The organism is Mammaliicoccus stepanovicii, from assembly GCF_002902525.1.
GTDB lineage: Bacteria > Bacillota > Bacilli > Staphylococcales > Staphylococcaceae > Mammaliicoccus > Mammaliicoccus stepanovicii.
This window is the reverse complement of the sequence record NZ_PPQZ01000009.1, coordinates 1-57671: the sequence shown is the minus strand read 5'-3', so window position 1 is coordinate 57671 and position 57671 is coordinate 1. Positions and strand designations below refer to the sequence as shown.

The 57671-nt window shown below is 32.2% G+C and carries 49 protein-coding genes, 1 pseudogene and 1 riboswitch (1 of these 51 running past the window's edge); of the genes and pseudogenes, 45 read left to right on the top strand and 5 right to left on the bottom strand.

What is annotated here, in order from left to right; genetic code table 11:
* The 8 genes from CD111_RS01525 to CD111_RS01490 all read left to right on the top strand — a co-directional run.
* On the top strand, positions 1 to 379 hold the 3' portion of the coding sequence (locus CD111_RS01525; protein WP_095088307.1) for a GNAT family N-acetyltransferase. It extends 143 nt beyond the left edge of the window; the window shows 379 of its 522 coding nt (coding positions 144-522); its start codon lies off the left edge, out of view; the stop codon is at positions 377 to 379.
* 31 nt (positions 380 to 410) lie between these two features.
* A complete protein-coding gene (locus tag CD111_RS01520; protein ID WP_095088306.1) occupies positions 411 to 836 on the top strand; it encodes a VOC family protein in 426 nt (141 codons plus the stop codon).
* A gap of 59 nt (positions 837 to 895) precedes the next feature.
* Positions 896 to 1885: an alpha/beta hydrolase fold domain-containing protein gene (locus tag CD111_RS01515; RefSeq protein WP_095088305.1), complete on the top strand. Its 990-nt coding sequence runs from the start codon at positions 896 to 898 to the stop codon at positions 1883 to 1885.
* A 124-nt stretch (positions 1886 to 2009) separates the two neighbouring features.
* Positions 2010 to 2357, top strand: coding sequence for a 30S ribosome-binding factor RbfA (gene rbfA, locus CD111_RS01510; RefSeq protein WP_095088303.1), 348 nt, complete (start codon positions 2010 to 2012; stop codon positions 2355 to 2357).
* 142 nt (positions 2358 to 2499) lie between these two features.
* Positions 2500 to 3411, top strand: a complete 912-nt coding sequence (gene truB / locus CD111_RS01505; protein ID WP_169712016.1) for a tRNA pseudouridine(55) synthase TruB — start codon at positions 2500 to 2502, stop codon at positions 3409 to 3411.
* Between the two features lie 12 nt (positions 3412 to 3423).
* A complete protein-coding gene (gene ribF, locus CD111_RS01500) occupies positions 3424 to 4383 on the top strand; it encodes a riboflavin biosynthesis protein RibF (RefSeq protein WP_095088299.1) in 960 nt (319 codons plus the stop codon).
* 102 nt (positions 4384 to 4485) lie between these two features.
* Positions 4486 to 4755, top strand: a complete 270-nt coding sequence (gene rpsO, locus CD111_RS01495) for a 30S ribosomal protein S15 (protein WP_095088295.1) — start codon at positions 4486 to 4488, stop codon at positions 4753 to 4755.
* Between the two features lie 210 nt (positions 4756 to 4965).
* On the top strand, positions 4966 to 7605 hold the full coding sequence (locus CD111_RS01490; protein ID WP_095088290.1) for a glycoside hydrolase family 31 protein: 2640 nt from the start codon (positions 4966 to 4968) through the stop codon (positions 7603 to 7605).
* A 139-nt stretch (positions 7606 to 7744) separates the two neighbouring features.
* Here CD111_RS01490 and CD111_RS01485 read toward each other — a convergent pair whose 3' ends face one another.
* Positions 7745 to 8158, bottom strand: coding sequence for a YolD-like family protein (locus CD111_RS01485; protein WP_095088288.1), 414 nt, complete (start codon positions 8156 to 8158; stop codon positions 7745 to 7747).
* A 169-nt stretch (positions 8159 to 8327) separates the two neighbouring features.
* Between CD111_RS01485 and pnp the strand changes: the two genes are divergently transcribed.
* The 14 genes from pnp to rny all read left to right on the top strand — a co-directional run bounded on the left by pnp (position 8328) and on the right by rny (position 26166).
* Entirely contained in the window at positions 8328 to 10442 is a 2115-nt protein-coding gene (pnp, locus tag CD111_RS01480; RefSeq protein WP_095088285.1) for a polyribonucleotide nucleotidyltransferase, read from the top strand.
* Between the two features lie 69 nt (positions 10443 to 10511).
* Positions 10512 to 11729, top strand: coding sequence for a M16 family metallopeptidase (locus CD111_RS01475; protein ID WP_095088283.1), 1218 nt, complete (start codon positions 10512 to 10514; stop codon positions 11727 to 11729).
* A gap of 156 nt (positions 11730 to 11885) precedes the next feature.
* Positions 11886 to 13559, top strand: coding sequence for a ribonuclease J2 (gene rnjB / locus CD111_RS01470; RefSeq protein WP_095088281.1), 1674 nt, complete (start codon positions 11886 to 11888; stop codon positions 13557 to 13559).
* Between the two features lie 86 nt (positions 13560 to 13645).
* Entirely contained in the window at positions 13646 to 15949 is a 2304-nt protein-coding gene (locus CD111_RS01465) for a DNA translocase FtsK (RefSeq protein ID WP_095088279.1), read from the top strand.
* A 9-nt stretch (positions 15950 to 15958) separates the two neighbouring features.
* On the top strand, positions 15959 to 16672 hold the full coding sequence (locus CD111_RS01460; RefSeq protein ID WP_095088277.1) for a GntR family transcriptional regulator: 714 nt from the start codon (positions 15959 to 15961) through the stop codon (positions 16670 to 16672).
* Positions 16673 to 16751: 79 nt separating this feature from the next.
* Positions 16752 to 18026 (top strand): EF-P 5-aminopentanol modification-associated protein YfmF, encoded by a 1275-nt coding sequence (gene yfmF / locus CD111_RS01455; RefSeq protein WP_095088275.1) that lies wholly within the window; start codon positions 16752 to 16754, stop codon positions 18024 to 18026.
* Positions 18019 to 19308 carry an EF-P 5-aminopentanol modification-associated protein YfmH gene (gene yfmH, locus CD111_RS01450; protein WP_095088272.1) on the top strand — a complete coding sequence of 430 codons (1290 nt, stop codon included), beginning with the start codon at positions 18019 to 18021 and terminating at the stop codon, positions 19306 to 19308. The genes yfmF and yfmH overlap by 8 nt, the downstream gene beginning before the upstream one ends.
* The gene (gene ymfI / locus CD111_RS01445) at positions 19301 to 20005 is read left to right on the top strand and encodes an elongation factor P 5-aminopentanone reductase (RefSeq protein ID WP_095088270.1); all 705 of its coding nucleotides are present in this window, start codon (positions 19301 to 19303) and stop codon (positions 20003 to 20005) included. Before yfmH ends, ymfI begins: the two co-directional genes overlap by 8 nt.
* A gap of 16 nt (positions 20006 to 20021) precedes the next feature.
* Positions 20022 to 20837, top strand: coding sequence for a DUF3388 domain-containing protein (locus CD111_RS01440; protein WP_095090126.1), 816 nt, complete (start codon positions 20022 to 20024; stop codon positions 20835 to 20837).
* 21 nt (positions 20838 to 20858) lie between these two features.
* Positions 20859 to 21254, top strand: coding sequence for a helix-turn-helix domain-containing protein (locus tag CD111_RS01435; protein ID WP_095088268.1), 396 nt, complete (start codon positions 20859 to 20861; stop codon positions 21252 to 21254).
* Positions 21255 to 21317: 63 nt separating this feature from the next.
* Positions 21318 to 21899, top strand: coding sequence for a CDP-diacylglycerol--glycerol-3-phosphate 3-phosphatidyltransferase (gene pgsA / locus CD111_RS01430; RefSeq protein ID WP_095088266.1), 582 nt, complete (start codon positions 21318 to 21320; stop codon positions 21897 to 21899).
* 112 nt (positions 21900 to 22011) lie between these two features.
* Positions 22012 to 23166, top strand: a complete 1155-nt coding sequence (locus tag CD111_RS01425) for a CinA family nicotinamide mononucleotide deamidase-related protein (RefSeq protein WP_095088264.1) — start codon at positions 22012 to 22014, stop codon at positions 23164 to 23166.
* A gap of 168 nt (positions 23167 to 23334) precedes the next feature.
* A complete protein-coding gene (recA, locus tag CD111_RS01420; protein WP_095088262.1) occupies positions 23335 to 24390 on the top strand; it encodes a recombinase RecA in 1056 nt (351 codons plus the stop codon).
* A gap of 216 nt (positions 24391 to 24606) precedes the next feature.
* Entirely contained in the window at positions 24607 to 26166 is a 1560-nt protein-coding gene (rny, locus tag CD111_RS01415; RefSeq protein WP_095088260.1) for a ribonuclease Y, read from the top strand.
* A gap of 148 nt (positions 26167 to 26314) precedes the next feature.
* On the opposite strand, the gene CD111_RS01410 is transcribed toward rny, so the two are convergent.
* From CD111_RS01410 to CD111_RS01400, 3 genes are all read right to left on the bottom strand, one after another.
* Complete coding sequence (locus tag CD111_RS01410) at positions 26315 to 27820, bottom strand: glycosyltransferase (protein WP_095088257.1); 1506 nt, start codon at positions 27818 to 27820, stop codon at positions 26315 to 26317.
* Between the two features lie 228 nt (positions 27821 to 28048).
* Positions 28049 to 28264, bottom strand: a complete 216-nt coding sequence (locus tag CD111_RS01405; RefSeq protein ID WP_095088255.1) for a YozE family protein — start codon at positions 28262 to 28264, stop codon at positions 28049 to 28051.
* Between the two features lie 166 nt (positions 28265 to 28430).
* Positions 28431 to 28649: a hypothetical protein gene (locus tag CD111_RS01400; protein WP_095088253.1), complete on the bottom strand. Its 219-nt coding sequence runs from the start codon at positions 28647 to 28649 to the stop codon at positions 28431 to 28433.
* 151 nt (positions 28650 to 28800) lie between these two features.
* On the opposite strand from CD111_RS01400, the gene CD111_RS01395 reads away from it, so the two are divergent.
* The 19 genes from CD111_RS01395 to hfq all read left to right on the top strand — a co-directional run bounded on the left by CD111_RS01395 (position 28801) and on the right by hfq (position 51420).
* On the top strand, positions 28801 to 29592 hold the full coding sequence (locus tag CD111_RS01395; RefSeq protein ID WP_095088251.1) for a TIGR00282 family metallophosphoesterase: 792 nt from the start codon (positions 28801 to 28803) through the stop codon (positions 29590 to 29592).
* A 105-nt stretch (positions 29593 to 29697) separates the two neighbouring features.
* Complete coding sequence (locus CD111_RS01390; RefSeq protein WP_095088249.1) at positions 29698 to 31455, top strand: 2-oxoacid:acceptor oxidoreductase subunit alpha; 1758 nt, start codon at positions 29698 to 29700, stop codon at positions 31453 to 31455.
* Positions 31456 to 32322: a 2-oxoacid:ferredoxin oxidoreductase subunit beta gene (locus CD111_RS01385; protein ID WP_095088247.1), complete on the top strand. Its 867-nt coding sequence runs from the start codon at positions 31456 to 31458 to the stop codon at positions 32320 to 32322.
* 98 nt (positions 32323 to 32420) lie between these two features.
* Complete coding sequence (locus tag CD111_RS01380) at positions 32421 to 32705, top strand: thiamine-binding protein (RefSeq protein ID WP_095088245.1); 285 nt, start codon at positions 32421 to 32423, stop codon at positions 32703 to 32705.
* 61 nt (positions 32706 to 32766) lie between these two features.
* Positions 32767 to 34488, top strand: coding sequence for an ABC transporter ATP-binding protein (locus CD111_RS01375; RefSeq protein WP_095088243.1), 1722 nt, complete (start codon positions 32767 to 32769; stop codon positions 34486 to 34488).
* Positions 34488 to 36332: an ABC transporter ATP-binding protein gene (locus CD111_RS01370; RefSeq protein WP_095088241.1), complete on the top strand. Its 1845-nt coding sequence runs from the start codon at positions 34488 to 34490 to the stop codon at positions 36330 to 36332. The genes CD111_RS01375 and CD111_RS01370 overlap by 1 nt, the downstream gene beginning before the upstream one ends.
* Before the next feature lie 12 nt (positions 36333 to 36344).
* Complete coding sequence (locus tag CD111_RS01365; RefSeq protein ID WP_095088239.1) at positions 36345 to 36854, top strand: GNAT family N-acetyltransferase; 510 nt, start codon at positions 36345 to 36347, stop codon at positions 36852 to 36854.
* A gap of 108 nt (positions 36855 to 36962) precedes the next feature.
* Positions 36963 to 38498 (top strand): tRNA (N6-isopentenyl adenosine(37)-C2)-methylthiotransferase MiaB, encoded by a 1536-nt coding sequence (miaB, locus tag CD111_RS01360; protein WP_095090124.1) that lies wholly within the window; start codon positions 36963 to 36965, stop codon positions 38496 to 38498.
* Positions 38499 to 38930 carry a YlbF/YmcA family competence regulator gene (locus CD111_RS01355; RefSeq protein WP_095088237.1) on the top strand — a complete coding sequence of 144 codons (432 nt, stop codon included), beginning with the start codon at positions 38499 to 38501 and terminating at the stop codon, positions 38928 to 38930.
* A 9-nt stretch (positions 38931 to 38939) separates the two neighbouring features.
* Positions 38940 to 39029: riboswitch (TPP riboswitch) on the top strand.
* Positions 39030 to 39095: 66 nt separating this feature from the next.
* Positions 39096 to 39590 carry an energy coupling factor transporter S component ThiW gene (gene thiW, locus CD111_RS01350; RefSeq protein ID WP_095088235.1) on the top strand — a complete coding sequence of 165 codons (495 nt, stop codon included), beginning with the start codon at positions 39096 to 39098 and terminating at the stop codon, positions 39588 to 39590.
* A 173-nt stretch (positions 39591 to 39763) separates the two neighbouring features.
* On the top strand, positions 39764 to 42289 hold the full coding sequence (gene mutS, locus CD111_RS01345; protein ID WP_095088234.1) for a DNA mismatch repair protein MutS: 2526 nt from the start codon (positions 39764 to 39766) through the stop codon (positions 42287 to 42289).
* A gap of 5 nt (positions 42290 to 42294) precedes the next feature.
* Positions 42295 to 44283, top strand: coding sequence for a DNA mismatch repair endonuclease MutL (mutL, locus tag CD111_RS01340; RefSeq protein WP_371868742.1), 1989 nt, complete (start codon positions 42295 to 42297; stop codon positions 44281 to 44283).
* Between the two features lie 15 nt (positions 44284 to 44298).
* On the top strand, positions 44299 to 44832 hold the full coding sequence (locus tag CD111_RS01335; RefSeq protein WP_095088231.1) for a glycerol-3-phosphate responsive antiterminator: 534 nt from the start codon (positions 44299 to 44301) through the stop codon (positions 44830 to 44832).
* A gap of 163 nt (positions 44833 to 44995) precedes the next feature.
* Positions 44996 to 45814, top strand: a complete 819-nt coding sequence (locus CD111_RS01330; RefSeq protein ID WP_095088229.1) for an MIP/aquaporin family protein — start codon at positions 44996 to 44998, stop codon at positions 45812 to 45814.
* Between the two features lie 26 nt (positions 45815 to 45840).
* Positions 45841 to 47334, top strand: a complete 1494-nt coding sequence (gene glpK, locus CD111_RS01325; protein ID WP_095088228.1) for a glycerol kinase GlpK — start codon at positions 45841 to 45843, stop codon at positions 47332 to 47334.
* A 115-nt stretch (positions 47335 to 47449) separates the two neighbouring features.
* Positions 47450 to 49126, top strand: a complete 1677-nt coding sequence (locus CD111_RS01320) for a glycerol-3-phosphate dehydrogenase/oxidase (protein WP_095088226.1) — start codon at positions 47450 to 47452, stop codon at positions 49124 to 49126.
* Between the two features lie 198 nt (positions 49127 to 49324).
* A complete protein-coding gene (locus tag CD111_RS01315; RefSeq protein WP_169711993.1) occupies positions 49325 to 50254 on the top strand; it encodes an alpha/beta fold hydrolase in 930 nt (309 codons plus the stop codon).
* The gene (gene miaA, locus CD111_RS01310) at positions 50250 to 51185 is read left to right on the top strand and encodes a tRNA (adenosine(37)-N6)-dimethylallyltransferase MiaA (RefSeq protein WP_371868748.1); all 936 of its coding nucleotides are present in this window, start codon (positions 50250 to 50252) and stop codon (positions 51183 to 51185) included. Before CD111_RS01315 ends, miaA begins: the two co-directional genes overlap by 5 nt.
* 13 nt (positions 51186 to 51198) lie before the next feature.
* Positions 51199 to 51420: an RNA chaperone Hfq gene (gene hfq / locus CD111_RS01305; RefSeq protein WP_095088221.1), complete on the top strand. Its 222-nt coding sequence runs from the start codon at positions 51199 to 51201 to the stop codon at positions 51418 to 51420.
* A gap of 58 nt (positions 51421 to 51478) precedes the next feature.
* Here the strand turns inward: hfq and CD111_RS01300 are convergent, their stop codons facing one another.
* Entirely contained in the window at positions 51479 to 51952 is a 474-nt protein-coding gene (locus tag CD111_RS01300) for a glutathione peroxidase (protein ID WP_095088219.1), read from the bottom strand.
* A gap of 110 nt (positions 51953 to 52062) precedes the next feature.
* Between CD111_RS01300 and hflX the strand changes: the two genes are divergently transcribed.
* The 4 genes and pseudogenes from hflX (at position 52063) to glnA (ending at position 56364) form a co-directional block, all read left to right on the top strand.
* Positions 52063 to 53301 carry a GTPase HflX gene (hflX, locus tag CD111_RS01295; RefSeq protein ID WP_095088218.1) on the top strand — a complete coding sequence of 413 codons (1239 nt, stop codon included), beginning with the start codon at positions 52063 to 52065 and terminating at the stop codon, positions 53299 to 53301.
* Between the two features lie 11 nt (positions 53302 to 53312).
* Complete coding sequence (locus CD111_RS01290; RefSeq protein ID WP_095088216.1) at positions 53313 to 54560, top strand: methionine gamma-lyase family protein; 1248 nt, start codon at positions 53313 to 53315, stop codon at positions 54558 to 54560.
* 88 nt (positions 54561 to 54648) lie between these two features.
* Positions 54649 to 54886 (top strand): annotated as a pseudogene (locus CD111_RS01285) (MerR family transcriptional regulator); the annotation flags it as partial.
* A 137-nt stretch (positions 54887 to 55023) separates the two neighbouring features.
* Positions 55024 to 56364, top strand: coding sequence for a type I glutamate--ammonia ligase (gene glnA, locus CD111_RS01280; RefSeq protein WP_095088213.1), 1341 nt, complete (start codon positions 55024 to 55026; stop codon positions 56362 to 56364).
* Positions 56365 to 57671: the final 1307 nt, after the last annotated feature.

Here is a 57671-nt window from a genome sequence, read left to right as displayed (position 1 = left end):
GAAGAGGTTGATTGAATTTAATTTGAATAGTGGAGAGAAATGCCACTTAGCCGTTATGCTTAATGATAAATTAATTGGTGATGTTGTTGCATGGTATACAGATATGAAAGATACAGTTGAAATAGGATATGTATTTAATAAGGCTTTTAGTAATAAAGGTTATGCTACAGAAGCAGTAGAAGCATTTAAACAATTTTTATTTAAGGAATATGATTTGCATAGAATTCAAACGATGTTAGATGCGAACAATTTGAGTTCTGCAAATTTATGTGAGCGAATTGGAATGAGAAAAGAAGGGCATTTCATTAAAGATTATTGGAATAAAGGCAAATGGACTGATACTTTAATGTACGGACTCTTGGCATCAGAATTAAAGTAATAGCTTAATGATTGAGGAGGAGAGGATTAATGTGAAACCGAGAATTACTGTACTTACATTAGGCGTTGAAGATTTAGAAAAGTCAGTTGAATTTTATAAAAATGGACTTGGTTTGAAAACTGAAGGTATTATTGGAACAGAATTTGAGGATGGGGCAGTTGCATTTTTTGATTTGGAAAATGGTATGAAATTAGGCTTATGGCCGAAAGATAGTATATCCAAACAAGCTCAGGTTGATCGCACGCAAACCAGTCATACTGAATTTACAATTGGTCATAATGTTTCTAGTAAATCAGAAGTTGATGAAGTTTTGAAAGAAGCTGAATTAGCAGGAGCAAAAATTACTGATTCCCCTCATGAAACTTTATATGGTGGATATTCAGGACATTTCATGGATTTAGATGGTCATCTTTGGGAAGTTGCTTGGAATCCGGATTGGTCGTTAGATTTAGATTAAATGTGTTGGTCATTGTATAACGGGAATAATAAAGCATAATGATGTTTGGGGTAGATATTATGAAAAAATGGATAAAAAGTGCTGTCGCAATTGGTGGGACAGTTGTAGCCAGTCAATTTGTAATTAAAAAAGTTTCTAATAGAACAATGAAAAGCCAAGTTTTAGAATGGATGATAGAAACTCTGAATCGTAGTCCAAAATTTGATGATTTCGAATCAAAATATGATTACGTAAATGAATTATATGAAGTGAATGCTAAACGCTACGAGCTTCCTAAATTGTTTAAAGAAAAATCAAAGTTAGAGAGATATCAAATTGATGAGATGCCTGTTTTTAAATTTTCTCGAAATCTTGATGATGATATAGGTATATTATACTTGCACGGTGGTGCATATATTCATCAACCATCAATTTTTCATTATCGCTTTATTGATGAATTGGTTCAAACAACAGGTGTAACAGTTGAAATGCCTATTTATCCTAAAGCACCGAATGATATATTTGTTAGATCATATGAACTTATTATTGATTTGTATCATAGAATGGTAGAGGAATATGATTCAGTGATGATTATAGGTGATTCTGCAGGAGGTGGATTAGCTGTAGGATTAATGCAACTCATCAAAGAACAGAATGTTAAACAGCCTATTCACACATTTCTCATTTCTCCGTGGGTAGATATTACGATGGAAAATGAACAAATAACACCTCAATTACAAGATGATGATCCAATGCTAAATATTGAATCTCTTAAATTTTCTGGAGAATTGTGGAGTGGGCATGTTGATAAGAAGCATTATTTATTATCACCAACATATGGAGATTTGCAGCATTTACCGCCGATTTCGATTTTTGTAGGAACACGCGAAATTCTGTTACCTGATATTCGATTATTTAATAAAAAATTACAATTATGTAATGGTAAAGTTGAATATCATGAATTTGTTAATCAAAATCATGCATTTCCGTTGTATCCAATAGAAGAAGCGAAAACAGTTAAAAAAATACTTCATCATACGATTTTAATGTTTGATAAGCGTGAAAATTAAATCATTATCTTTGCTGTTATGAAATGTGAAAAAGCTTAATATGATTATCTTTTTAAGCTTTACTTCCTGTGGTATAATATAATAATGTATAAATAGAGAAATGAATGATTAAGAGGTGAAAGTAATGAGTATTCGTTCTGAACGCGTTGGCGAACAAATGAAAAAAGAATTAATGGATATTATAAATAATAAGCTTAAAGACCCAAGAATTGGATTTTTGACTATTACAGATGTTGAGTTACCAGGCGATTTATCTCATGCTACTGTTTATTTAACAGTGCTAGGATCTAAGCAAGAAAAAGAAGATACTTTTAAAGGTTTAGAAAAAGCTAAAGGATTTATAAAGTTAGAACTTGGAAATCGTATGAAATTACGCATCTTACCTGAGCTACATTTTGAATATGATGAATCAATTGATTATGGTAATAAGATTGAACGAATGATACAAGATTTAAATCGAAACGATAAATAATTCACGTCGTTTGAAACATGTTCTATACTAAACTGTTGACAATGTCTTATGATTTTTGTCGACAGTTTTTTTCGTTAAGTTTCGTAAATATAGACTTTTAAATGTTAAAATATAGTTAATGAAATTAAAAGTGGAGGTCGTAATTTTGGATGGCATATTAGCAATTCATAAAGAAGTAGGTATGACAAGTCACGACGTAGTATTCAAACTTAGAAAAATATTAAAAACTAAAAAGGTTGGTCATACTGGTACTTTAGATCCTGAAGTTAGTGGTGTCTTACCGATTTGTATAGGTAAAGCGACACGTGTAAGTGACTATGTCATGGAAAGTGGTAAGAAATATGTAGCTGAAGTATCTATAGGAAAGAGTACAACAACTGAAGATCAAACAGGTGAAGTCGTTTCTACTAAAGATGTCGAAGATAACAAATGGAATAAAAGAGATATTGAAGCGGCTTTAACACAATTAATTGGTGAAATAGAACAAATTCCTCCAATGTATTCAGCGGTTAAAGTGAACGGAAAAAAATTATATGAATATGCAAGACAAAATATTGAAGTTGAGAGGCCGGTTCGTAAAGTTTTTATAAAAAATATAGACTTGTTAACTGACATTACATATGAAGATAATCAGTGTAAATTTAAAGTTGAAATAGATTGTGGTAAAGGTACGTATATAAGGACACTAGCTACTCAAATTGGCGAATTATTACATTATCCTGCACACATGTCCCATTTAATACGTACAAATAGTGGCGGTTTCTCATTGGAACAAGCAATTAAATTAGATGAACTTAGAGATATTGTTGAGCAAGATAGGTTACAGGAAGTGCTTCTTCCATTAGAATATGGATTGAATGGTTTAGACAAAGAAATAATCTTTGAGCAAGAGATTGTTAAACGAATCCAAAACGGTCAAAAAATTGCAAAACATCATTTCGAAAATGAACACATTCAGGAATTTGTTGTGTGGTATGACGATAAAGCAATTGCTATTATGGATACTTATGATAAAAACAATGAATTATATAAACCTAAAAAAGTCTTTCTTTAAAGGAGTATTTTGATGGAAGTTATAGAAATTACACACCCTATTAAATCATCACAGTTTGTAGAAGAGGATATTGCACTTGCAATTGGATTTTTTGATGGCATACATATTGGTCACCAAGAAGTACTACATAAAATGAAAGATGTTGCTAAAGAAAAACATCTAAAAAAAGCAGTCATGACATTTGATCCACATCCTTCTGTTGTGTTAAATCCAGAAAAAAAGCGCACGACTTATTTGACACCGATATCAGACAAAATTGACGCAATCGAAAAATTAAATATTGATTATTGTTTTGTAGTTAATTTTTCTTCAACATTTGCAGATGTAACGGCAGATGAATTTATAAATCAATATTTTATTCAAAATCATGTTAAAGCAGTAATAGCAGGTTATGATTTCAGTTTTGGTAAATATGGTAAAGGGAACATGACTTCTTTAAAAGAAAACGATTATCCATTTAGTGTTCATGTCGTTTCAAAGCAAACTTTACATCAAGATCATGCTAAAATTTCGACAACTGATATTCGTTCATGTTTGGAATTAGGTGATATTGAATCATGTAATCTAGCTTTAGGTAGACCATATTCTATTAAAGGTATGATTGTCCAAGGTGAGAAACGCGGCAGAACGATTGGATTCCCAACTGCTAACGTTCAGCCAAGTGATGATTATGTCTTACCAAGAAAAGGCGTCTATGCAGTTAAATTACTCATTAAATCTAAAAATAAAATGTACGATGGTGTTTGTAATGTAGGTGTTAAACCAACATTCCATGATCCTGAAGCTTACCAAATCAGTATTGAAGTTAATATATTTGATTTTGAAGAAAGTATTTATGGTGAAAAAGTAGAAGTTTATTGGTATCACTTCATTAGGCCAGAACAAAAATTTGATGGCATAGATTCATTAGTTAAACAAATTTCAAAGGATAAAGAAGAAGCGAAACGATTATTGTCACTTGAAAATGGATAAAAGATTATGTATAATTGTTTAAGTGCCTAATCCTTGGCTAATCGACACTCCGACGATTTGCTCAGGTTTACGGTGAATAATATGAATAGGAGGAAATTGACTATGGCAATTTCACAAGAAAGAAAAAATGAATTAATCGAACAATACCGCGTACACGAAACTGATACTGGTTCTCCAGAAGTACAAATCGCAGTTTTAACAGCAGAAATCACTGCTTTAAACGAGCATTTACGTACTCACAAAAAAGACCACCATTCACGTCGTGGATTATTAAAAATGGTTGGACGTCGTAAGCACTTATTAACTTACTTACGTGACAATGATGTTCAACGTTATCGTGATTTAATTAAATCACTTGGATTACGTCGTTAATTACTATATCAATCGAAAGAAATCGTTCAGATTTCTTTCGATTTTTTTATGGGAAAAATTTGAGAAATGTCATATAAAATATAAAACTATTTATTGTTCTTAAATGTTCATATTTGTTCTTAAATGTTGATTAATTTTATGAGTATGGTATTATTACACTGTATAACTTTAGTTTTATAATACTTATTACATAATAAAGGGGTCTACAATATGAGAAAAATAGGTTTAGAAAATGAACGTCAATTTCAAAAGTTTACGATTAAGAAAGTGAAATTAGGGGTTGGATCTTTCTTGATTGGTACTGCATTAGTCTTTGGGGTTGGTCACGATGCATTTGCTGATGAAAATGCTAATCAAACGAACACTGAACAAACAAGTGAAGAAGCAGGTATTAAATCAATCGATAAGAAGGATAAGTATTATCAAGTTGAATATAATAATGGAACAAAAGCAAGAGTGTATAATTTATCAGATAAATTATTTAGATATTATTTAGATCCATCAAATAAATTTAGTGAACCAGAACAATCAGCAAAAGATTTAAATGCCAAAATTTTAGATAAACCTTTAGATGAATACTCTACAAAAGCGTTTAAAGAATCTAAAGTAACAAGTACGAAAGATGGATGGCGTATTAAGACGAAAGATATACATATTAATTTTAATAAAAAGAACGGCACATTTAATGTAACGAAACCAACTAACAATGGTGAAGAAACAATATTAGAAGAAACAAAACCTATTACCACGACTAAGGGCAAATCTACTCAATATTTAGCAGATGACCAAACAAGCCATTTTTATGGTGGTGGTACGCAAAATGGAAAAGTCACACTTAATAACGAAACTATTAAAATAGAGAATACAAATAAATGGGATGATGGAGATGTGACATCACCTAATCCATTTTATTGGTCAGATAAAGGGTATGGGGTTGTAAGAAATACTTTCAAAAAAGGAACATATGATTTTAATAAACAATCTCCTGGGACTGTAGCGACTTCTCATGATGAAAATCGATTTGATGCATTCTACTTCTTTGACGATAAGCCAAATGAGTTAATTAAGGATTATCATGAATTAACAGGAGAACCAGCATTGACGCCTATGTATGGATTTTATGAAGCACATTTAAATGCATATAATCGCGATTATTGGGTTAAATCATCTAAAGATGAAAAAGGCGCAATCAAGATGTCCGATGGCAAATATTATAAAGAATATTTACCAGAAGACTTACCGAAAGATAGAAAAGGAACACTCGAATCATTAAATGGAGAGAAAGATAATTATATATTCAGTGCTAGAAATGTAATTGATGAATATGAAAAGCACGATATGCCATTAGGATGGTTCTTACCAAACGATGGATATGGTGCAGGATATGGACAAGAAAAAACTTTAGATGGCAATATTAAAAATTTAAAAGAATTCGCAGATTACGCTAATAAAAAAGGCATAAAAACAGGGTTATGGACTCAAGAGAATTTAAAACCTAAAGATCCTAATAACCCTAAAAAGAACGAAAGAGATTTTGCTAAAGAAGTCGATGCGGGTGTTACTGCACTTAAAACTGATGTTGCTTGGGTAGGAGAAGGTTATTCATTCGGTTTAGATGGTATCGATAAGGCAGTGAAGATGCTGCAAGAAGAAAAAGGCGATAGTATCAGACCGTTTATCATAAGTTTAGATGGTTGGGCAGGTACGCAACGAAACGCAGCGATTTGGTCTGGGGATCAAAGTGGTGGTGAATGGGAGTATATAAGATTCCATATTCCAACTTATATTGGCCAAGGTATGTCCGGTAATCCAAATGCAGCATCTGACATGGATGGTATTTTTAAAGGAAGTAATCCGGTGATTAATACACGAGATTATCAATGGAAAGCATTCACTCCAATTCAATTAAATATGGATGGCTGGGGAACGAATCCTAAAAATCCATATGCATTTGATAAGAAAACAACAGACATTAATAGAGCCTATTTGAAACAAAAATCTATGCTAATGCCATACATTTATTCAACTGCTGCCGCTTCAACATTTGATGGTAAGCCAATGATAAGAGCATTATCTATGGAAGAAGCAGATGTTCCGGAATCTTATTCTGAAAATGCTAAGTATGAATATATGTGGGGAGATAATATGTTAGTTGCCCCAATTTATCAAGATACAAAGTCTGATAAAGCAGGTAATGATGTAAGAAACGGTATTTACTTACCAAATAAAGAAGAAATTTGGGTTGATTATTATACTGGTAAAGAATATAAAGGTGGACAAGTACTAAATAATTTTGATGCACCAATCTGGAAATTACCTGTTTTTGTTAAAAAAGGTTCAATATTACCGATAACAAATCCTAATAATAATCCAACAGAAATTGATAATACACACCGTAAATTTGAAATATTCCCTGGCAAAAATAGTGAATTCAAAATTTATGAGGATGATGGATTAAGTGATAAATACAAAAAAGGCGAAAAAGCGTCTTCAAACATTTCAACAAAAGAAAATAAAAACAAACTTTCAGTGAAAATAGATAAAATGAAAGGCGCTTATGATGGTATGGTTAAAAAACGCGATACAGAATTAAACATTAAAACAGAGTCTACACCGAAATCAGTTACTGTAAAATCTAAAGGAAAACCACAGAAACTTAAAGCAGTCGACAGTTTAGAAGAATTTAAAAAAGGAACGAATGTTTATTACGTAGACAACAAATATACTACGAATTCATACCTTTCTAAGATAGGTAAAGATATGGGTCAATCGTTCTTAAGAGTAAAAACTGATCAACACGATATTACAAAAGAAAAAGTTGAAGTTGAAATTAAAGGTTTAAATAAATAGTAATAGATTACATGAATAGAATTTAAGAGCCTGGGACATAATCATTAGTCCTAGGCTCTTAATATGTTGTTAGTAGATGTTACGTATACAGCATTAGATTTCTGTATCGATTACATTTGAAATGAAAGTGAGATTCAATTTACGTAATATTGATTATCGTGTTTAAAGATAATCGAACTACGTCTTGACCTTGTTTAACTTCCAATACATTTTTCAAGATGTCTAATTTATTAATTGTACATGTTATAGATTGATAATATCCATTGTCCCAATAAATAATATATGCGTGTGGGTTATAAAAGAGTTTTTCAGCTAAGACATTGTTGAGTTCACTTAATGCCATATCGTCTAAAGTAGGTTTATCCACTTTGTTTTGTTGCTCAATATGATTTTTAATAATTTCATATTGTTCTGGCATTGTTGCAAATGGCGCCCATTTAATCATGCCACGGCCTTTAGGAATTCTCGGATTCAAATACTCTCGAGGTATATTCCTGAAATCTGGTTCGTTTTTATATTCATCTGGCATATTTGAATTAATCATTTTGGACATTATGTTCAACTCCTTAAATCTATTATACGAACAAGTGTTCGGTTTTGTAAAGTGATAAATGATATAATGACGCTAATAATTTTCAAAATTCGTATAGTGTGTTGTGGTATATGAATGTAGTAATGTGGTATGATATAATGGATTAATTGTAATGAGAGGAGATTCATAAATGTCTCAAGAAAAGAAAGTCTTTAAGACGGAATGGGCAGGAAGTCCATTAATAATAGAAACAGGTCAATTAGCAAAACAAGCAAATGGTGCAGTGTTAGTTAGATATGGGGAAACAGTTGTATTATCAACGGCTACAGCTTCTAAAGAACCAAGAAACGTAGATTTCTTCCCCCTTATGGTAAATTATGAAGAAAAAATGTACGCTGCAGGTAAAATTCCTGGTGGCTTTAATAAACGTGAAGGTAGACCTGGTGAGGATGCTACATTAACAAGTCGTTTAATTGATAGACCAATTAGACCACTTTTCCCTAAAGGGTATAGAAATGATGTACAAGTCATTAATATTGTTATGAGTGTTGATTCAAATTGTTCACCTGAAATGGCTGCAATGATTGGTTCATCAATGGCATTATCTGTATCTGATATTCCGTTTGAACGTCCGATTGCAGGCGTAAACGTTGGATTAGTAGATGGTGAGTACGTTATAAATCCAGATGTTGAAGCGAAAGAAAAATCATTATTAGACTTACAAGTTGCGGGACATAAAGATGCAATTAACATGGTTGAAGCGGGCGCTAAAGAAGTGACTGAAGAAACAATGTTAAATGGTATTTTATTCGGACATAAAGAAATTCAAAGATTAGTTGAATTCCAAGAAGCGATTATTGATGAAATTCAACCAGTTAAAGCTGAATTTATTCCAGTTGAAATTGAACAAACGCTTGAAGAGTCTGTTCGTGGAAAAGCTGAAGCATTAGATTTAAATGCTGCAATAAGAACAGAAGAGAAACAACAAAGAGATATTAACATTACAGCCGTTAAAGAAGAAGTATTGAATGGCTTTGTAAATGAAGAAGATCCTGACAATGAAGAAGTATTAAAAAATGTCAGCAAAGTATTAGATACACTTGTTAAAGATGAAGTGCGTCGTTTAATTACTGAAGACAAGATTAGACCAGATGGACGTAATCCAGAAGAAATCAGACCATTAGATTCAGAAGTAGGATTACTACCAAGAGCACATGGTTCAGGTTTGTTTACACGTGGACAAACACAAGCATTTTCTGTTGCAACATTAGGTGCATTAGGTGAACACCAAATTATCGATGGATTAGGGACAGAAGACCAAAAACGTTATATGCATCATTATAATTTCCCTAATTTCTCAGTTGGTGAAACTGGACCAGTAAGAGCACCAGGTCGTCGTGAAATTGGACACGGTGCATTAGGTGAACGCGCATTGTTACAAGTTATACCTGATGAGAAAGAATTTCCTTATACAATAAGAGTTGTATCAGAAGTACTTGAATCAAATGGTTCATCATCACAAGCATCAATTTGTGGTTCTACATTAGCACTAATGGATGCTGGTGTTCCAATTAAAGCACCGGTAGCAGGTATCGCTATGGGATTAATTACTAAAGATGAAAATTATACAATTTTATCTGATATTCAAGGTATGGAAGATGCACTTGGAGATATGGACTTTAAAGTCGCAGGTACTGAAAAAGGAATAACTGCTATTCAAATGGATATCAAAATTGACGGTTTGAACGAGCAAATCCTTAAAGAAGCGCTTGAACAAGCTAGAATCGGTCGTCTTCATATCTTAAACCATATGTTAGAAACATTAGGAGAACCAAGAGAAGAATTAAGCCAACATGCACCGAAAATTGAAATCATGCATATCAAATCTGAAAAAATTAGAGATGTAATTGGACCAGGTGGTAAGAAAATCAATGAAATTATTGATGAAACTGGCGTGAAACTAGATATCGAGCAAGATGGTACAGTATTTATTGGTTCGAAAGATAAAGAAATGATAGACAGAGCACGTCAAATTATTGAGGATATTACACGTGAAGCAGAAGTAGACGCAATCTATATGGCAACTGTAAAACGCATCGAAAAATTTGGGGCATTCGTTGAAATATTCCCAGGTAAAGATGCATTAGTACACATTTCACAACTTGCTAATGAACGCGTTAACAAAGTTGAAGATGTCATCAAAATGGGCGATCAATTTTTAGTAAAAGTAACAGAAATCGACCGTCAAGGTCGCGTAAATGCATCAAGAAAAGTATTACTAAATGATGATAACGAACAAAAATAATATAATTAAATAGAATATTTATGAAGAAGGGACATTCACGTGTCCCTCTTTTTATTGAGAGGTGTAACCATGGATGAATTGAAAATTTTAAATAATGGAACGACAGTGATTTTTGAAGAAGTTCCCAAAAGTGAAACAGTAAGTATAGGTGTGTATGTCAAAACAGGAACAGCAACAGAAGGAGAATATCCAGAAGGAATTGCACATTTTGTAGAACATATGCTATTTAAAGGCAGTTCGAAATATACGAGACAGCAATTATCAACTGAGTTTGATAAAATTGGCGGATATAATAATGCATACACAACTAAGATGTATACATGCTATTTTTGCAAAACATTAAAGAGATTTGAAAGAAAAGCAACAGATTTATTATTAGATATGGTGAAAAATCCATTGTTCCTAGAAGAAGAAATTGCGCGTGAGAAAAAAGTGATTCTAGAAGAAATAAAAATGATAGAAGATACGCCAGAAGAATGGTTAATGGATAAATTGGAGAATGAAATCTATAAGGATCAACCACTAGGAAGAATGATATTAGGTAGTCCGGAAAGCTTGAACAAAATTAATAAAGAAACGTTAACAGCATTTCATAAGTCACATTATCAAAGTAATCGACTCGTCGTATCTGTTGCGGGTTCATTTAGTGAAGCGCTGAAAGAAGAAATTATGAGTCAATTAAATGATAATCAAAATGAAGCAATCAATGAAATTGATCAGAAAATGACTTTTACAGAAACGAAACAAACTTACTATAAAAATGAATTAGAACAAACGCATTTCATGAGAAGTTATGCGGCACCAAGTTATAATGACACATATTATTATGCAACTAATATATTAAATACCATACTAGGTGAAACGATGAGTTCTAAACTATTTCAAGTGTTACGTGAAGAACATGCACTTTGTTACAATGTTTATTCTGATTTTCAAAGTTTTCAGGAAAATGGGCTTTTAACAATATATGTAGCTACAGATAAAGAAAATGTAGAACCGTCAAGCAAATTAATAACTGAAGTACTGAAAAGTCTACTGGAAAATGGTATTTCACAAGAAGAACTTGATGATGCTAAAAGCCATATTATTACAAGTTTTCTTATGGCGTCAGAGTCTAATCAGAATAAGATGACACGAAATGCTAGATCAATGATGTTTCACGATGAGTTAATAACAAATGAAAAATTTGAAAGTAAAGTCAATAATGTACAATTAGAAGATATAAAGAAAGCGACTCAATTCTTATTACAAGCACCGTATTCTGAATTTATTTTGACTGAAAAATAAAAAATATAATGATTAAAACATCATAATATAATTAGAATACTTGAAAAGCTTTTTAAATATACTTAAGTGTGTTGTATGTGCTTGTATAATCCGACAAATAAATGGTATGATTAAATAAATATATTGTGGACGGGACTACATTTAGGAGGAACAATTTTGAGTTTAATAAAAAAGAAAAATGATAAAATTCGTATCATACCACTTGGTGGAGTTGGAGAAATAGCAAAAAATATGTATATCGTTGAAGTGGATGAAGAAATGTTCATGTTAGACGCAGGCTTAATGTTTCCAGAAGATGAAATGTTAGGTGTGGACGTTGTTATACCAGATATACAATACGTCATTGAAAATAAAGAAAAACTAAAAGGAATCTTCTTATCACATGGACACGAAGATTCAATTGGTGCAGTAAGTTATATACTTGAAAAAGTAGATGCACCAGTTTACGGTTCAAGATTAACGATTGCTTTAGTAAAAGACCAAATGAAGATAAGAAAAGTAAACAAAAAAATTAGATACTACACTGTGAATAAAGATTCAGTCATGAGATTCAAAAATGTAAACGTGACATTCTTTAACACATCTCATTCTATTCCTGATAGTTTAGGAATTTGTATCCATACATCTTATGGAGCAGTTGTTTATACTGGCGAATTTAAATTTGATCAAAGTTTACAAGGTGCATATGCACCAGATATCGCAAAGATGACTGAAATTGGGCAAAATGGTGTGTTCGCTTTAATTAGTGATTCAACCGAAGCTGAAAAGCATGGATATAATGTGCCAGAGAATGTAATTCAAAGTCATATTGTGGATGAATTTGCGAAAGCAAATGGCAGAATAATCGTATCTTGCTATGCTTCAAACTTTATTCGTATTCAACAAGTGTTGAATGCTGCAAGTAAATTAAATCGTAAAGTATCATTCTTAGGACGCTCATTAGAGAGTTCATTTAATGTTGCGCGTAAGTTAGGATATTTTGATATACCTGAAAATTTATTAGTTCCAGTACATGATGTAAGTAAATATCCGAAAAACGAAATGATCATCATCGCAACAGGTATGCAAGGTGAACCAATTGAAGCATTAGGCCAAATGGCACAACAAAGACATCCTATCTTAAACATCCTTGAAGGCGATAATGTTTATATATCAACAACAACTTCTGCGAATATGGAAGTTATCATCGGACAAACAATGAATGAACTTGTTAAAGCTGGTGCTAATATCATGCCTAATAACAAGAAAATTCATGCATCAAGTCATGGTTATATGGAAGAATTAAAATTAATGCTTAATTTAATGAAACCAGAATACTTTATCCCTGTTCAAGGTGAGTTTAAAATGCAAATTGCGCACGCAAAGTTAGCGGCTGAAACAGGAGTAGACCCTGAGAAAATTTTCTTATTAGAAAAAGGCGATGTTGTTAATTTTGATGGCAAAGCAATGGTAGCTAATGAAAAAGTAACTGCAGGTAACGTATTAATTGATGGAATTGGCGTAGGCGATGTAGGTAATATCGTTTTAAGAGATAGACACTTATTAGCGGAAGATGGCATATTTATCGCAGTTGTCACACTTGACCCTAAAAACAGAAAAATTGTCGGTGGACCAGAAATACAATCACGTGGATTTGTTTACGTACGAGAAAGTGAAGAGTTACTGACAGAATCATCCGAAAAAGTACGTGAAATTGTAGAAGAAGGTTTACTTCAAAAGAAAATTGAATGGTCAGAAATGAAACAAAACATGCGAGATAAATTAGGTAAATATTTATATGAACAAACTAAACGTCGTCCAATGATTATACCAATTATTTCTGAAATCTAATGTTATTCGTTTACTAACGATTGTACAGTCAAATAAGCCCAAAATTGGGCTTATTTTTTGCATTATAGATAAGGAGGTTACTTATAATGGCACAAAGAAAAAAGCCAGCTGCAAGAAAAGGAAAAACAACACGTGGAAAGAAAAAACAAAATGATACGACATTAAAGTATGTCTTACAAATGATTGTTTTGTTTTTAATTGTACTTGGGGTATTTCAATTAGGTTTTATAGGATTAATGATCGATAGTTTCTTCCATTTTCTATTCGGATATTCTAAATACTTTACATATATTCTTATCGCAATTGTATCAATGCTGATCACATTAAACGGTAAACTAAAATTTACTAGAAGAATGACTGGTTTAATGATCTTTCAAATTGCATTAATATTTGTAATGCAAATTATTTTTTACTTTAAAGACAAAACTTTTAATGCTTTTGAGACAACATTAAGTGAAACATATTCTGCATTAGAGAAAAACAGTTTTTACTTCAATGGTGGAGGCTACATAGGTTATCAAGCCTTTAATACATTAAGTAAACTCATTTCAGTATTTGGTTATGGATTACTAACGGTACTCGTACTCATATCTAGCATTATATTAATTATGAAGAAAAGACATCGCGATATTACAAAATCATTATTTGAAGTAACACAAAGTAAAACAAAATCAAAAATGACGAATTTAGAAAAGAAAAGAGAAGAAAAAGCAAGAGCGAAACAACTAGAAAAAGAAAAACGTGAGAAAGAAAAACCGAAAGACGTTTCAAATTTAGAAGAAGTTAAACCTATAGAAGACAATAGTCGACAGGCAATAGATAAAGGAGTTACAGAGCAAGAAGAAATTCCGATTTTTGAATCAAAAGAAAAACAAATGAAAAATAGTAAATCAAGTGTAAATCACATTTCGGAAAAACCACAATCTAACGAAGAAGAACAAAAAGAATCAACCGTTACAATTGATGAAACAGAGAATTTAAATTATAAGCTGCCACCACTTAATATATTAGCAGATCCACCTAAATCTCAAACTGTATCTAAAAAAACAGTTCAAGAAAAAGGGAAGCTGTTAGAAGCAACGTTAAGAAACTTTAATGTTGATGCAAAAGTGACACAAATTAGAATTGGACCAGCTGTTACTCAATATGAGGTACAACCTGCACAAGGCGTTAAAGTCAATAAGATAGTAAATTTAAGTAATGATATTGCGTTAAATTTAGCGGCAAAAGATATAAGAATTGAAGCGCCGATTCCAGGTAAATCTGCAGTGGGAATCGAAGTGCCGAATGAACATATATCAATGGTTACGTTGAAAGAAGTGTTGAATGAGGCTAAACCAACGACGAATAAACTTGAAGTAGCTCTAGGAAGAGATATATCTGGTGAACCTATTACTGCAGAACTAAATAAATTACCTCATTTACTAGTTGCAGGTGCAACAGGTAGTGGTAAGTCAGTCTGTATCAATGGCATTATCACGAGTATCTTAATGAATGCGAAGCCTCATGAAGTGAAAATGATGTTAATAGACCCGAAAATGGTTGAATTAAATGTTTATAATGGTGTTCCCCATCTGTTAACACCAGTTGTAACAAATCCACAAAAAGCTAATCAAGCTTTACAAAAAGTAGTATCAGAAATGGAAAAGAGATATGACTTATTTCAACATGTTGGCGCAAGAAACATTGAAGGTTACAATGCATTTATTGAACGTACAAACCAAGAAATGGATGAAAAGCAAGCGCAACTTCCTTATATTGTTGTTATCGTAGATGAATTAGCCGATTTAATGATGGTCGCAGGCAAAGATGTAGAATCATCAATCATGAGAATCGCACAGCTTGCTAGAGCAGCAGGTATTCATTTAATTATTGCGACACAAAGACCATCAGTTGATGTCATTACAGGTAGTATTAAAGCGAACATACCTTCTCGAATTGCTTTTGCTGTAAGTTCTGCTACAGATTCAAGAACGATTCTAGATGGTGGCGGTGCTGAAAAATTACTTGGACGAGGCGACATGTTATTCTTATCAAGAGATTCATCCAAACCAACAAGAATACAAGGTGCATTTCTTTCAGACAATGAAGTTGAACAAGTTGTGCAGCATGTTATTGGTGAACAAACGGCTAACTACATTAAAGAAATGGAACCAGATGAGCCTACTGAATCAAGTGAAATGGAAAGTGAAGATGAATTATACAAAGAAGCATATTTATTTGTAGTAGAAGAACAAAAAGCGAGTGCAAGTTTGTTACAAAGAAGGTTTAGAATAGGTTATAATAGAGCTTCTAGGTTAATGGACGATTTAGAAGGTAATGGAGTCATTGGACCACAATCAGGTAGTAAACCTAGACAAGTTTTAGTAGATCTTTATCAAGATGAATAGGGGGATATTATGTCTACGAGTGCAGCAACAAACTTAGTTAAAAATTGGATTTTAGAACAAATAGAATCAGGTGAACTATCAGAAGGTGAATGTATTCCGTCAGAATTTGATATCAAAAAATTACTTAATATAAATCATGATGAAATTGAAAAAGCTATACATGAGCTTGTCACCGAGCAAGTATTGTCCCAAAAATCTGGAGAAGGTGCGATTGTTAAACCTAAACAACCGTATTATTATCCACTAGATGAACTTGTAAGTATCACTAAAATGATTGAAAAAAATGGACAAGTAGCTGGGACAGAGTTCATCAGTTTAGATGAAGAAGTTGTGACGAATCAAGAAATGACAATATTAAATTTGGATGAAAATGCTTTAATCTCAGTAATTGAAAGAGTGAGAACAGCAGACGGAGAGCCAGTTGTATATTGTTTAGATAAAATCTCAACTGACCTATTTCCATGTAGTGATTATAATTCAGATTTATCATTACTTTCAGCGATTGAAAACAACGTTGAATTTAAAATCACACATGCTGATACATCAATCGAATCAATTAGTTATGAACCATATATAAGTGAAATACTGAATTCTGATCCAGATGATGCCATGATGTTATTAACTCAAACACACTATAATAATGAAGGTGTTCCGATACTGTATTCATTGAACTATTTTAAAAGCAGTCTTGTAAAGTTTCGAATTAAAAGAAATAGGATATAATAAGAACAATGACAGAAACAAAGTAACTTATGTTACTTTGTTTCTGTCTATACATACTAATATAAGTGAGGTACCTAATATGATAACTACTGAACATATTCAATTGGCATCAAATGATATTTATGTGATACCAACTAAAAAATTCAAAACAACAACTATCGTTTTTAAATTTGTCGCACCATTAGACAGTAACACGATTACGTCACGATCAATTTTAAGTAAATTAATGACAAGAGTAACAAACAAATATCGAACGGATAAAGAAATGAATAATGTTCTGGCAGAATTATACGGTGCACATTTGTATAGTTACGTTAATAAACAAGCAAATAATCATATCATGACAATCGGTATTGAAATTGTTAATGAAAAATACTTACAAAGTGAAACACCGATTCTAGAACAAGCAATTCAATTATTACATGAAGTCATTTTTAATCCATACATAATAGAAGATGAATTTAACGAAAAATTTACAAACCAAGAAAAGTCATTATTAAAAAAGAAACTCACAGCAATGGAAGATAATAAATCACAACGAGCATACTTACAGTTTATGAATCATATGTTCGAAGAAGAGCCTTATAAATATTTAGCAGCAGGTCGATTAGAAGATATCGATGACATAAATGCAACGTCGTTAGTTGATACATATCACGACTTAATTCATCAAAATGCGATTTCTACATACATAATAGGTAATGTCGAATTAAATAACATAAAAGAATTATGTGAACAATATTTTAGCTTTAAACATAATAGTAATTTAGAGATAGAGACATCTACATTTAAAGAAATAGAACACGTTAAAGAGATTGTGGATTACACAGAAATTGATCAAGCCAAATTAAATATGGGCTACCGATTCCCAATTACGTTTCATTCTAAAGAATACTATTCATTCCTTGTACTAAACATGTTATTAGGTGGAGATGCTTCGTCTATTTTATTTAGTGAAGTTAGAGAGAAACAAAGTTTAGCTTATTCTATACATTCTCAAATTGATCCTAGAAATGGATTCTTGTATATCGTCGGTGGTATTTCTAAAGACAAAGTACAAGTTGCCAAAGAAACCATTTTAAACATATATCAAGATTTAAAAGAAGGTAACTTTGAAGAAAGTAAATTACAATTAGCTAAAAAAGTACTTGTATCTAATGGTAGAGAAATGTTTGATAAACAAAGACAAATGATAGATTTACTTCATACACATGCTAGATATCATTCATCATACGATCATGAGGAATGGATTAAAGAAGTAGAAGCGATTACAGTTGAAGATATTAAAAACATTGCGCATCTTGGACAATTAGATACTATATATATACTGACTGAAGGTGAAAAACATGAATAGTAATTATTACAAACAAATAGATGAAACAGTATTTGAAGAAACATTAAACAATGGATTGAAAATCGTAGTAATCCCCAAAAAAGGTTTCTACAAAACATTTGTGACTTACACAACTCAATTCGGATCACTTGATAATACATTTAAGCCTCATGGCCAAGATGAATTTGTGACAGTTCCAGATGGCGTTGCACATTTCTTAGAACACAAACTATTTGAAAAAGAAGAGGGCGATATCTTTACAAGCTTTGCAGAGCATGATGCGCAAGTGAATGCATTTACTACATTTGACAGAACAAGTTATTTATTTAGTGCAACAGACAAAGTAAATGATAATATTTTACGTCTATTAAAAATGATAGAAAGTCCTTATTTTACTGAAAAAACAGTCGAGAAAGAAAAAGGGATTATTGCAGAAGAAATTAAAATGTATAAAGAGCAACCTAACTATAAATTAATGTTTCAAACACTAGCTGCTTTATATCATCATCATCCCGTCCAAATTGATATTGCTGGTTCTGTTGAAAGTATTTATAAAATTACTGCAGATGACTTATATTTATCTTATGAAACATTCTATCATCCTGCAAACATGGTCGTTATCGTTGTGGGAGATGTAGACCCTGAAGAAACAATTCAATTAATACGTAATCACGAAGATAAGCGTGAAATGGAAGAAATGCCACCAATCACACGTAAACGTGTAGATGAACCAGAAAGTGTTTGTCAGCACTATGTTGAGACGAAGATGGACATCGTACAAGAAAAAACGATGATTGCGTTCAAATTTAAACCGAATACAATCTCAGATGATGTTAGAGTAAAAAAAGACATCGAAATGATGATTGCACTGGATTTAATATTTGGTGAACAAACAGAATTTTATCAAACGTTGTTAGAAAAAGGCGTTCTAGATGATACTTTTGGTTATCAATTTGCAAATGAAATGACATATAGTTATCTGTTATTTGCTGTAACAACTGATGAGCATCAAACATTTGTAGATGCAATTAAATCAGAACTAAGTAAGTTCATTAAAGAAGGCTTTGATGAAGCGGATTTACATAGAGTGAGAAAGCAAACGTTAGGTGAAATGATATCAAGTTTAAATTCACCTGAATATATAGCAAATCAATATACAAAGTTTTATTTCGAAGGTGTAGAATTGTTCAATATTATTAATATATTAGAGACGATAACGGTTGAAAGTGTACGTGAAACTTTAGAATCTTTAATAAACTTTGACCATGTAGTTGAGAGTAGATTGGTTAGATTAAATGACTAGGACATTAATTATAGGTGGAAGCGGAGATATTGGACTTTCGATTGCTGAAGATTGCTTATCTCATGGATATGAAGTTATCCTACAATATAATCAATCAAATATTGAACAACTAAGAACGCGTTTTGAAGGTAGACCTGTGTCATTTTTACAATTAGATTTAATGAATAGTCATGAACTCGATACATTAACAGAATTAGGTCATATCGATCATCTTATATTTGCAGCAGGTAAATCTCAATTTGGTGCAATACAAGATGTGACAAATGCAGATATTGATGAACAATACCGTATAAACGTATATAGTCTCATTAAAATAGTGCAATTGTTTATTGATGATTTGAGGAAAAGCCACAATGGTAGAATTGTTGTTATTTCATCTATTTGGGGGGAGACTGGCGCAAGTTATGAAACGGTATACTCAACTATGAAATCTGCACAGCTTGGTTTTGTGAAATCTTTAGCTAAAGAACTAGCATTAACGACCGTTACAGTTAATGCTATAACTCCAGGTGTAGTTCATGGTAAAATGACAGATGAACTAGATACTTTAACGCAACAAGAATTGAAAAATGATATACCTCAAGGGCGATTCGTTACAACAAATGAAGTAAGTACGAGTGTTCTGTACTTATTAAATCCTTTATCACAAAGCGTAACTGGACAAGTATTAAGAGTAAATGGTGGATGGTATATTTAATATTGGGGTGGATATTATGGAAGAAGTAATTAAAAAAGAATGGTACTTAGAATACGATATTCAAGTAAATAGAGCAGGATTATTAGGAGATATATCAAGTTTATTAGGTATTTTAGGTATTAATATTATTACGATTAATGGTGTTGATCAAGGACGAAGAGGACTACTCATTAAAACGGATAATATGAATAAAGTAAAGCGCTTCGAAAACATCGTGAGAGAAATTGATGATATAACCATAAAAAAACTACGTACACCAGGTTTAAGAGATAGGCTAGCTGTGAGACATGGTCGGTATATTAAACGAGATGTAGACGACAAAAAAACATTTCGATTTGAAAGAAAAGACTTAGGTATTTTAGTTGATTTTATGGCTGAATTATTTAAAGAAGATAGACATAAGTTAATTGGCGTAAGAGGTATGCCTAGAGTTGGGAAGACAGAATCAGTTGTTGCTGCAAGCGTTTGTGCGCACAAAAAATGGTTGTTTATAAGTTCAACATTAATAAAACAAACTGTAAGAAGTTCTCTTTTGAAAGGAGAATATAGTGACAAGAACGTATATATCATTGATGGTGCAGTTACATCCAAGCAAACTGACGAAAAACATAAACAATTAGTACGTGAAGTCATGAATCTTCCAACAATTAAAGTAGTTGAACATCCTGATTTATTCGTGCAACGATCTGAATATAGTCTTGATGACTTTGATTATATTATTGAATTAAGAGAAAAAGAAGATCAAGAAATTACATACGAACAATTAAATAAGAATGATTTATTTACTAATGATAGTATGACATTTGGTGATGGCTTTGGTTTCTTTGAATAATTTTGTAGAGGTGAATGAAGCTTGAATAATATTGGTGAAATTTTGAAAAATAAACGAGAACAATTAGGTATGACATTAGTAGAATTAGAAGAAAAGACTAAAATACAACGTCAGTTTTTAGTCATGATAGAACGCAATGACTTTGAAGAATTACCTAATCCTGATTACACGAGAGGATTTATTACTAAATATGCATCTTCTATAAATATTAATCCAACGGAATTAATAGAAAAGCACCAAAGTGAATTACCAAAAACTTCACCTTCTGCAAAAGAAGCATTTAGACAATTAACTCAAGAAAAAAGAAGTCATACAGATATATCAGAGAATAAAATGGTTGCAAAACTTATCACACAGATGGTTACATTTTTTGGTTTGTGTTTAGTTATTTGGATATTATTAATTATTATCATTTAAATATAAGAATGGTTGTTTTATAATAGAAGTAATATACGATTGTATGTAAAAAGGAGAAAGATTATGAACATTCCGAATCAATTAACGGTATTACGCGTTATATTAATACCTATTTTTGTATTGTTTTTATTGGTTGATTTTAATATGGGCAAGATGTCCTTTTTGTTTGGCCAAGAAATGAGAATTGAACAGTTTATAGCAGGTATTATCTTTATTCTGGCATCTGTTACGGATTGGTTTGATGGTTATTTAGCTAGAAAATGGGAACTTGTTACGAACATGGGCAAGTTCTTGGATCCTTTAGCAGATAAATTACTAGTTGCAAGTGCACTCATTGCATTAGTAGAATTAGATAAAGTGTCTTCTGTAGTTGCAATCATTATTATTGCAAGAGAGTTCGCTGTTACAGGATTAAGACTATTACAAATTGAACAAGGATTCGTAAGTGCTGCTGGTCAACTTGGTAAAATCAAAACAGCAGTAACAATGGTAGCAATTATATTTATTTTACTTCAGGAACCATTCTCAACACTTTGGCAAATAAATTTAGGGCAATGGCTGATGTACATTGCAACGTTCTTCACGATATTAAGCGGTGTTGAATATTTCTATCACGGTAGAGACGTATTTAAAGGATCAAAATAATAATATAAGAATCTAAGCAATTATGTTTAGTATTCATATGAAGACGGACAAACCTAAAAAATCCAAAAGATTTTATTTAGGTTTGTCTTTCTTATCTATAGGAGGATGTAATATGAGAGTAAGTATATTAAGTGTAGGTACAGAAATACTATTAGGGCAAATTGCGAATACAAATGCACAGTTTATTTCTAAAGAATTAAATGAACTAGGGGCAAGTGTTGTTCGACATGTTGCTGTAGGAGATAATCCGAAAAGGCTAGAAAGTGCGTTCAAAGAAGAGCTTGATGCCCATGATGTTGTTATCCTTACTGGAGGATTAGGTCCAACTAAAGATGATTTAACGAAGCAAACTGTAGCACAAGTACTTGGTAAAGGTTTAGAAATGAATGGCCAGGCTATGGAATTTATAGAAAATTATTTTAAGAATGAAAATAGAGAAATGACACCGAACAATAAACAACAAGCATTAGTCATCGAAGGAAGTGCCATATTAAAAAATGATGTCGGTATGGCTCCTGGAATGTATTTAGAGCATGAGCACAAACAAATTGTTCTATTACCAGGACCTCCTAAAGAATTGCATCCAATGGTGAAACAATATTTATTGCCTTATTTCATGAATGAAGAAAGTGTTATTCAATCTGAGTCTTTAAAATTTGCCGGTATAGGTGAGTCAAGTCTTGAAACACAATTGATGGACTTAATCGATAATCAAACAAATCCAACGATTGCACCGTTAGCAGGACAACATGAAGTATCATTGAGAATTACTGCAAATGCTAAGTCTAAACAAGAAGCATATGAACTGATTAAACCCGTTAAACAAGAAATTCTTAATAGAATTGGAACATTCTATTATGGAAGTGATGATAAGTCGATGGAAGAGGCTGTATTTGATAACCTTAATCAAACATTTGTTGTTTACGATGAAATAACAGATGGTATTTTACTATCGAGATTAAAAAAACATCCGAACTGTAATCATTACTTAAAAGCATATTTAAATAATGATGATTGGATCCATACATTACTGAACATTTCTGAGCAAGATGATGAAGAAGTCATTAGTAAAAAATTAAAAGAAAGATTCAATGTTGATATTGTTGTTGTCATATTGCAAAGAACTGAACATTCGATTGTATATATTACCAATATGCAAAAAGACAAAAAATTTAATTCAACATTAAGCCAATCATACGTTGGAAAACGTGATAGAATCAGTAATCAAGTACTTATAGACTTCTTGAACTTTTTACGAGATGAGTAATAAATTCAAAAATACGGCACTTATGTTCGCGTTTTGTTAAAAATTGCATCATTTAACACGAACAAATATTCGCTTTATGCTTGCATTTTGAAATGAAATAATTTATAGTAATAATAAGCTAATAAAACAAACAAATAAATTCAATTTATTTATATAGGAGGTTATCGCGTGAGCGAACGTCAGAAAGCACTCGATACAGTAATTAAGAATATGGAAAAATCCTTTGGTAAAGGAGCTGTCATGAAGCTTGGAGATAACACAAGCAGAGAAGTATCAGCAGTTTCTAGTGGATCAATTACACTTGATAAAGCATTAGGTGTAGGTGGGTATCCTAAAGGACGTATTATTGAAATATATGGACCAGAAAGTTCTGGTAAGACGACAGTAGCTTTACATGCTATTGCAGAATCTCAACGTCAAGGCGGCGTAGCTGCATTTATTGATGCTGAACATGCTTTGGATCCTGTTTACGCTAAAAATCTTGGAGTAGATATAGATAACCTTTATTTATCACAACCAGATCACGGTGAACAAGGTTTAGAGATTGCAGAAGCCTTTGTTCGTAGTGGCGCAGTAGATATCGTAATCATTGACTCTGTTGCTGCATTAACACCTAAAGCAGAAATTGAAGGTGAAATGGGAGATACACATGTTGGTTTACAAGCGAGACTTATGAGTCAAGCTTTACGTAAATTATCAGCAGCTATTTCTAAATCAAATACAACGGCAATATTTATTAACCAAATTCGTGAAAAAGTAGGCGTTATGTTCGGTAACCCTGAAATCACACCTGGTGGTCGTGCATTGAAATTCTATAGTTCTGTACGTTTAGAAGTTCGTCGTGCTGAGCAATTGAAACAAGGACAAGACATTGTCGGTAACCGTACTAAGATTAAAGTAGTTAAGAATAAAGTAGCACCTCCTTTTAGAGTCGCTGAAGTGGATATTATGTACGGTGAAGGTATATCTCGTGAAGGAGAACTTATTGACTTAGCTGTTGAGTTCGACCTTGTTGATAAATCTGGAGCATGGTACTCATATAATGGTGAAAGAATGGGTCAAGGTAAAGAAAATGTTAAATCTTATTTGAAAGATAATCCGAAGATTATTGAAGAAATTGATAAACTATTAAGAGATCAATTAGGGTTTAATGGTAAGAAAGAAGAAGCCACTAAAGAGAGTAAATCTGATGATAAAGATGAACAAGCTTCACTATTAGATTGATTTAAATTAAATCATATTGTAAGACGTTCTATAATTCACTTTTTGACAAGTTGAATTATAGAACGTTTTTTATATAAACTGTTTCAAAAAAGAAGGTGATGTCCTTGACACTCACACAATTTTAAACGTACAATTGACTTGTATGATTCCAAAGTTCCATTTAATCATATTTTTGTATATATAAGACGTAAAACCTAGATAGAAGGAGGTGTTTATGTGGAATTATTAACCCTCTTACTCATTTTGCTTGGAGTTATTCTAGGTGTTGTTGTAGGATACTTTTTCGCGCACAATAGCTTAATGAAAAAACAAGATCAAGCTAGACAATCAGCGCATTATATTTTAAGTGAGGCCAACAAAGAGGCCGAAAGTCTTAAAAAGGAAAAGTTGATTGAAGCTAAAGAAGAAAATCAACAAATTAGAGATCATCTTGATAGTGAAATTCGAGAGAGAAGAAGTGACCTACAAAAGCAAGAAACAAGATTACTTCAAAAAGAAGAAAACTTAGAACGTAAGTCAGAACTTTTAGACAAAAAAGATGAAATTCTAGAAAACAAAGAAGCTAAAATTGAAGAGCGACAACAACAGGTAGATGCAAAAGAGAGTAATGTTCAAGAAATAATAATGAAACATGAACAAGAATTAGAACGCATCTCCGGACTAACACGTGAAGAAGCTCGAAAAGAGCAATTTTCACAAGTTGAAGAAGAACTGTCACATGATATTACTGTACTTGTAAGAGAAAAACAACGTGAACTAAAATCAAATGTTGATAAAAAAGCAAAAGAATTACTAGCTACGACAGTACAAAGACTAGCTGCAGATCACACTTCTGAATCAACGGTATCAGTTGTTAACTTACCTAATGATGAAATGAAAGGACGTATTATAGGTCGTGAAGGCCGAAATATACGAACTCTAGAAACATTGACAGGTATAGATTTAATTATAGACGATACACCAGAAGCGGTGATTTTATCTGGATTTGATCCAATTCGAAGAGAAATCGCTAAAACAGCATTAACGAATTTAGTGTCGGATGGACGTATTCATCCGGGACGAATTGAAGAAATGGTTGAAAAAGCGAGAAGAGAAGTTGACGAACTGATGAGAGAATCAGGGGAACAAGCAACATTTGAATTGGGTATTCATAATTTGCATCCAGAATTAATTAAGATTTTAGGTAGAATGAAATATCGTACAAGTTATGGTCAAAGTGTACTAAAACACTCAATAGAGGTTGCACAACTTTCAGGAATGTTAGCAGCCGAATTAGGTGAAGACGTTACTTTAGCAAAACGTGCAGGTTTATTACATGATATAGGTAAAGCCATCGATCATGAGGTTGAAGGTAGTCATGTAGAAATTGGAGTAGAGCTAGCTAAGAAATATCATGAACATGATACTGTTTTAAATGCTATACACTCACATCATGGGGATGTAGAACCAACAACAGTTATTTCGATATTAGTAGCTGCTGCGGATGCTTTAAGTGCAGCGAGACCTGGAGCTAGACGTGAAACATTAGAAAACTATGTTAAACGTTTAGAAAGATTGGAAGAAATATCAGAAGGTTATCAAGGTGTAGAAAAGGCATTTGCAATACAAGCGGGTAGAGAGATTCGTGTAATCGTATCTCCTGAAGATATTGATGACTTAAAAGCACATAGAATAGCAAGAGATATTAAAGACCAAATAGAAGGCGAATTACAATATCCAGGGCACATTAAAGTGACAGTTGTCCGAGAGATGAGAGCAACAGAATACGCTAAATAGTTATGCTCAAAACATAAACCCTTTAACCGCAATGGTTAGAGGGTTTTTTGTACGAAATTTTTAGTAACTCAGGGCAATCTAAGGATCTTAACTTTGTTCTTTATTGTATATATAGCAAGATAGCGTATTTCTATTTATCTGCATAGTATTATATTGATTCAAAAAATTGTTGCCATTCTTTAGTAATATTGTGTTTATCGAATTTTGATTTTACATTTTTCAAAGCATGCTTACTCATTTGATTTAATATTTTTGGATTATCTATAAGATATTCCATTTTTTGAGCAAGTTCATCAATATTGTTTCTTTCAACTATGAATCCATCTTCTCCATCAGTAATAATGTCAGCCGGTCCATAATTGAAATTATAACTCACGACCGGACAACCATTTGCTAAACTTTCTAATATGGCGAGTGAAAATCCTTCTGTTCTTGAAGTGACAATTGAAAATGATGCCTTTTTATAAATAGAAGGCGCATTCGTCGTGTAACCCATAAATTCAACATGATCTTCTAACTTTAATTCTTTCACTTTGTTTTTTAAATTGGCTTCATCAGTTCCTGATCCATAAATTTTTAATTTAAAGTTAGGGAACTTTTGAATAACAACTTTAGTGGCATCTATTGCGTGACTAATTTGCTTAAGTGCTACTAATCTAGAAATGATAACGGCTTCTATAGGTTTGAAAAACTTGAGTGATTTAAATTTAGTCGCTTCAATACCATGTGGTATGACTTGTACTTTATCTTCATGACCAAATCTTTCGACAATATCTTTACGTTGTCTATCAGTTAATACAAGTAAGCAATCTATATGATTTAAGTTTTGAATAGCAAATTGAACAGTAGTTGCAATATCAGAAGTATCCTTATTAAATGGGGCCTTAATATGGTTACTGTGCAATCTAATGATTTTATAGGCTTGTTTATGATTTACTTTAGTCAATACGTCATCAGTATTTCGGCTATCAGAAATCAAAATAGGATTATCAACATCACGAATGACACATTCTACAAAATATGATTTGAGTTCTTGGTCATTTTTAAAGACATGTGTGATTTCATCTTGTGAAAATAACATGACGCGATGGGCGGTGCTATTTTCAGGATTAACCCATTTAGATAAATAAACATTGTTTTTACTATTTTTAAATACCATTTGTCTTGGCTTATTTAATACTATATCCATATAAGTAACTTTACCGGTGTAACCATCAGGTGTGTAAACTTCATTTCTCACTCTATATCTCATATCATTAAAGTGATCAATACCTTTAATCGTTTGATCGCTTCGATAAGTGAAATATTGTTTGTAAATACCATCTTGATAAACCCTGTATGCATTCTTAGATGGGACTTTCTCTAATATGTCATGATCCGAAACAACATCTGAAATCTTGTATACTTGTTTCGTAATAGATTGTTCATTTTGAAAATACTCGTACATGTTTATAATCGGAATATTTCTATTTAAACCGTAATCATTATATATTTTATCAACTAATAAACTATATTCTCCATTGTAGTTAAAAGTTAGAATTGACGTATTATATCCTAAATCAGCACTGATGTTTGCTTGCTGAAGACAAGCTTTCGTTAAACCACCACGATTAATATCTACAGAATTAATCATGAAAAATACATTTTTTACCATAATTTCCACCTCCCAATTAATTCATTATTATATATTAAAAATATCAATTAAGCAAAACATAAGAAAAGAATATTGCTTAATAAGTATAATAATGTATAAAAGAAAATTCGTTTGAAGGTATAGATAGTAAGGATAGTACGAGTGAAACACATAATTAAAAAAAGAATCACATTAAGAGATGTATCATCTCATAACGTGATTCTTTAACTACATTGATGTGGTTACATATTAGGAGTTAGCATATTGATGGTATAAAAAGATAGCTCTTTTTAATAATTCCAATCTGCCGTTATCTCTAATATTTGATTTGTGAAAATATGACAAAATTTCATCGTCAGAATTTACATCTACAGGGAAATGGGCATCTTGGATTAACCAGTTTGCTAATTCTCCTAAAGGTGTATCATCATCAGAAAAAGTTTGTATAAATTCATAAAAGCTCACATAACCACCTCAACTCATGAGCCTTACTCATTATATTAGAAATAGATGTAAGTGTAAATATAAAAAAGCCTTTTAAAACAATCACTGTAAGAGTGGAAGTTTTAAAAGACTTTTTTATTTAAATAATCGAATGATTTCAATACTCATTGGATTAATTTGTTATATGTTAACTTGTTAAATTAAGTTCGAGTTCTAGAGCTTCTTTTAATACATCAGATGTTTCACGTGCATTAATTGAGCAGTTTCCATATTTCTCAGCTAATTTAAATGCTGTGATATATAGTTCTAGACTATCTTTCGCGATGTCTTCTGCATTTTCTTTTACGGATGGATTTGCTGTAACCACTAGTTCTGCAAACTTTTCTGGTTCTATTTCAATTCCCATGTTTAAATAAACACTCCTATAAGATTTTGTAACGTTGCAATAAGAATACAACGCTCGATAGATTATATACCCTTTTTAAAAAATGTTAATCATCTCTTTCAAAAATATTTAATATGACTTAAAATATATAAATATAGAGAGGATGACAATCTTGAGAATTTTATTTATTGGAGATATCGTTGGCAAGCTTGGAAGAGAACAATTAGAAAACTATTTACCGAAGATGAAAGCAACATATAAACCAACATTAACTATCGTTAATGGAGAAAATGCTGCACATGGTAAAGGTATAACTGAAAAAATATATAAAGACATTTTGCGTATGGGCGCTGATTTTATGACAATGGGTAACCATACTTATGGTCAAAGAGAAATTTATGATTTTATTGGACAAGCAAATAGAATGGTTCGACCTGCTAATTTTCCTGATGAAGCACCAGGCATTGGTATGAGAATTATTAAAGTTAATGATAAAGATGTCGCGATTATAAACTTGCAAGGTCGTTCATTTATGACGGCTATTGACTGTCCATTTAAAAAAGTAGATGAATTAATTGAAGAAGCATCTAAGATTACACCTTATATATTTGTTGATTTTCATGCTGAAACAACTTCTGAAAAAAATGCCATGGGTTGGTATTTAAATGGTAGAGTTAGTGCAGTAGTTGGCACGCATACACACATCCAAACTTCTGATGAACGCGTGTTAAGTCATGGAACAGCATATATAACAGATGTAGGCATGACTGGGTATTACGATGGTATTCTTGGCATTAAGAAAGATGAAGTAATAGAGCGATTTATTACGAGTTTACCTCAAAGGCATAATGTGCCGGATGAAGGTAGAAAGGTGTTATCTGGTGTCATTATTGATTTAAAACAAGATGGAACAGCTAAGAAGATTCAAAGAGTATTAATTAACGATGATCATCCTTTTGAATAACATAGTCCATTAGACTGATTTTTAGTAAAACCCTTTAATTTCATAGGATTAAAGGGCTTTTTTTGGTATGATGTGAATTGAGATATTATATGGGGAGGCCATAAGATGAAATCACAAATTTCATGGAAAGTTGGCGGACAGCAAGGCGAAGGTATTGAATCAACAGGTGAAATATTCGCAACTGCTATGAACCGTCAAGGATATTATTTATACGGATACCGTCATTTTTCAAGTAGAATTAAAGGCGGTCACACAAACAATAAAATAAGAGTTTCAACTACGCCAGTAAGAGCGATTAGTGATGACTTAGATATATTAATAGCGTTTGACCAAGAGACAATAGATGTTAACTATCATGAAATGCATGAAGGCAGTATCATTATTGCGGATGCAAAAGCTAAACCAGAGAGTCCAGAAGATAGTAAAGCACAACTCGTTAGTTTGCCATTTACTGCAATTGCTAAAGAACTTGGCACAGCTTTAATGAAAAACATGGTTGCAGTAGGTGCAACATGTGCAGTTATGGATTTAGATACGAAAGTGTTTGAATCTTTAATTAACGATTTATTTAGTAGAAAAGGACAGAATGTCGTAGATCTTAATATACAAGCGCTGAATGAAGGTTATAAACAAATGAAAGACGAAATGTCTAATTTGGAAACTGAACATAAACTTGAACCTACAGATTCTGAAGGTCATTTATTCATGATAGGTAATGATGCAATAGGTTTAGGTGCAGTTTCAGCGGGTGTTAGATTTATGGCAGCATATCCAATTACACCAGCATCTGAAATAATGGAATATATGATAGATAGACTCCCGGACTTAGGTGGAGCAGTTATTCAAACAGAAGATGAGATTGCAGCATGTACGATGGCAATTGGATCAAATTATGCAGGTGTACGTTCGTTCACATCTTCAGCAGGTCCAGGTTTATCATTAATGATGGAATCAATTGGATTATCTGGGATGACCGAAACACCATTAGTGATTGTGAATACACAACGTGGTGGTCCATCGACAGGTTTACCAACTAAACAAGAACAATCAGATTTAATGCAAATGATTTATGGTACACATGGGGACATTCCTAAGATTGTACTAGCACCGACAAGTGCAAGTGATGCATTTTATTTAACGATAGAAGCATTTAATTTAGCTGAAGAATATCAATGCCCAGTTATATTACTTTCAGATTTACAATTATCGTTAGGTAAACAAACTGTAGAATCATTAGATTATGACAAAATCGAAATAAGAAGAGGTGCATTAGTTGAAGGTGATTTAGAAACACCTGAAGACAAAGCGTACTTTAAACGATATGCCTTAACAGATACAGGTATTTCACCACGTGTCTTACCAGGAACTAAAGGCGGCATCCATCATGTTACGGGTGTTGAGCATAACGAAGAAGGAAAACCTTCTGAAGGTGCTGATAATAGACAACAGCAAATGGATAAGCGTATGAGAAAAACAGCTCAATTGTTAATAGATGAACCTGTTGAATCAAATGAAAGATACGAAGAAGCAGATATATTATATGTTGGTTTTATTTCTACAGCAGGTGCAATCGAAGAAGCAATTACAAGACTAGATAAACAAGATGTGAAAGTAAATCACATACAAATAAGACAACTTCATCCATTCCCATCTGATGTTGTTCAACAAGCATTTAATAAAGCTAAAAAAGTTGTCGTAGCTGAGCATAATTATCAAGGGCAATTATCAAACATCATTAAGATGAATGTTAATCATGAAAATAAAATTATAAATCAAACAAAATATGATGGAACACCGTTCTTGCCACATGAAATAGAAGATAAAGCATTGGAAATAGCAAGTAACTTGAAGGAGTTGATTTAATTGGCAACATTTAAAGATTTTAGAAATAATGTTAAACCAAACTGGTGTCCTGGTTGTGGAGATTTCTCAGTGCAAGCTGCAATTCAAAAAGCTGCTGCAAATGTAGGTCTTGAACCAGAAGAAGTAGCTATTATAACAGGAATTGGTTGTTCAGGTCGCTTAAGTGGTTACGTTAACTCATATGGTGTCCATTCAATTCATGGTCGTTCTCTACCATTAGCGCAAGGCGTTAAAATGGCAAACAAAGATTTAACTGTTATCGCTTCAGGTGGAGATGGAGATGGATTTGCGATAGGTATGGGTCATACAATTCATGCATTAAGAAGAAATATGGACATGACATATATCGTGATGGATAATCAAATTTATGGTTTAACTAAAGGTCAAACTTCTCCAAGTTCAGCTAAAGGATTCGTTACTAAATCTACACCAAAAGGTAACATTGAACAAAACGTAGCGCCATTAGAGTTAGCTATTTCATCTGGTGCAACGTTTGTAGCTCAAAGTTTTTCAAGTGATATTAAAGAACTTACAAATATAATAGAAGAAGCGATAAATCATAAAGGATTCTCATTTGTTAATGTATTTTCACCATGTGTAACGTATAACAAAGTGAATACTTATGACTGGTTTAAAGAAAACTTAATAAAACTAGCAGATATTGAAGATTATGATGCTTCTAATAAGTCGCAAGCAATGCAAACAGTACTTGAAAAAGAATCAATGTTAACAGGAATTATTTATCAAGATAAAGAAACACCTTCTTATGAATCTCAAATTGAGCAATTTGATGAGCAACCACTCGTTAAAAAATCATTAAAACTAGAAAAAAATCAATTTGAAGATCTCGTATCACAATTTAAATAATGTGAAAGCATATATAAATGAGCAAGTAAGTTAAAATCAATAGATTTTGAACGAACTTGCTCATTTTTACATATAATAAGACGTAAAGGGGAAAGATTATGACAAATACATTAATGAGCATTCAAATTATACCGAAACATCATACAACTGGGGTTATTCCACTTGTAGATGAAGCGATAAGCATCATAGATCAGTCTGGTTTGAAATATGAGGTTCATCCATTAGATACTACGGTAGAAGGAGATATGAATTCTTGTTTAATTTTAATTGAACAAATTAATGAGCGTATGGTTGAACTAGAATGTGACAGTATTATCTCACAAGTTAAGTTTTATCATGTTCCTGAAGGTATTACGATGGAGACGTTAACAGAAAAATATTAAATTGAAAAATTAAATTGTGTTGTAAACATATAACGAATGGTGAACAAAGGGGGAGTAATATGTGAGAACTGTACTTAAATTTTTAAGACCTTATAGAGGCTTATTTATATTAGGATTAATATTAATGTTGGTAGAATTGGCAGTTGAACTTATTCAGCCAATTTTCATTTCTGAAATTATAGATAATGGTATTTTGAAAAATGATTTAAATCATGTCTATTTATTCTTATTTATTATGTTAGCCACGGGTCTTGTTGCACTAGCATCTGGAATTTGGAATAGCTTTGTTGCAGGACATGTTTCTCAGGCATTTGCATATGATTTAAGAACGACACAATTTAAAAAGATACAGACTTTTTCACTTGATACATTACAAAAATTCAAAACATCAAGTTTAATAACAAGATTAACAAGTGATGTAAATAACTGTGATCAAGCAGTTTATATGTCTATTCGAATCATGCTTAGAGCACCACTTATGATTATTGGTAGCATCATTATGAGTTTTGTTGTAGAACCGAGGTTAGCTGTCTATTTAGTTATTGGAACACCGATTATATTTGTTATTATCTTTGTTATAGCTAGAATTGGCGCTAAATTATTTGGGAAAATACAACGGAAATTTGATGAAATGAACCGATTTTTCCAACAAAATTTAGAAGCGGTAAGACTGATTAAAGCAAGTCAGACGAGTGAACAAGAAATTAATCAATTTAAAAATAAAATTAAAGACATTAGACATAATTATACATATGCACTAAGATTGATGGAATTTATTAATCCATCATTATTGTTCATTATTAATGGAAGTATTCTTGCAGTAATTTGGTTCGGTTCTGATATGGTCAATCAATCTACACTAGAAGTAGGTAAACTGGTTGCGATATTAAATTACGGTATGAGAATGCAAGGTGGATTTGGGATGTTAGCTTTTTTAATTATGACATTAAGTAGAATGAAGGCTTCAAGCGAAAGAATCGAAGAAGTATTAACTACAAATTCTGATGAAGAAGTCATTGATAAAGAACCTACACCTAAATCAAATCAAGCATATGGCGTTGAGTTTAAAAACGTGAGTTTTACTTATCCTAACGCCACAAAGACAGTACTGAAGAATATATCATTTAAAGTTCAACCAAAAGAGAAGTTTGCAATTATGGGATCAACAGGTTCTGGTAAGTCTACTTTACTAAGTCTTATACCAAAAATGTATCAAACAAAAGATGGAGAAATACTTATAAATAATAAAAATGTTGACGATTGGAAAATAGAAGAATTAAGAGATGCAATAGGTTATGTCCCACAAACTGCTTTATTATTTTCAGGAACAATAATTGAAAATCTGAAATTCGGAGATCCAGTTGCTGATAATGAAATGTTAGAAATGTCATCGGAGAAAGCTCAAATTCATCATTCAATTAAAGGATTTGATCATGAGTATCAAACTTTAATTGGCCAACAAGGTGTGACGTTATCAGGTGGACAAAAACAAAGGCTTTCAATTGCGAGAGCGCTCGTTCGTAAGCCGGGTATTTTAATTTTGGATGACTCAACTTCAGCATTAGATATCAAAACTGAATCTGCTCTATGGGATGCACTAGAACATGAAGATACAACTAAATTAATCGTCACCCAAAAAATAACAACTGCAAAAACTGCAGATCGAATTATGTTATTAGTTGATGGTGAAATTGAGGCTATTGGAACTCATGAAAGTTTACTTAAAGAATCAAAACTTTATCAAGAAATAGCAAATAGTCAAGAAAGTGCGGTGATTGCATAATGAGTTTGAAAAATCCTTATGGTCATCAAACTGTTCTGGCTACAGATGACATAACAAACAAGAATCCGAAAAAGAAAAAAAGAGCAAAAGATACAAAAGGTACGTTATTAAACATTTGGAAATTAATTGATGAAAAACGGCTACAACTTATCTTCGTTATTTTCATGATTATATGTTCATCAATATTAAGTTTAATCGGTCCATTTGTAATTGGGAAAATGATAGATGAAAAGATTATCCCTAAAGAATTAAATGGGTTAGGGCAATATATTATTATTTTATTATGCGTGTATGTCATGTTATCCATTACTGCTTACATGGGATCATTTCTAATGGTGAGCATAGCTCAACGTACAGTATATTTACTAAGAGATCAACTGTTTCAACATTTTCAAAAATTACCGGTTTCTTATTTTGATAAGAAACAACACGGTGAATTGATGAGTAGGATGCAAAATGACATTGAAAATGTATCTCAAGTATTGAACTCATCTTTTATACAATTTACATCAAGCGTTGTAACATTAATTGGTACACTTTCAATTATGTTATATTTAAGCCCCTTATTGACCTTATTAACCATCATTATCATACCTATTATGTTCATGAGCATGAGGTGGATAACATCTCGAACAGGTGTATTATATGGACTAAGACAAAAACAATTTGGAATTATGAATGGATATATTGAAGAAATAGTGAATGGTCAAACTATTGTAAAAGCATTTTCTCAAGAAAAGTATGTTATGGAAACGTTTAATAAAAAAGCTGACAATGTAAAGGAATACAGTTTTTGGGCTATTACATTTGGTGGTTTAATTCCTAAAGTGATGAACTATTTAAACAATTTAAGCTTTGCTATTGTTGCTGGTATCGGTGGGATACTCGCATTAAATCATTCAGCTGGTGTTACAGTTGGTGTGATTGTTATTTTCGCTGAATATGCAAGACAATTTACTAGACCTTTATCAGATTTAGCAAATCAATTTAATACTGTTTTATCTGCAATAGCAGGTGCTGAACGTGTGTTTGATATCATGAAAGAACCGGTTGAACAAGATTTACCGGATGCTATCGATAAACAACATATTAAAGGTGAAATCGAATTTAAAGATGTAACGTTCAAATATGACCCAGAGCAACAGAACCCGACAATCAAACAACTTTCTTTTAAGATAAAAAGCGGTGAGTCGGTTGCATTAGTTGGTGCTACAGGTGCAGGTAAGACGACAATTGTTCAGCTGATATTACATTACTACGATATTAACTCAGGTGAAATATTAATTGACGGAATACCCATTAATAATATGACAAGACAATCATTAAGACATAATATTGGTGTAGTCTTACAAGATCCATATTTATTTGATGGTACTATTAAAGATAATATTATGTATGGAACGCCAAACGCGACATACGAACAAGTAGTAGAAGCGGCGAAGAAAGCAAACGCACATGAATTCATCAGTAAACTTGAAGATGGCTACGAAACAGTGCTTAAAGGTGAATCTGGATCACTATCTCAAGGTGAGAGACAACTGATTTCTATTGCAAGATGTTTATTAGAAGACCCGAAAATATTATTATTAGATGAAGCTACGAGTAGTATAGATACTGTTACTGAAATTAAAATTCAAGAAGCACTTGAAACACTTATGGTTGGTAGAACAAGTATTATCATTGCGCACAGATTAAACACTGTGAAAAAAGCAGACTTAGTATATGTATTGTCTCATGGAGAAATGATAGAATCTGGTACACAACAAGATTTAATTAACAAAAAAGGTATATATTATCATATGTTAAATGCTTCCGATGAAGATCAAATAAAAGAATTACATTAGTGGAGGGATTAAATGGAATTTAGACAAATTGATCATGACATAGAAACGTTGTTTACTGAATATATTTCAGAATGGTATCAAAACGATGAAGTTGTTGTTCCCTGGGCAACAGACGTAAAAAAACACGGTGGATTTAATGAAATGTTAAAAATGTATAAAGAAGCTATAAACCCTGTTAATGAAGCGTTTGTTCCTGCTAAAACATTTGTCTTAATTGAAGATAATGAAATAAAAGGTGCCGTCAATATTAGATATGAACTTAATGCTTTTTTAGAAGAAAAAGGCGGTCACGTAGGTTATGGAGTTAGATTGAGTCAAAGAGGGAAAGGCTTTGCAACAAAATTATTAGGTTTCGCCTTAAAAGAACTGCGAAAAGAAAACGTACATGAAGCACTTATAACATGTGATGATGACAATCTGGGAAGTGCAAAAGTAATTGAAAAGAATGGTGGCGTAGAGGCTGATCCTCATATTTCAAAGGAAAATAGTATAACTAGAAGATATTGGATTAAATTAATATGAGTAAGTATAAATATATACGACTTGTAAGCACTTAAACTTCTTTGCACTTTATGTTGAACTCTAATATAATATAAAGATGAATAAATATGGGAAGAAAGGGTTTTGAAATTGAATGAAGAGCAAAGAAAATATGGTGCTAATGCGAAGACAGAACCTAATTTAGAAAAAGATTATAGTAAATACTTCGAGCACGTTTATCAACCTCCAAATTTAAAAGAGGCTAAAACGAGAGGGAAATCTGAAGTAGAATATCATGATGATTTTAAAATAGATGAACGACATAGAGGAATGGGGAAAGGTCGTAAATTTTACATTAGAACATATGGTTGTCAAATGAATGAACATGATACTGAAGTGATGGCTGGAATTTTTCAAGCGTTAGGATTTACGCCAACAAATACTGTAGATGATGCGGATGTTATCTTATTAAATACTTGTGCAATTAGGGAAAATGCTGAAAACAAAGTGTTTAGTGAAATAGGAAATTTAAAACATCTTAAACAAGAAAGACCAGATTGTATAATAGGTGTTTGTGGATGTATGTCACAAGAGGAATCAGTAGTCAATAAGATACTTAAGTCATACCAAAATGTAGATATGATTTTTGGTACACATAATATTCATAGATTACCAGATATATTAGAAGAAGCATACATGTCTAAAGCGATGGTCGTTGAAGTTTGGTCTAAAGAAGGCGACGTTATTGAGAATTTACCTAAAGTTAGAAATGGCCGAATTAAAGCGTGGGTTAATATTATGTATGGGTGTGATAAATTCTGTACATATTGCATAGTTCCATTTACACGTGGTAAAGAACGTAGTCGTATGCCTGCTGAAATCATAGCTGAAGTCAGAGATTTAGCGAGACAAGGGTATCAAGAAATTTGTTTACTCGGACAAAATGTCAATGCATATGGTAAAGATATAGATGGTTTGGAATATGGCTTAGGTGATTTACTGAAAGATATAAATAAAATAGATATTCCAAGAGTAAGGTTTACAACAAGTCACCCATGGGATTTCGACGATCGTTTAATTAATGCAATTGCTGAAGATAATAATATTGTGCCTCATGTACATTTACCAGTACAGTCGGGTAATAATAACGTTCTTAAAATAATGGGGCGTAAATACACGCGTGAAAGTTATTTAGAACTAGTCCGAAAAATTAAAACTGCGATACCTGATGTTGCATTGACAACTGATATAATTGTTGGATATCCTAATGAAACAGAAGCTCAATTTTTAGAAACAATTGATTTATATCATGAAGTTGGTTTTGAACATGCATATACTTACGTGTATTCGCCAAGGGAAGGTACGCCAGCAGCTAAGATGAAAGATAATGTACCTGAAAAAGAAAAAAAACAGCGACTTCAAAGATTAAACAAAGTTGTTGGTGAATATGCTGCTAAATCATTAAAACCTTATGAAGGGCAAGAAGTATTCGTTCTTTGTGAAGGTACAAGTAAAAGAGATGACGAAGTACTTGCTGGATACACTGAAAAAAATAAATTAGTAAACTTTAAGGCATCTCAAGATGTGATAGGTAAAATTGTAAAAGTAAAAATAACAGAAGCAAAACAATATTCATTAAATGGTGAATTTATTGAGATTGTATCCAAAGAAAAGGTGGCACATTAAATGTATACAAAAGATGATATATTAAATCAAGCACGAAAACTCGGAAAGATGATGGCAGAAACTGAAGAGGTTGACTTCTTCAAACGTGCTGAAGCACAAATTCATGAAAATCAAACGGTAAGAGAAAAGATGGCAAGCTTAAAATCTTTACAAAAGCAAGCTGTAAACTTCCAAAACTATGGTAAAGAAAAAGCCTTATCAATGGTAGAAGAAAAAATCAAAAAAGTTGAAGAAGAATTAGATGAAATGCCTATTGTAAGTGAATTCAAAGAAGCACAAGGTGAAGTAAATGAATTGTTACAAATGGTTTCAAATTCGATTAGTAATACAGTAACAAATGAAATTATAGAATCAACAGGTGGGAATCAGTTAACAGGTGAAACAGGTGCTGCAATTGAAAATGCACCAAATACAAGTGGTTGCTCACATTAATTAAATAGAATTTTGCACTCACGGTGTCTTTTTGGGCTGAGAAATACGTGTATATTTGATCCAGGTAATGCTGGCGTAAAGATGTGTAACTAAACATTAATATGTATATGTATAGAGCCTAGGACTAATTATTTATGTCCTAGGCTCTATTTTTGGGAGGAAACGATGAATAAAACGAAATTAATGACTTTGACAGCACTTTTAACAGCTATAAATGTTACATTAAGCACATTTATCACAATACCGATTGGTCCAATAAAAGCAATGCCTATGCAGCATCTAATCAATGTGATATGTGCAGTTATATTGGGGCCGTGGTACGGTTTATTACAAGCATTATTATCATCAACTGTTAGAAATATACTTGGGATTGGGACAATATTTGCCTTTCCAGGAAGTATGATAGGTGTATTATTAGCAAGTTTATTGTACAAATATCGACGTAAATTATATTTAGCATCTTTAGGTGAAGTAGTAGGTACAGGTGTAATTGGAAGTATAGTTTGTATTCCGATTTCTTGGTTACTTGGATTTGGTAATCTTGCATTCTGGCCACTATTTATATCGTTTTTACTTAGTAGTTTATTTGGAGCAATTGCAAGTTATATCATATTGATATCTTTTGAAAGAAGAGGAATACTGAAGCATTATATACGTTAAAGTAATAACTACAATTTAATTCTGAATATGGGTATAGATATCTCTTTAAAGTTGCAACGTAAAAGTATGTTCTTTGAAGAGATTTTTTGATTTAATTATACGTTACTCGTTTATTTTGAATATTTTTGATAAAATAGATAAATCGAAAATAATAAAGAAGGAACGTGAAAAACATGTCTAAACCAACGCCTATGATGGCACAATATTTAAAAATTAAATCACAATATCAAGATACATTATTATTCTTTAGATTAGGTGATTTTTATGAAATGTTTTATGATGATGCAATTGAAGCGTCAAGAGTGTTAGAAATTACGTTGACTAGACGTGATGCTAAGAAAGATCCCATTCCAATGTGTGGCGTACCATATCATTCAGCAGCAGGATATATTGAAAAACTAATCTCCAAAGGGTATAAAGTTGCGATATGTGAGCAAATGGAAGACCCAACACAAACTAAAGGTATGGTTCGTCGAGAAGTTGTTCAAGTTATTACACCTGGTACCGTTATGGACCAAAAAGGTATGGATGAAAAATCCAATAACTATATTTTAAGTTTCATTAAAGAAAATGGTGAATATCATTTAAGTTATTGTGATGTAACGACAGGTGAATTAAAAGTTACTTCATTTGAAGATGAATCTACGTTAATGAATGAAATTACAACGATTCACCCTAATGAAATTATTGTTAATAAAACGTTACATGATAATCTATATAAACAAATTCAGCTCATAACTGAAACGATTACGGTCATTGACAGTTATGAATCTAGGGATTACGAAGTGATTAAAGGAACATCCAATGCACAAACAATGGCATTAACATATTTATTAAATTATATACATGATAATGGAAAACGAGACATGCCTCATATAGAAGATGTTGTCGTATATCGTGCATTAGATTATATGAAGATGGACTTTTATGCAAAGAGGAATCTTGAGTTAACTGAAAGTATAAGGTTAAAGTCTAAAAAGGGTACACTATTATGGTTGATGGATGATACGAAAACACCAATGGGAGCAAGAAGATTAAAACAATGGATTGATCGTCCACTCATTAATCCTCATGATATTAAAGAACGTCTAGATGCTGTTGAACAATTAGTAAATGGATTTATTGAAAGAGATGAATTGCGTAGTTATTTGAACATGGTTTATGATATCGAACGATTAGTAGGTCGAGTTAGTTATGGAAATGTTAACGCGAAAGACCTCGTGCAATTGAATTATTCTATAAAACAAATTCCATTTATTAAAGAAATAATCGAACGTCTAGATTCTAATTCGGTAGAACGATTTAAAGCACTTGAGCCACTTTTAGAATTAGAAGCATTACTTGAAGATAGTTTGGTAGAAGATCCACCTCTATCTATTAAAGAGGGTGGGATTTTTAAACAAGGATATCATGAAAAGTTAGATGAATATAAAGATGCTTCAACAAACGGCAAGCAGTGGCTAGCTGAACTTCAACTTAAAGAGCGTCAAAGAACTGGCGTGAAGTCGTTAAAAGTTAGTTTTAACAAAGTGTTTGGTTATTATATCGAAATTACGAAAGCGAATTTACAACATATAGATACGGATGCATTGGGGTATCAACGAAAACAGACGTTATCTAATGCAGAACGTTATATAACTGAAGAACTCAAAGAAAAAGAAGCTATCATATTAGGTGCAGAAGATAAGGCAATTGAGTTAGAATACCAATTATTTCTTGAATTAAGACAAAAGGTTAAAACATTTACTGAACAACTTCAATATCAAGCAAAGCTTCTTGCTGAAATAGACTGTTTACAAAGTTTTGCTGAAATTGCCCAAAAATATCATTATACGAGACCTGTCTTTAGTGAAGATAAGACGTTGTCTTTAAAGGCATCAAGACATCCAGTGGTAGAACGCGTTATGGATCATAATGATTATGTTCCGAATGATTGTTACTTAAACCAAGAAGAGTTTATCTACTTAATTACTGGACCAAATATGTCAGGTAAGAGTACATACATGAGACAAATTGCAATTATTAGTATAATGGCTCAAATGGGTGCGTATGTTCCTGCCGATTACGCTCAATTGCCAATATTTGATCAAATCTTTACAAGGATTGGTGCTGCTGATGATTTAGTTTCAGGGAAAAGTACATTTATGGTAGAAATGTTAGAAGCAGAGAAAGCAATGGTTGGTGCTACGGAAGATAGCCTTATTATATTTGATGAAATTGGTCGTGGTACTTCAACTTTTGATGGATTAGCCTTGGCACAGTCAATGATAGAATATGTACATCATCACACAAAAGCAAAAACGTTGTTTTCTACACATTATCATGAGCTAACGCATTTAGATGAAACTTTAACAGGATTAAAAAACATACATGTAGCTGCTAAAGAATATCAAGGTGAACTGATATTCTTACATAAAGTTAAAGAAGGCGCAGTTGACCAAAGTTATGGTATACATGTAGCAAAATTAACAGACTTACCTGATGAAATTATCGAAAGAGCTAATACGATATTACAAGAGTTGGAACGTAACTCAAGACCTGAAAAACAGCGTGATGCTTATGAACAACCATCATTCCAATTATTTGAAGAAACTAAACCTTCAGAAATTGAAAATAAAATAAAATCTATGGATATTATGAATATGACACCAATAGAAGCATTAACAAAACTGCAAGAGATTCAAAATCAAATTAAATAGAAAGTGTGAATGCATTGGGGAAAATTAAAGAACTAGAACTTTCTTTAGCCAATAAAATAGCTGCCGGTGAAGTAGTCGAAAGACCTGCATCAGTTGTTAAAGAATTATTGGAAAATGCAATAGATGCGCAAGCGACACAAATTGATATAACGATTCGAGAATCAGGTATTCAATCTATTAGAGTTGTAGATAATGGTACTGGTATCGAAGAAGATGATATAGCAAAAGCGTTCGGAAGACATGCAACAAGTAAGATTGATAATGATTATGATTTGTTTCATATCCGAACGCTAGGTTTTCGAGGTGAAGCGTTAGCAAGTATATCTTCTGTAAGTAAAGTAACAATGAAAACTTGTACAGATGACATGCTTGGACATGAGGTTCAAGTCGAAAACGGAGAAATTATAAAACAACAACCAGCAAAAGCTAAACAAGGAACTGATATTCTTGTTAAAGAATTATTTTATAATACACCTGCACGTTTGAAATATGTAAAAAGCTTGTATACAGAACTAGGCAAAATAACAGATATCGTAAATAGAATGGCAATGAGTCACCCGCATATATCGTTCAGTTTAGTATCTGATGATAAAACAATATTAGCAACAAATGGATCAGGTAGAACAAATGAAGTTATGGCAGAAATATATGGCATGAAAATCGCGAAGGATCTAGTAGAAATTAATGGAGAGACAGATGACTACGTGATGAATGGGTTTATTTGTAAGCCTGAACATACGAGGAGTAATCGCCATTATATTTCAATATTTATCAATGGTAGATATATTAAAAATTATGCATTGAATAAAGCAATTATTGAAGGTTATCATACTTTGTTGCCGATTGGTCGATATCCTATCGTTTATATAAACATTGAAATGGATCCTATTCTAGTTGACGTTAACGTGCATCCAACAAAATTGGAAGTCAGACTTTCTAAAGAACAGCTGTTATATGATCTCATTAGCCGAAAGATTAAAGAAGCTTTTCGTGGCATGTCGTTAATACCAAATACAAGTATAGATAAAGAACCTAAAAAGTCACAAAAAGAAATTTTCGAACAGCAACGGTTGGATTTTGAAGAGAGAAGAAACACAAATTCATCACGAGCAAACTACGATAAAGAACAATCTTCAAATCCAGATAATCATGATGAAAACCAAGATAATCGACATTCTATTCAGAAAGAACAACCTAGCCCTTCTACACAGCAATGGCATTTCAAACCGAAAGAGTATCAATCATTCATTCATGAAGAAACACAATACACACATGACAGTGTAGGAGAACAGAAAGATGATATTCAGCAAATATCATCTTCAGAACCAGTTCAACAAAGTACTGATCAAGAAGAACAGTTTGTGCAATCATCAAACCATAACGAATATGTTCAACCAAATATTGAAAAGCCTCGTGTACCTTACATGGAAGTCGTTGGTCAAGTTCATGGCACATATATCATTGCTCAAAATGATACAGGCATGTTTATGATTGATCAACATGCAGCTCAAGAGAGAATTAAATATGAGTTTTTTAAAGAGAAAATTGGTGAAGTTACAAACGAAACACAAAGCTTGTTATTACCATTAACATTTAATTTCTCTAAAGATGAACATATGATTATTAATAAATATTTACAACCTCTAGAAGAAGCGGGGATTTTTCTAGAACCGATAGGACACCATGATTATATGGTGAGTGAATACCCGGTCTGGTTACCTGTAGTAGAAGCTGAAGACATTATTAAAGATATGATTGATTACGTCTTAAAGCATGAAAAGGTAGATATTAGAAAATTAAGAGAAGATGCTGCCATTATGATGAGTTGTAAGAAATCTATAAAAGCGAACCACTATTTAAGACAGCATGAAATGAGCCATTTAATTGATGAGCTTAGAGAAACAACTGATCCATTTACTTGTCCGCATGGGCGTCCAATTATTATTGAATTAACGACTTACGAATTAGAAAAATTATTTAAAAGAGTAATGTAGGAGGTATAAATTGCCATGAATCAGCATATTTTGCCAGCAATTCGATCGATGAAAGATATGGAAAAATTTTTTAAATTAGATTATAAGCAATGTGTCTTGCTTGATACACATATCGGTCATTTACAAGCCATACTCGAACAAATGAAAGCTCATAATAAGGAAGTAATGTTGCATATAGATTTAATAAAAGGCTTATCAAATGATGAAGCAGCGGTTGAATATGTTATACAACAATATAAACCAAATGGCATCCTTTCAACAAAATCAAAAATTATTAAACGTGCTAAAAAGCTAAATACGTTAACAATCTTAAGAGTATTTATATTAGATAGTACAGCACTTAGTAGAAGTATAGAATTAATTAAACAGGCAGATCCTGATTTAGTTGAGGTTCTACCAGGTGTTGCTACAAAAGTAATTAAAGAAATAAGAGAAAAAACGGGTAAAGATATTATTGCTGGTGGACTTATAAACACGCAAGAAGAGATTGAACTTGCGATAGAAAGTGGCGCCAAATACATTACGACAAGTGATTTAAATATTTGGTAAATCCATTTGACAACGTTTTCATATAGTATTATACTTTTAAATAAGTTAATATATGAGATGAGTAAATGAGACCCTCTACAACATGGCCTATGCATTAATTTGTTTAGGCCTCTGTAGGGGGATTTTTATGTATTAGCAGATAATAATGAGGAGGTTATTTAATATGAGTGAATTTTTAGCAGAAATAGTCGGTACCGCCATTTTGATTTTATTTGGTGGTGGTGTGTGTGCTAACGTCAATCTTAAAGGCACTTTAGGGAAAGGTGCTGATTGGATTGTTATATCAATGGGGTGGGGTTTAGCTGTTATGTTAGGTGTTTATGCAGCAGGTAATGTATCAGGTGCACATTTAAATCCAGCAGTTACACTTGGATTTGCAATTGATGGTTCATTTCCATGGTCAAAAGTAGTGCCGTTTATTATTGCTCAATTTATAGGTGCCATGATTGGTGCAACACTTGTATGGGCATCATATTTACCACACTGGAAAAAAACTGAAGATCAAGGTGCAAAATTAGGTACATTTGCTACTGGTCCATCATATCCAAACTATGTGGCAAACTTTTTGAGTGAGATTATTGGAACTATGATACTTGTTATGGGATTATTATTTATAGGGACTAATAAATTTACTGATGGATTAAATCCACTTATTGTTGGTTTATTAATCGTAGCAATTGGTTTAAGTTTAGGTGGTGCAACAGGTTATGCCATTAACCCAGCACGTGATATCGGTCCTCGTATTATGCATATGTTATTACCGATACCAGGTAAAGGGAGCTCTAATTGGAAATATGCAATTGTTCCATTATTAGGACCTATTGCGGGTGGTATGTTCGGTGCAGCATTATACAATATTTTATTTAAAGGTATTTTCAATGGATTTATCATTTTTGCAATCATCTTTACTATTGTCGTTGTTTTATTAGGTATCGCATTGAATAAAGCTATACTTAAAGATGAAGTTGCAGAAATTCTTTAATCCACAATGTTATAGGAGGGTTTAATATGGAAAAGTATATATTATCAATTGATCAAGGTACGACAAGTTCGAGAGCGATTTTGTTTGATAAAAATGGGAATATCAAACACGTAAGTCAACGAGAATTTAAACAATATTTTCCTCAAGGTGGATGGGTAGAACATGATGCAAATGAAATATGGACATCAGTTTTAGCTGTTATCGCGAGTGTATTAAATGAAAATAACGTTAGTCCAAGCCAAATTGAAGGTATTGGTATTACAAATCAAAGAGAGACTGCAGTTGTTTGGGATAAGAACACTGGACGCCCTATTTATCACGCAATTGTTTGGCAATCAAGACAAACACAAGATATTTGTGCAGACTTAAAATCTAAGGATTTAGAACCAATATTTAGAGAGAAAACTGGTTTATTACTTGATCCATATTTCTCAGGAACAAAAGTAAAATGGATATTAGATAATGTTGATGGTGCTAGAGAAAAAGCTGAAAAAGGCGATTTATTATTTGGTACTATTGATACATGGTTAATTTGGAAGTTTACAGGAGATGTACATGTAACAGATTATTCTAATGCAAGTCGTACGTTAATGTATAATATTCACGACTTAAAATGGGATGATGAATTACTAGAATATTTAGAAGTTCCATCTTCAATGTTACCTGAAGTTAAACCTTCAAGTGAAGTATACGGTTATACACAAAAACATCATTTCTTCGGTGAAGAAATCGCAATCGCTGGTGTTGCAGGAGATCAACAAGCCGCTCTATTTGGTCAAGCATGTTTTGAAAAAGGCGATGTTAAGAATACGTACGGCACTGGTGGATTTATGCTAATGAACACTGGTGAAAAAGCAGTAAAATCTGAAAGTGGATTATTAACTACATTAGCTTATGGTATTGATGGAAAAGTAAACTATGCATTAGAAGGTAGTATATTTGTATCAGGATCAGCTATACAATGGTTAAGAGATGGTTTAAGAATGATTAAAACTGCTCCAGACTCAGAAGATTATGCTAATCGTGTTAAAACAACAGAAGGCGTGTATGTGGTACCAGCATTTGTTGGTTTAGGAACACCTTATTGGGATTCAGAAGCAAGAGGTGCGATTTTTGGATTAACACGTGGTACTGAGAAAGAACACTTTATTAGAGCAACATTAGAATCATTATGTTATCAAACTCGTGATGTACTTGAAGCGATGGAGAAAGATTCAGGTATTGAAGTTGAAACATTAAGAGTAGATGGTGGTGCAGTTAAGAATAATTTCTTAATGCAATTCCAAGCTGATATTGTAAATACACCAGTAGAAAGACCAGAAGTAAATGAAACGACTGCTCTAGGAGCTGCATATTTAGCAGGTCTAGCAGTAGGGTTCTGGAAATCTAAAGATGAAATACAACAAAGATGGAAATTAGAAACAGAATTCAAACCTGAATTAGAAGAAGAGGAAAGAGAAAAACTATATAAAGGTTGGAAAACTGCAGTAAAAGCCACTCAAGCTTTTAAATTAGACTAAGTTGTGTTATCATTAATGTAAGTTAATATTTCGTAGAGATGTGAGAGGCTTTGTTCATACAATTTATTGTAGGGATGAGTCTCTTATTTTTTTACATTAATAGGAGGAAATGGTTATGCAACATTTATCAGCGTTAAATAGAAATCAAGTTAAAGATCAACTTAAAACTAAAGAATATGATGTAGTCGTTATTGGTGGAGGTATTACTGGTGCTGGTATAGCATTAGATGCTTCACAACGTGGTATGAAAGTCGCATTAGTTGAAATGCAAGACTTTGCCCAAGGTACTAGCTCAAGAAGTACTAAATTAGTACATGGTGGTTTACGTTATTTAAAACAACTGCAAGTCGGTGTAGTAGCGGAAACAGGTAAAGAAAGAGCAATTGTATATGAAAACGGTCCACATGTAACAACGCCAGAATGGATGTTATTACCGATGCATAAAGGTGGAAGTATGGGACCATTTACTACATCAATTGGCTTAAAAGTTTATGACTTCTTAGCAGGCGTTAAAAAATCTGAACGCCGTTCAATGTTAAATAGAGATGAAACGATTAAGAAAGAACCTCTAGTTAAACAAGATGGTCTTAAAGGTGGCGGATATTACGTAGAATACCGTACTGATGATGCACGTTTAACAATCGAAGTTATGAAACGTGCGCGTGAATTTGGTGCAGATATTATCAATTACGCTAAAGCGAATGAATTCTTATATAATAAGAAAAATAAAGTGTCAGGTATTGATGTAACTGATTTACTTCACAATGAGAAATTTGAAATTAAAGGTAAACGTGTTATTAATGCTGCCGGACCTTGGGTAGATGAAGTAAGAGGTAAAGATTACTCTACTAACAATAAACAATTGAGATTAACTAAAGGTGTTCATATTGTAATTGATCAAAGTATATTCCCATTACAACAAGCAGTATACTTTGACACTGAAAATGATGGAAGAATGATTTTTGCAATTCCTAGAGATGGTAAAGCATATGTAGGAACAACAGATACGATTTATGATAATGATAAATCATCACCAAAAGTAACGGAAGAAGACCGTCAATATTTAATTGATGCAATTCACTATATGTTCCCAACAGTTAATGTAGAAGATAAAGATATCGAATCTACATGGGCTGGTGTTAGACCACTAATATTCGAAAAAGGTAAAGACCCATCTGAAATTTCTCGTAAAGATGAAATTTGGGAAGGTGATTCTGGCTTACTTACAATTGCTGGAGGTAAGTTAACAGGTTATCGTCATATGGCTCAAGATATTGTAGATTTATTAAGCAAACGTCTTAAAGAAGAATATAAATTATCATTTGGACCATGTAAAACGAAAGATACTTATATTTCTGGTGGTAACATCGGTGGCAGCAAAAACTATGAATCATTTGTTGAATCAAAAGTAAAAGAAGCTAAAAACTATAACTTATCAGAAGAAGATGCACGTTATTTAGCTAGAAAATATGGTTCTAACGTTGATGAAGTATTTGAAATAGCACATGCTGCACAAGTTGCTGATTTAAACTTACCACTTGCTGTTTATGCAGAAGTTGTTTACAGTATTCAAAAAGAAATGGTTCATAAACCAACTGACTTCTTAGTACGCCGTTCAGGAAGATTATACTTCGATATTAAATATGTATTAGAATATAAAGATGCAATCATCGAAGTTATGGCTAAAATGCTTAACTATGATGCTGATACTAAATTAGTATATGCACAAGACCTTGAAAAAGCTATTACTGAAGCAGTAAATCCAAATGATCAACCAGCAGTATTGAAATAATATTTGATTTTTAAAATTATACAGCCATTTTGCATGAGCTTTCCTATGAAAGTCATTTGCAAAATGGCTTTTTTTATCTTATTCTTACTTATAAAATTTTGAAATATTATAAGATATCTAAATGAATAGTGTTACTTTTTTATTTATGAATGAATTTGATATAATGGATTGAAAGGGAGGCGTTTGTCTTTGAGAAGAATGAATCATAAGATCACTTTAGCTTCGGAACAAACATTAGAAGTAACAATTGATAAAACAGATGAACAGCCAGTTGGGATTGTACATATCTTACATGGTGTAGCAGAACATAAAGATAGATATGATGTTATTTCTGAGTACCTATGCAAACGAGGCTTTCATGTTATTAGACATAATCATCGAGGGCATGGTAAAGAAATTGAGGAATCGACACGAGGTCATTTTAATTCACTTGATGAGTTGGTTGAAGACAATAAAGAAATTAGAGATACTTTTATTGCAGAATTGAATCCAACATTACCATATATCTTAATTGGTCATTCTATGGGCTCTTTAGTCGCAAGACAATATGTTAGAGATTATCCTGATGATGTAGATATCTTAATATTATCAGGTACAGTTGTTTATCCAAATTTACAAGGGAAATTAAACTATTTAGGCTTAAAAGTTGCTAATTTATTTTTAGGTAATCGTACGAAATCAAAATTAATTAATAATATGGCATTTAAAACACCAAATAGAGCACATAAATCTTTTAATAAAGATAATCAATGGATAAGTGAAAGTGATGAAAATAGAAAAGTATATGAAAGAGATCCATACACTGGTTTTCTAGTCTCGCATAAAGTTTATTTAGAAATCGTTAAAGCTTCAAATCAAGCTATTAAACCAAGTTATATCAAAAAACAAAATCCACAAATGCCAATTCTACTTGTTTCGGGAAAAGAAGATCAGTTTGGTGGATTTGGAAATGGTATTAGACGATTAGCAACTGCATATAAACGTGCAGGTATTAAACATGTAACTGTACAATTGTATAAGAATAAACGACATGAAGTACTATTCGAGACGAATCAATTTGCAGTATATGAACATATATACAATTGGTTAACTGCTCAGCTTAAACAATTAGAAAAAGAGGAACATTAATATGTCTGGAAAACCTTTAATTGCTATTGTTGGCCCTACAGCTGTAGGGAAAACAGAGTTAAGTATTAAATTAGCAAAAGCACTCAATGGAGAAATCGTCAATGGAGATGCATTCCAAATATATAAAGGATTAAATATTGGAACTGCAAAAGTCACGACAGAAGAACAAGAAGGTATTAAGCACCATTTAATTGATTTATATCATCCAGAGGAAACTTATTCAGTTTATAAATTTAAAGAAGATTTTACTAAAGTGGTTTGCGATATACATAGCCGAGGGAAAATACCGATTTTAGTTGGTGGAACTGGCTTATATGTTCAATCCGTTTTATATGATTATCAGTTAGAAAATGAAAATCAAGATGTCAAAAATTTAGAAATAGTGAATAATAAAATAGAAGAATTATCTAAATTAAATAATATTGAATTGCACAACTATTTATATAAAATAGACCCGAAAACCGCGTCATCAGTGCATCCAAACAATCGTGTAAGAGTTGAAAGAGCAATTGAGTATTACTTAAAAACAAAAAAATCTTTAAGCGAAAGAAAGAAAAGTCAGACATTTTCTGGAAAATATGATACATTATTAATTGGGATAGAAATGTCGCGCGAAATATTATATGAAAGAATTAATATGCGTGTCGACATGATGTTGGAGCGAGGATTATTGCAGGAAGTTTCTAACCTTGTTGATAAGGGGTATGAAAATTCACAAAGTATGCAAGCAATTGGATATAAGGAATTGATACCTGTTGTTAAAGGTGATATAGAGATAGAGATTGCTAAAGAACAAATCAAGCAAAATTCAAGACGATATGCCAAACGTCAAATGACATGGTTCAAGAATAAGATGGATGTAACTTGGTTTCAACGGGATAAACAGACTCTACAAGAAATCGCAGACAACGTAATCCAATTATCCAAGTGAAGGGGAAAGTCATATGGCAGAGAAAGAAAATATTCAAGAAGTTCAATTGGAGAAATTCAAATCTGAAGAAACTGAGTTAACAGTATTCTTGTTGAATGGTTTCCAAATGAAAGGGAAAATCGTTAATTTCGACGATAAAGTTGTAGTATTAGATATTCAAGGGAAAGAAAATCTAATTTACAAACATGCTATTTCTACTTTTGTTGAAGCAGAAGAAGCAACAGGCAAAGAATAATATGTTACACAAAACTGCCTAGGAATCATCATTGATGTCCTAGGCAGTTTTGTGATTTTTATAATAGTTCTTCAATGTCATTTCTTAATTGATCTGGACTTTTTTGAGGTGAATATCGATTTACAACGTCACCATCTTTGTTGATTAAAAACTTCGTAAAGTTCCATTTAATTTTCCCATTTAAGATACCTTTTTTAGCTGTTGTTAAATAGTCATATAATGGATGTTGTTCTGGACCGTTTACTTTTATTTTTTCATGCATTGGGAATGTAACACCGTAATTTAATTTGCAATTTTGATATGCTTCATTAGAATCACCAGGTTCTTGATTACCAAATTGATTACATGGAAATCCAAGTACAACGAATCCTTTATCTTTATATTCTTGGTATAGCTTTTCTAATCCTTCAAATTGTGGAGTGAAACCACATTCACTTGCAGTATTAACAATTAATATAGCTTTACCTTTATATTCTGATAATGAATATTTATCTCCATTTGTTCTAGCAACTTCAAAGTCATAAATTGACATGTATCATCACTCCTTATCTACTTTCTATTATAATAAAAAAATATCCAAAGTCATATTAATATGCTTTTTGGATTATATGTTAAAATGTAGTTAAAGTGAGCGTGAAGAATATGAAAAAAGAACTGAAAACAACTAAAAATGAAACGGAAAGCGTAATTTTAATTGCTTATCATGATAAGAAAGTTGATGAAACAACTTTTCAATCGACTATTGAAGAATTGAAATCATTAGCTAAGACAAGTAATTTAGAAGTGCTAGAAATTTTTACACAAAAAAGAGAAAGACCTGACCAACAATATTATTTTGGTAAAGGTAAGATTGAAGAAGTTATTGAATATATTGAATTAAATGATTTGAAAGTAGATGCTATTATTGCAAATGATGAACTTACAACTGGACAATCTAAACATTTAGATGAGTTATTCAATACTAAGATTATTGATAGAACACAGTTGATACTAGAAATTTTTGCGCAAAGAGCATCGAGTCGTGAAGGACAATTACAAGTTGAATTAGCTCAATTAGATTATTTATTACCAAGACTTTCTGGGCACGGTAAAAGCTTGTCGCGACTTGGTGGTGGTATTGGTACGAAAGGTCCAGGTGAAACAAAATTAGAAACCGACAGAAGACATATTCGTACAAGAATGAATGAAATCAAACACCAACTCGAAACAATCGTTTCTCACCGGTCTAGATATAGAGAAAGGCGTCAACATAATCAAGCCTACCAAGTAGCACTTATCGGTTATACAAATGCAGGTAAATCATCTTGGTTTAATCAATTAACAAATGATGCTACTTTCGAGCAAGATTTATTGTTTGCTACACTTGATCCAAAATCTAGAGCATTGACAATCAATAATGGATTTAATGTTATTCTGTCGGATACAGTAGGATTTATTCAAAAGTTACCAACAACATTGATAGCTGCATTTAAATCTACACTTGAAGAAGCTAAATATGCACAATTACTTGTACATGTAGTAGATGCAAGTCATCCAAGATATATGGAACAATATGAAACGGTTATGGCGTTAGTCAATCAATTAGATATGGGACATATTCCAATGCTTGTTGTCTTTAACAAGAAGGATAAAGCTCCCGATTTAGATTTAGCAGTTTCTGAACATTCTATTTTTGTTTCCACAAAAAATAAAGCAGATAAACAAGTATTTAAAGAACATTTAGTAAATATGATAAAAGAAACAATGACTTATTATGAGATGGATATTCCTTCATCAAATGCAGATCAACTTTATTGGCAAAAAGTACATACAATAGTTGAATCCTCTGAATTTGATGAATCAGATGAAACGTATCATATTAAAGGTTATAAACAAACATAAGAGGTATAAATATGGAACCGAAACTAGCATTATTAATTAAAGAGGTAGAAACTACATTAAGACCTTACTTTGATGAGGTGGAACACAATGCTTATATTGCGCAAGAAAATGTATTAAATGCATTTCATAAAGTTAAAATTACAGAATCTGATTTAGTTGGAACAACTGGATATGGCTATGACGATATTGGTAGAGATCATTTAGAAGAAGTATATAGTGAAGTATTTAAATCAGAAGATAGTCTAGTAAGACCACAAATTATTTCAGGAACGCATGCAATTACAATTGCATTAAACAGTCAATTACAATATGGTGACGAGTTAATGTATATTACAGGTTCACCATATGACACATTATTAGAAGTGATCGGTGTAAATGGAAATGGAATCGGTAGCTTTATTGAACAAGGTATTCAATATAAGGAAGTCGCCTTAAACAACGACGAAATAGATATTGAATCCGTTATAAATCAAATAAATAATAAAACAAAAGTAATCGCTATACAACGGTCTAAAGGATACAGTTCACGTCCATCACTAACGATAGATCAAATAGAATATGCTATTACCAAAATAAAAGAACGTTATCCTAATATCATTATATTTGTAGATAACTGCTATGGGGAATTTGTTGAAGACAAAGAACCAATTGAAATAGGAGCAGATTTAATAGCAGGTTCTTTAATCAAAAATCCAGGAGGTGGTTTAGCAAAAATAGGTGGTTATATATGTGGTAGACAAGATTTGATAGAACGCTGTGCTTATCGATTAACTGCTCCCGGAATTGGTAAAGAAGCAGGTGCTTCTTTAGGAAGTTTGCCAGAAATGTACCAAGGATTTTTCTTAGCACCACACGTTGTGAGTCAAAGCTTAAAGGGTGCACTATTCACATCATTATTATTGGAAAAACTAAATATGACAACAACACCACATTACACAGCGAAACGTACCGACTTAATTCAATCTGTTACGTTTAAAACTAAAGAACAAATGATTGCATTTTGTCAGTCTATTCAACATGCCTCGCCTATTAATGCACATTTTAGTCCAATGCCAAGTTATATGCCAGGATATGAAGATGATGTCATTATGGCGGCAGGTACGTTTGTACAAGGGTCATCAATTGAATTAACGGCAGATGGGCCAATTAGAGAACCATATGAAGCTTATATTCAAGGTGGATTAACGTATGAACACGTTAAAATTGCAGTTATTAGAGCAGTAGAAACATTAATTAAGCAACAATTAGTCGCATTATAAATTCTATGTAAGGTTTCCTGACATTTATTTGTTTTCTGAAAATTTATATGCTAAATTTAGTTTAAGTTCTTTATTGAAGGAGGCGGTCATGCTGTCTAGAGATATCATTAGAAGAAACATGGCCGTGTTCCCGATAGGCGTTGTCATTAAGTTAACTGAACTCACAGCAAGACAAATAAGATATTACGAAGAGAACGAACTTGTGATGCCCAAGAGGACGGACGGCAATCAAAGATTATTTTCTTTAAATGATCTAGAAAGATTGTTAGAGATTAAGGCACTTATAGAAAAGGGCTTCAATATGAAAGGGATTAAACAAATTCTGTTACAAGAAAAGAATGACCTTTCTAAAGAAGAACTGAAAATGAGAGAGCGGGTCATTAGAGGAACATCTAAAACTGATGGACCACTTAATCGAGGAGATTTATCAAGATTTTTTAAATAAAAACTGGAGGATAAACACATGTCGAAACAATCATTTACTAAAGAGGATATTTTTCGTTTTGCAGATGAAGAAAACGTACGTTATTTAAGATTACAATTTACTGATATTTTAGGTACAATCAAGAATGTTGAGGTACCAATAGCACAATTAGAGAAAGTTTTAGACAATGAAATGATGTTTGACGGTTCTTCAATTGAAGGATTCGTGCGAATTGAAGAATCGGATATGTATTTATGTCCTGACTTAGACACATGGGTTATTTTCCCTTGGACAGCTGGTAAAGGTAAAGTTGCACGATTAATTTGTGATATTTACAGTCCAGACGGAAATCCATTCCCTGGAGATCCACGTACAAACTTAAAACGTGTATTAAAAGAAATGGAAGACTTAGGATATACAGATTTCAATTTAGGACCTGAACCAGAATTCTTCTTATTCAAGTTAGATGAGCAAGGCGAGCCAACATTAGAATTAAATGATAATGGTGGATATTTTGACTTAGCTCCAACAGACTTAGGTGAAAACTGTCGTCGTGACATCGTATTAGAATTAGAAGACATGGGATTTGATATCGAAGCAAGTCACCATGAAGTTGCACCAGGACAACATGAAATTGACTTTAAATATGCAGATGCAATTACAGCATGTGATAACATTCAAACATTCAAATTAGTCGTTAAAACAATCGCAAGAAAACATAATTTACATGCAACATTTATGCCAAAACCTTTATTTGGTGTTAATGGTAGCGGTATGCACTTTAACGTATCATTATTTAAAGGTAAAGAAAATGCATTCTATGATCCAAATGGAGAAATGGAATTAACAGATGATGCATACCACTTTATTGCAGGAATCTTGAAAAATGCACGTGGATTTACAGCAGTATGTAACCCATTAGTAAACTCATATAAACGATTAGTGCCAGGATATGAAGCACCATGTTATATAGCATGGAGTGGTCAAAACCGTTCACCACTTGTAAGAATTCCAGTATCACGCGGATTATCAACAAGAGTTGAAATACGTTCAGTTGACCCTGCAGCAAACCCTTACTTAGCATTGGCTACAATTTTAGAAGCAGGCTTAGATGGCATTAAGAACAAATTAAATCCACCAGAATCAGTAGATCAAAATATCTACGAAATGGATAGAGAAGAAAGAGAAGCGGTAGGCGTATTAGATTTACCATCAACTCTTTATACAGCAGTAAAAGCAATGAAAGAAAATGACGTCGTAAAAAGCGCATTAGGTAACCACATTTACCGTCAATTTATCCAATCAAAATCACTAGAATGGGATTACTATAGAACCCAAGTGTCTGAATGGGAAAGAGAACAGTACATGAAACAATATTAATACTAAAAGAGCCCGGGACAAATTTGTTCCGGGCTCTTTTATGTAACATTTGAATAAGATAACATAGACGAAAGTTTGGTTAATTCGTAATTAATAAAATAAATGCGGACCACATAACGATTTATCTGGACCGCATTTCTCGTTTTCGGACCACATAATCAATTATCTGGACCGCATTTCATGTTTTCGGACCACATAACGATTTATCTGGACCGCATTTCTCGTTTTCGGACCACATAATCAATTATCTGGACCGCATTTCCCGTTTTTGGACCACATAGTGATTTATTATCTTTATTTTTATATAGATACTTAACATTTTATTATTGAATATTAGATTTCTAAATGATATTACTTTCCTATCTTATTGATAATTGAAATAAAACTATAGATAAAGAAAGGCAATGATGAGTAGAGCATAATTACCAGTATGTTATCTTGTATTTGGAAAATAAAATAGAACATAATAAATACTAAAATACTGGTGATTAATCCTGTTAAAGGCATATACCTATAATAAGTTGATAAATTTTTTCTATTACTTTTCTCCATAACCAACACTCCTTTTTACAATATTATACATGTTAGTTTTTTAATTTGTAAAAACGATTATTCATTTATACTTAGATTAGATTTTTAAGTTAATCATACAAATGTATGTATATTTGGTATATAATGGAAAAACAAACATGTAAAACTATTGTATGGATGATTTAAAAAGCAATTCATTAGTTATGAATGTGGGAATTTTATTCATTTAAATGTTAAGAAAGTTGGATGAAAAATGAAAAAGGATTGGAAAATTTATGAAATTATAACAATAATAATTGCCATTTTACTATTTTCATTTGTTATCTGTTCATTTATAGGGGTTATAAGTTTAACCAATAAAGTGATAGGAATATTATTGTTTATATTTTATTTTCTAATTGCCATTTTTACTTATAGAGATAGCAAATTATTTTCGTTAATGTATTTAATTGTGGGAATAATTATAGCTCTTTGTTATATGAAAGAAGTATGATTTGATAAACAATTTAGATCCTCAAATATATTAACAGTTAAGTAATGATAGTATGACTAATCAATTATTTCCTACTATCATTTTATGTATAAGGGAGTATTATTAATGAAGTTTATTTCCATAGATAACATAGAAAATAATTCTCGAATTAAAGAATTTTTTAAGAATGAGTTAAAAATAAGTAATATTAATGAAGTATATACTTACTATAAAGAAGAAAGTAATAAGTTATGTATAGTAGTAAAAAATGGAAAAATTGTAGGGTTAATAGGTATATCTATAG

Bases quoted from the DNA above. Each gene is read 5' to 3' on its own strand.
- CD111_RS01515 (WP_095088305.1), top strand. From the start codon at position 896: ATGAAAAAATGGATAAAAAGTGCTGTCGCAATTGGTGGGACAGTTGTA.
- rbfA (WP_095088303.1), top strand. From the start codon at position 2,010: ATGAGTATTCGTTCTGAACGCGTTGGCGAACAAATGAAAAAAGAATTA.
- ribF (WP_095088299.1), top strand. From the start codon at position 3,424: ATGGAAGTTATAGAAATTACACACCCTATTAAATCATCACAGTTTGTA.
- rpsO (WP_095088295.1), top strand. From the start codon at position 4,486: ATGGCAATTTCACAAGAAAGAAAAAATGAATTAATCGAACAATACCGC.
- CD111_RS01490 (WP_095088290.1), top strand. From the start codon at position 4,966: ATGAGAAAAATAGGTTTAGAAAATGAACGTCAATTTCAAAAGTTTACG.
- CD111_RS01485 (WP_095088288.1), bottom strand. From the start codon at position 8,158: ATGTCCAAAATGATTAATTCAAATATGCCAGATGAATATAAAAACGAA.
- pnp (WP_095088285.1), top strand. From the start codon at position 8,328: ATGTCTCAAGAAAAGAAAGTCTTTAAGACGGAATGGGCAGGAAGTCCA.
- CD111_RS01475 (WP_095088283.1), top strand. From the start codon at position 10,512: ATGGATGAATTGAAAATTTTAAATAATGGAACGACAGTGATTTTTGAA.
- CD111_RS01465 (WP_095088279.1), top strand. From the start codon at position 13,646: ATGGCACAAAGAAAAAAGCCAGCTGCAAGAAAAGGAAAAACAACACGT.
- CD111_RS01460 (WP_095088277.1), top strand. From the start codon at position 15,959: ATGTCTACGAGTGCAGCAACAAACTTAGTTAAAAATTGGATTTTAGAA.
- yfmF (WP_095088275.1), top strand. From the start codon at position 16,752: ATGATAACTACTGAACATATTCAATTGGCATCAAATGATATTTATGTG.
- yfmH (WP_095088272.1), top strand. From the start codon at position 18,019: ATGAATAGTAATTATTACAAACAAATAGATGAAACAGTATTTGAAGAA.
- ymfI (WP_095088270.1), top strand. From the start codon at position 19,301: ATGACTAGGACATTAATTATAGGTGGAAGCGGAGATATTGGACTTTCG.
- CD111_RS01440 (WP_095090126.1), top strand. From the start codon at position 20,022: ATGGAAGAAGTAATTAAAAAAGAATGGTACTTAGAATACGATATTCAA.
- pgsA (WP_095088266.1), top strand. From the start codon at position 21,318: ATGAACATTCCGAATCAATTAACGGTATTACGCGTTATATTAATACCT.
- CD111_RS01425 (WP_095088264.1), top strand. From the start codon at position 22,012: ATGAGAGTAAGTATATTAAGTGTAGGTACAGAAATACTATTAGGGCAA.
- CD111_RS01410 (WP_095088257.1), bottom strand. From the start codon at position 27,820: ATGGTAAAAAATGTATTTTTCATGATTAATTCTGTAGATATTAATCGT.
- CD111_RS01400 (WP_095088253.1), bottom strand. From the start codon at position 28,649: ATGGGAATTGAAATAGAACCAGAAAAGTTTGCAGAACTAGTGGTTACA.
- CD111_RS01390 (WP_095088249.1), top strand. From the start codon at position 29,698: ATGAAATCACAAATTTCATGGAAAGTTGGCGGACAGCAAGGCGAAGGT.
- CD111_RS01380 (WP_095088245.1), top strand. From the start codon at position 32,421: ATGACAAATACATTAATGAGCATTCAAATTATACCGAAACATCATACA.
- CD111_RS01370 (WP_095088241.1), top strand. From the start codon at position 34,488: ATGAGTTTGAAAAATCCTTATGGTCATCAAACTGTTCTGGCTACAGAT.
- CD111_RS01365 (WP_095088239.1), top strand. From the start codon at position 36,345: ATGGAATTTAGACAAATTGATCATGACATAGAAACGTTGTTTACTGAA.
- CD111_RS01355 (WP_095088237.1), top strand. From the start codon at position 38,499: ATGTATACAAAAGATGATATATTAAATCAAGCACGAAAACTCGGAAAG.
- thiW (WP_095088235.1), top strand. From the start codon at position 39,096: ATGAATAAAACGAAATTAATGACTTTGACAGCACTTTTAACAGCTATA.
- mutS (WP_095088234.1), top strand. From the start codon at position 39,764: ATGTCTAAACCAACGCCTATGATGGCACAATATTTAAAAATTAAATCA.
- CD111_RS01335 (WP_095088231.1), top strand. From the start codon at position 44,299: ATGAATCAGCATATTTTGCCAGCAATTCGATCGATGAAAGATATGGAA.
- CD111_RS01330 (WP_095088229.1), top strand. From the start codon at position 44,996: ATGAGTGAATTTTTAGCAGAAATAGTCGGTACCGCCATTTTGATTTTA.
- glpK (WP_095088228.1), top strand. From the start codon at position 45,841: ATGGAAAAGTATATATTATCAATTGATCAAGGTACGACAAGTTCGAGA.
- CD111_RS01320 (WP_095088226.1), top strand. From the start codon at position 47,450: ATGCAACATTTATCAGCGTTAAATAGAAATCAAGTTAAAGATCAACTT.
- CD111_RS01315 (WP_169711993.1), top strand. From the start codon at position 49,325: ATGAATCATAAGATCACTTTAGCTTCGGAACAAACATTAGAAGTAACA.
- hfq (WP_095088221.1), top strand. From the start codon at position 51,199: ATGGCAGAGAAAGAAAATATTCAAGAAGTTCAATTGGAGAAATTCAAA.
- CD111_RS01300 (WP_095088219.1), bottom strand. From the start codon at position 51,952: ATGTCAATTTATGACTTTGAAGTTGCTAGAACAAATGGAGATAAATAT.
- hflX (WP_095088218.1), top strand. From the start codon at position 52,063: ATGAAAAAAGAACTGAAAACAACTAAAAATGAAACGGAAAGCGTAATT.
- CD111_RS01290 (WP_095088216.1), top strand. From the start codon at position 53,313: ATGGAACCGAAACTAGCATTATTAATTAAAGAGGTAGAAACTACATTA.
- glnA (WP_095088213.1), top strand. From the start codon at position 55,024: ATGTCGAAACAATCATTTACTAAAGAGGATATTTTTCGTTTTGCAGAT.